This window comes from Aeromonas sp. MaB10011B, assembly GCF_017939325.1.
GTDB lineage: Bacteria > Pseudomonadota > Gammaproteobacteria > Enterobacterales > Aeromonadaceae > Aeromonas > Aeromonas caviae.
This window is the reverse complement of the sequence record NZ_JAGKRK010000034.1, coordinates 31,435-88,220: the sequence shown is the minus strand read 5'-3', so window position 1 is coordinate 88,220 and position 56,786 is coordinate 31,435. Positions and strand designations below refer to the sequence as shown.

Here is a 56,786-nt window from a genome sequence, read left to right as displayed (position 1 = left end):
TTCAGCAACTACCTGGTGCCGCTGTTCGGCGTCATGCTGGGAGCCCTGTTCCTCGGTGAGCAGATCCAGTCCACCACGGGCGTGGCGCTGGCCCTGATCCTGGGTTCGGTCGCCCTCAACCAGTGGGCACAGCAGCGCCGCCAACAGCGGGAGGCTGCCCTATGTCAGGCATCCTGACCACCCTCTGCGGCGGTCTGGTACTGATAGCCGGCTGGCAGTATCGCCACCGGCTGGCCGGGGTGCTGGGTCTGCTGATGGTGCTGCTGCCCTGGTTCTTCGACAGCAAGCTGCAAGCCATGCTGAACTATGCACTGAATGCCTGAAGACCCTCTCTGCGTGTGTGACGAGAGTGTATCTCTCCTGTTTTTGGGACCGTTTTAACAAAACCTCCGATTTGTCCCCTCTACCGGCGCCCTGCGCCGGTTTTTTTATCTCTGCGCCTCTGCTCCGTAGCGATAACTCAACCGCTCGTTCTTGCGCGGCCCCGTTATCTGCCAGGCGAGCAGGAAACCCTCGCCGGTTTCGGTCAGCTCGGCGCTGTAGTGATCCTGCCCGCACCGGTGAGGCTCGGCCGTGACCCAGTGCCCATCCCCCCGGGGCAACAGCTCGAACAGCATCACCGGCTGCTCGTAGCGCAGGTGGGAGAGCATGATCCCCCGTGCGGTGCGCTGCCACCAGAAGCGGTTGTGCATGGTCAGCTCCCGGCCATGGGGCGTGGTGTAGCGACCCGTCTCGGCATACAGCCACCCCCCATGGTGATCGGTCACCACCACGGCACCCTCACCGCGACCGCACCAGTCGGTGGCGGATCCGGTCCCGTTGCTCGCCTCGAAGGCAAATGCTCCGATCTGTGACAACCCTTCCCATAAACGCTGGATCGCGCCTTCCAACTCGGCCATCATAGCGCCCTCCAAATTGACAACTGACGACAATTCAATCACATGAACTACTTGATAGGGGTTACCCTGCTCTGGTCCTTCTCCTTCAGCCTGATCGGGGTCTACCTTGCCGGTCAGGTGGATGCCTACTTCTCGGTACTGACCCGCATCGTGCTCGCCAGCCTGGTGTTTCTGCCCTTCCTGCGCCGTCGCTGGCTGCGCCCCGATCTGGTGGCCAAGCTGATGGCCCTCGGTGCCATCCAGCTCGGCATCATGTATCTCTTCTACTACCACTCCTTCCTGCTCTTGACGGTACCGGAAGTGCTGGTGTTCACCATCTTCACCCCCATCTATGTCACCCTGATCCACGACCTGCTGGAAGGGCGCTTCAAGCCTGTCTATCTGTGGGGGGCCCTGCTGGCGGTGCTGGGGGCGGCCGTCATCCGTTTCGACGGCCTGACCGAAAACTATGTACTGGGATTCCTGGTGGTGCAGGGCGCCAACGTCTGCTTCGCCCTGGGCCAGGTAGGCTACAAGGTGCTGCTGGCCCGGGAGGCTGAGCAGCCGCCCCAGCTGGCGGTGTTCGGCTGCTTCTATCTGGGCGCCCTGGTGATCGCCCTGCCCGCCTGGTGGCTGCTGGGCAAACCTCAATATCCCACCAGCCCCCTGCAATGGGGCATCCTCTTCTGGCTGGGGGTCGGGGCATCCGGGCTCGGCTACTTCCTATGGAACAAGGGGGCGACCCTGGTCAGCAGCGGCGTGCTGGCCACCATGAACAACGCCTTGATCCCCGCGGGTCTGCTGGTCAATCTGGTGCTCTGGGGCAAGGATACCGACCTGCTCAGGCTCGGTCTGGGCGCCCTGCTGATGCTGGCTTCCCTCTGGGTCTGCCAGCGTCAGCAGGTCAGTGAGCGCTGACTGAAAACCATTGACGCTGATGGGTCCATCGGCGTCAATGGGTACGCGGACAGTGACTGGCCGTCAGCCGACCACGGCGTTGTGTTCCCGCTTCGCCTGACCGTGGCAGGAGGCCAACCGGGCCAGCAGGTGATCGAGCTGCTCGGCACTCTGGCTCTGCACCAGGCCGATGCTCACGGTCACCGGACGCTGGGGCAGCAGGCTGGCGTCGGCGATCTCGAGACGCAGCCGCTCGGCAATCTCCAGGCCACTCAGCCGATCGGTCTGGGAGAGCATCAGGATGAAGCCGTCTTCGTCCCAACGGGCGAAGGGATCTTCCCGGCGCAGCTCGCGGCGCACGATGCGGGCCAGCTTGGCCAGCATGGCGTCGCAGGCCGCCTCCCCGAACAACTGCAGGATCTTGCTGCGGTGATCCACGCTGAACTGCAGCAGACAGAAACTGCCGCTTTCGCTGGCCAGCCGTTCATCCAGCAACAGCTCGAAGTGGCTGCGGCTCTCGAGGCCGGTGAGGGGATCCGTGTCGTGGCGATCCTCCAGGGGCGCCATGGCGGCATCCAGATGGCGAACCACCCCCAGCAGTTGACCCCCTTCGTCGCGACGGACCCGCTCCTCCAGCCGGATGTAATGGCCCTGATGGTGCAGGATGCGGTACTCGAGTCGAAGCCCGTTACTGCGCCCATGCTGGCAGGCCTCCAGGGCCTCTGCCAGACGGGGTGCATCATCCGGATGTACCCGATCCAGCCAGCCGAGATCCCCCAACTCGCCCCCCTCCAGACCCAGCAGTTGCAGACAGGAAGGGTCCCGCCTCAGACCCTGCCCGGCCGACCAGGTCCAGATCCCGGCCTCCAACATCGCCATGGCCTGTGCCATCAGCGTCACCTCAAGGGGAGTGGTGACCTCAACCCCGGGAGTCTCATACCTTTCCATCACGCGCCTCGAAACCGGATCTGAATATCTGTCCAAGCAATCACACTCAATAAGTAACATTGGTACTGGCGCCGAGCAACCGCGCCAGCATCGCTGGCCTCGCACCTCTCGCCCCCGGTGGCGCCATCAGCGGCCTGCCAGCCTCCAGCTACGAAGTGGAACCCGACGTCACGCCACCTTGCCCTGATAGCCTGCCATCAGGGCTTGCCAGTTTTCCGGCACGAAGTGGAAGCTGGTGTGCAGTTGCGACTCCTTGTTGAAGGAGCGCAGCAACCGCTCCAGGTTGGCCTGCTGCCAGTTGCCGGGGGAGCGGATGGCTCCTTTGTCGAAGTCGATCACCCACACCTTGCCCTCCTTGTCGAGCAGCAGGTTGTGGCTGTTGAGATCCGCATGATAGACCCCTGCATCGTGCAACTGGCGCACCGTTTTGCCTATCTTGTGCCACACCTCACCGGCGATCGGCCCCTGCTTGAGCAGGGCCACCAGATCCTTGGCGCCGCGAATGCGCTCGATCAGGATGTCGGCCCGATAGAAGGGTCCCTGCTTGACCATGCGGGCCGCAAAGGGGCGCGGCACCGGCAGCCCCTGTTCACTCAGGGTCGCCAGCAGACGATATTCAGCCATGGCCCGGCTGCTCTCCACCCCTTCAAACCAGAACCGGTCACGCACCAGCTTGCCCACCATGCCGCCACGGTAGTAGTGACGCAGCACCAGATGGCGTGCCTCGTCCTTGACGAACCAGGTCACCCCGCGGCCGATGGAAGAGCCCACCACCTGGCGATGGGTCTGCCACCAGACAGGATCGAACAAGGCAGGGGAGGGATCGCGGAAGACTCCGTCGGCATACCAGCAGACCTGGTTGTGGGTGGTGTGTGTCAGCATGATGAGAATTCCGGTCGATAGTGGGTGCAGGGCATCCATTCAGAAAGCCGTGCCGGTCGGGCAACCGGCGCAATTTTACAATCCACAGGGGAGTTTGCATAATGCCATCCATCCATTTTGCCATCGTTGCGCCACATCATGCCGCTGTTCCAAACGCCGCCCTCCTCCATCTGCATCCTGCGGCTCTCCGCCATCGGAGATTGCTGCCACGCGCTGGCGCTGGTGCGCGTCATCCAGCGGGAGTGGCCCCAGACCCGCATCACCTGGATCACCGGCAAGATTGAGGCGACCCTGTTCGCCGATCTGCCGGGGGTCGAGGTCATTCCCTTCGACAAGAGCAAGGGGTGGCGCGGCTATCGCGATCTCTGGCAGACCCTCAAGGGGCGCAGGTTCGATGCACTGCTCCACCTGCAGGCCGCCATGCGCGCCAGCATCGCCACCCTCGGCATCAAGGCCAAGGTCAAACTCGGGTTTGATCGGGAGCGCGCCAGCGACGGTCAGTGGCTGTTCACCAACCATCGGGTCCCCTCACCCGCCTCCCCCCACGTGCTGGACGGCTTTCTCGCCTTCGCCAAAGAGCTCGGGATAAAGGATCTGACCCCGGACTGGCAACTGCCCATCAGCGCCGAGCACCAGGCCTGGGCGAAGGAGAAAATTGGCGGCAAGCCGACCCTGCTCATCTGCGCCGCTGCCAGCAAGGCATTCAAGAATTGGACTGCCGCCGGCTATGCCGCGCTGGCGGATCACGCCGCAGACAAGGGCTTTCAGGTCTATCTGTGCGGCGGACCGGCCAAGCTGGAGCGGGATCTCGCCGCCGAGATCCAGCGCCTCAGCCAGAGCAAGCCGGCAGATTTGGTGGGGCAGACCAGCCTCAAGCAATTGCTGGCGCTGATTGGCGAGGCGAGCCTGGTGCTGGCCCCGGATACCGGCCCTGCCCACATGGCCACCCTGGTGGGAACACCCGTGATCGGCCTCTACGCCCACCACAACCCCGCCCGTACCGGCCCCTATCTGTGCCGGGATTATCTGGTCAGCGTCTATCAGGAACTGATTGAGCAGGAGACCGGCAAGCCGCTGGCCGAGCTCGGCTGGCGCACCCGCCTCAAGGATCCGGACGCCATGGCCAAGATAAGCCGCGAGCGGGTCATCGCCGCCTTCGACCGCCTCTGTACCGACAAGCATCTTCTACCGACCCAGGGCAACTCGGAAATTCCGAGCCCTGGCGCAGGGATAATCTGATGGCCCGGCCCCGGCTCCGTGGGCAGAATGGCCCTCTATGCGGGTAACGCCCGCACAGCAAGCTACGGATATTTTGATCGGCTGGAATATGATTCCGGCCGTTTTTTTATCCGCCCCCATCTGCTAACATTCGCCGCCTTTACATCCTCCTGACTCTGATTCCTCCGCGCATTGCGAGCAACCGTCTCCCTTATCGGGCACAAGACGGCGGCCTCTGCTACAACCAAAGCGCGGATCATCGCTTAAAGGTACAGACATGGCGCAACAAGGCACTCTCTATATCATCTCTTCCCCGAGCGGGGCCGGTAAGTCCAGCCTGCTCAATGCCTTGCTGACCCAGCACAACGCCGCCGGCAAGATGCAGCTGTCGGTCTCCCATACCACCCGCGCCACCCGTCCCGGTGAAGAGCACGGGGTGCACTACCACTTCGTCAAGGTGGAAGAGTTCAAGGCGCTGATCGAGCGCGGTGACTTTCTGGAGTGGGCAGAAGTCTTCGGCAACTACTACGGCACTTCCCGCGCCGCCATCGAGGCCTGTCTGGCGCAGGGCATCGACGTCTTCCTCGACATCGACTGGCAGGGTGCCCGCCAGATCCGCGAACAGATGCCGACCAAGTCCATCTTCATCCTGCCTCCCAGCCGCGAGGAGCTGGAGCGCCGCCTGATCGGCCGCGGCCAGGACCGCGCCGAGGTGATCAAGGGCCGGATGGAGAAAGCCATTGCCGAAATGGTGCACTATGACGAGTATGACTATGTCATCATCAATGAAGACTTTGAGCTGGCACTGTTCCAACTCAGGGCCGTCATCGAGTGCCAGCGCCTGGAAATGCGTCAGCAACAGCAGGCCCAGCAAAACTTGCTGAAACAGCTACTGGCAGAGTAAGCCAAAAACAAGTAAACTTTTGCGTCATTTTTAAACACTGCTTTTTCAATCACAGAAAGCCCAAACACTGGAGTCCCGCATGGCCCGCGTTACTGTAGAAGATGCTGTAAAACAGGTAGGTAACCGTTTTGACCTGGTGCTGGTCGCCGCGCGCCGCGCTCGTCAAATCGCGGTACAAGGCAAGGATCCCCTGGTCGACGAAGAGAACGACAAGCCGACCGTGATCGCCCTGCGCGAGATCGAACTGGGTCTGGTCAACAACCAGGTGATGGATACTCAGGACCGCTACGAGCAGCAAGAGCAGGAAGCCGCCGAGCTGGCTGCCGTTGCTGCCATCGCAGAAGGTCGCGGCTAAGTCAATCGCTTCCCATAGTCGGCGCCCGCCCGGGTGCCGGCTGTTCTCCCCATTTACAACCGCTCGAAAACCTCGCAAACTCGAGGGCATACCCTCAATTTCACGGATTGCCGTTTAACCGCTGCGGGGACTGTCTTGTATTTATTTGAAAATCTTAAAGAAATAGCCAGTTCCTACCTGCCACCCGAGCAGGTTGAGAAGCTCAGGCAAGCCTATGTGGTAGCCCGCGATGCTCACCAGGGACAGATGCGTTCCAGTGGTGAACCCTACATCACTCATCCCGTTGCCGTGGCCCGCATCCTGGGCGACATGCGCCTCGATCACGAGACCCTGATGGCTGCCGTGCTGCACGACGTCATCGAAGATACCCCTGTCACCAAGGACGATCTTGCCGAGCAGTTTGGCAACGCCGTCGCCGAGCTGGTCTCCGGTGTCTCCAAGCTCGACAAGCTGAAGTTCCGCGATCGCAAGGAAGCGCAGGTCGAGAACTTCCGCAAGATGATGATGGCCATGACCCAGGACATCCGGGTCATCCTCATCAAGCTGGCCGACCGCACTCACAACATGCGTACCCTCGGCTCCTTGCGACCGGACAAGCGCCGCCGCATCGCCCGGGAAACCCTCGAGATTTTCGCCCCCATCGCCAACCGCCTCGGTATTCACACCATGAAGAACGAGCTGGAAGAGCTCGGTTTCGAGGCGCTCTACCCCATGCGCTCCCGGGTACTGCGGGAATCGGTGCGCCGCGCCCGTGGCAACCGGCGCGAGATCATCGACTCCATCCAGAGCGAGATTGAGGGGCGTCTGCGGGAAGCCGGTATCGATGCCCAGGTAAGTGGACGCGAGAAGAACCTGTTCTCCATCTACAACAAGATGGAGAAGAAAGAACTGCAATTCCACGAAGTGATGGATATCTATGCTTTCAGAGTGAGAGTGAAAGACATAGACACCTGCTACCGGGTGCTTGGGCAGATGCACAGCCTCTACAAGCCGCGCCCCGGTCGCTTCAAGGACTACATCGCCATCCCCAAGACCAACGGCTACCAGTCCCTGCACACCTCCCTGGTGGGCCCCCACGGGGTACCGGTGGAGGTGCAGATCCGCACCGAGTTCATGGACCAGATGGCCGACAAGGGCGTCGCCGCCCACTGGGCCTACAAGCAGGATGGGGACAGCTCGGGCACCACGGCCCAGATCCGCGCCCAGCGCTGGATGCAGAGCCTGCTGGAGCTGCAACAGAGCGCCGGCAGCTCCTTCGAGTTCATCGAGGGAGTCAAGACCGACCTCTTCCCCGACGAGATCTACGTCTTCACACCGGAGGGCCGCATCATGGAGCTGCCCGCCGGCGCCACCCCGGTGGACTTCGCCTACACGGTGCACACAGACATCGGTCATGCCTGTGTCGGTTCCCGGGTCGACCGCCACCCCTATCCGCTGAGCAGCCCGCTGCACTCCGGTCAGACGGTGGAGATCATCACGGCCCCCGGCGCCCGCCCGAACGCGGCCTGGCTCAACTTCGTGGTGACCACCAAGGCGCGCTCCAAGATACGTCAGTTCCTCAAGAACCTGCGCACCGAAGAGTCCGTGGTGCTGGGCCGCCGCCTGCTCAACCATGCCCTCGGCGCCAAGAACATCGAAGACATCCCGGAAGCCCGCGTCAAGCAGGTGCTGGCCGATACCAAACACGAGAACCTGCAGGGGCTGCTGGCCGACGTGGGCCTTGGCAACGCCATGAGCGTCATGGTGGCACGCCGCATGCTGGGAGATGAACTGCCGCTGGAAGAGCAGCCCAAATCCACCAGCAAGAAGATGCCGATCAAGGGGGCCGACGGCATGCTGGTCACCTTCGCCAACTGCTGCCGCCCCATCCCGGGGGACGCCATCATTGCCCACATCAGCCCGGGCAAGGGACTGGTGATCCACCAGGAGTCCTGCCGCAACATCAAGGGCTACAGCCGCGAACCGGACAAATACCTGCCGGTGCAGTGGGAGGTGGACAAGGAGCAGGAGCAGGAATTCCGCACCGGCATCAGCATCGAGATCGTCAACCACCAGGGCGCCCTGGCGGAGCTGGCCAACGTGATTGCCGCCACCGGCGCCAACATCCACGCCATCAGCACCGAGGAGAAGGATGGCCGGGTCTATGTGGTCACCCTGCTCATCACCACCAAGAGCCGGATCCACCTCGCCAACATCATGCGCAAGATCCGGGTCATGCCCAACGTGCTCAGGGTGAGCCGACAGAAAAACTGAACACAGGCGGCGCAAGCCGCCTGCTGCTTTTCAAGAGATACCCAGGGCCCCATGCCGCAGGCCACCAGCCTTGTTGCATGCACCGGCCTCACGACATAGAAACCGACATGACTCCTGAACGCTTCAAACGCATTTCCGACATGCTGGCCATGCGCCAGCTCGACCTGACCGTCTGCATGGAAGAGGTTCATAAACCTCACAACCTGGCCGCCATCGTGCGCACCGCCGATGCCATCGGCATCCACCGGGTGCACGCGGTCTGGCCCAAGAGCTGGATCCACAAGCGCAAGGGCACTGCCCGCGGCAGCCAGAACTGGGTGGACGTGAAGCTGCACCCGGACATCGGCAGCGCGGTGGCCGAACTCAAGGCCTCCGGCATGCAGATCCTGGCGACCCACCTCTCCGACAGCTCCGTGGACTTTCGTGCCATCGACTACACCAGACCCACCGCCATCCTGGTGGGCCAGGAGAAGCACGGCATCGGCGAAGAGGCGCTGGCCCTGGCCGATCACCATATCGTCATCCCCATGGTAGGCATGGTGCAGTCCCTCAACGTCTCGGTAGCCGCCGCCGCCATCCTTTACGAGGCCCAGCGCCAGCGCGAACTGGCCGGCTGTTATCAGCGCGGCTGTCCACTCAGCCTGGAAGAGCAGAACACCATCTTGTTCGAGGGGGGCTATCCCGTCTATGCCCAGCTCTGCAAGGAGAAAGAGATGCACTACCCCCAGCTCGGTCCGGCCGGCGAGATCCTGGCGGACGAACGCTGGTGGCAGCAGATGCAGCTGACCCGCAAAGGATGGGCCGCCCAACAATCGGATGATCCTTCGGAAGAGTACACTGATGAAGCTTAACCACCTGCCCCTGCTGGCCCTGACCCTGTTTTCTGCCGGAGCCCTTGCCGTGAGCAATCCTTACCAGCTGACCACTGAAGCCGACGTCCCCGCCCTCTATCAGCAGACCCTGCCCGACTTCTGGCGCCAGCATGCCGTCGAGGGGGAGTTCAAGGGCAAGGACGGGGTCACCCTCCGCTATGCCGCCCTGCGCCAACCCAAGATCGATCGCGCCATCCTCATCGTCAACGGCCGGGTCGAGAGCTACCTCAAGTATCAGGAGCTGGCCTGGGATCTCTGGCGCCAGGGTTACAGCCTCTACCTCATCGATCATCGCGGCCAGGGAATGTCAGACCGCATGCTGGCCGACAAAGAGAAGGGGTATGTCGACCAGTTCGACGACTATGTCGCCGATCTCAAACAGTTTCATGACGAAGTGATTGTACCGGACAAGCCTGCCAAGCTGTTCCTGCTGGCCCACTCCATGGGGGGGGCCATCTCGGCCCGCTATCTGGAACGCTGGCCGAACGACATCCAGGCGGCGGTGCTCTCCTCCCCCATGATGGGCATCAACCTCGGCGGCCTGCCCAAGTGGCTGGCCAAGGGGTTGGCGGCCACCATCGGCACGGTCGGCGGCTGGGTGGGCGAGCCCCCCTACGGCCCGGGTCAGGGACCCTATGAGGATCACGGCTTTGCCGACAACGAGCTGACCCACAGCACGGCGCGTTATCAGGCCTTCCGCCAGATCTACGAACAGCATCCCCAGGTCAGGCTGGGGGGCGCCACCGCCCACTGGATCCATCAGGCCATCACAGGATCGGACGCGGCCGTGGCCGACGCCGGCGCCATCAAGACGCCGCTGCTGCTGCTGCAGGCCGGCGAGGACAGCGTGGTGGACAACGCCGCCCAGGAGGCCTTCTGCGCCAAGGCCCAATGTGAAGGGAGCAAGCCGCTGCGTATCGAAGGGGCCTGGCACGAGCTCTTCATCGAGGCGGATCCCCAGCGCCACGCCGCGCTCAATGCAACCCTGGCCTTCTTCGCGCGCTACTGACGCGACCAGAAGGGGCTGGTTATTTTTTGGATCCCTAAATAAATGGGGTGACGGCAGACGCTGGGGTACACTCCCCCGGCGTTCAATTGAAGTCGAGGTAATGATGTTCAAGGTAGTTGTGTCCGATCTCGATGGTACCCTGCTCAACGGGCAGCACCAGATCTCCTCCCGCACCCGGGATACCCTGCACCGCCTGGTCGACCAGGGCGTCAAGTTCGTGGTCGCCACCGGCCGTCACCATGTGGATGTGCGCAGCATCCGCGATGCACTGGGGCTGGATATCTACCTCATTACCTCCAACGGCGCCGTGGTACACGACAAGCAGGATCAACTGGTCTACAACCAGGCGCTACCGAGCACGGTGGCGGCCGAGCTGATCGCCATGGAACGCGACCCGTCCATCCACATCAACGTCTACTACGGCGACGAGTGGCTGGTGGAAGAGGAGCTGCCCTGGTTGCTGAAGTTCCATCACGACTCCGGCTTCAGCTACCGTCTGGCGGATCTCGCCAGCCACCCGAAGGACAGGGTCAACAAGGTGTTCTACATCGGCGACCACGACAAGCTGCTGAAGATAGAGGCGCACCTCAACCAGCAATATGGTGATCGACTCAACGTCACCTTCTCCCTGCCTGACTGCCTCGAGGTGATGCATGCCGGTGTGCACAAGGGTAATGCCGTGCGCGCCGTGCTGGAGCAGCACGGCCTGGAGATGTCCCAGGCCGTGGCCTTCGGCGATGGCATGAACGACTTCGAGATGCTGAGCATGGTGGGCCGTGGCGTGGTCATGGGCAACGCCCACGATCGCCTCAAACTGGCCCTGCCAGAGCACGAACAGACCCTCACTTCCGATGAAGATGGCGTTGCCGTCTATCTGGAGAAACTGTTCGCCTCCCAGACCCGCTGATACGGTACCCCCGTCGCGGATAGAAAAAGGGTGGCCACATGGGCCACCCTTTTTGCTTCTCGCCCTCTTGTCACCACACCAGAGCCGGGTGCATCAGACGGTTCAACAGCGTGCCGGAGGGCGTCCACTCAAAGCTCTGGTTGGCGCCGCCATAGCATTCGGCGAGGCGCAGGGGGACGGCCGGCTTGTGACGGCGACCCGCCACATCCAGGCACAGCGACACCTGCCGATTGAACAGACGATCCCCCTGCCACTGCCATTGATGGCTCTCCTCCCGGCACGCCTCCATCCCCAGACCATCCTCCCCTTTGGCGACCAGGCAATCCCCGGCCAGTTGCAGGGCACCGACATCCCAGCTGAATGATTGGTTCGATTGCTGATCACAGGGCTGAGTCAGCAGACGGCCCTGCTCGCTCAGGGTCACGCAGAAGCCACCACTGGTCACCAAGGTGGCCTCGAGTTCGGCCTTTGGCTTGGGGGCGGCGCCCATCAGAAGATCTTCCGGTTTTGGCTGCAGGGCGCAGCCGCCCAGCAGCAGTGCGGCCATGGCCAGCACGGAGAGTTGAAGAGAAGTGATATGGTGATGCATAGGCCTTGTATCTGGTCCGTGCCCGAGCGTCCCCTGTCTCGCGGCTCCGGGCCCCAGCATAGCGAACTCGTGGCGAACAGGCGCCTGAAGAAGTGTAAAAAGACGTGACAGGAAAAAGCGAAAGAGAAATGCCAAAAAGCAAAAACCCCGCCTGAGCGGGGTTTTCAAATGTGGTCGGTGATAAAGGATTCGAACCTTTGACCCTCTGGTCCCAAACCAGATGCGCTACCGGGCTGCGCTAATCACCGAGGGGGTATTCCAAAAACACAAATATGACCATCTGGTCATCCTCGTCATACAGCAAGTATGGTGCGAAGAGAGGGACTCGAACCCTCACACCCGGGGGGCACTAACACCTGAAGCTAGCGCGTCTACCAATTCCGCCACCTTCGCGTACCTGACAAGCTGTAAAATGGGGTGGCTGATGGGGCTCGAACCCACGACAACCGGAATCACAATCCGGGACTCTACCAACTGAGCTACAGCCACCACAGCTGTTTTCGTTCTTCAACACGCCCGTTTAACCGGCGCACTTTTGATGGTGCGCCCGACAGGATTCGAACCTGTGACCTCTGCCTCCGGAGGGCAGCGCTCTATCCAGCTGAGCTACGGGCGCTACGCTGTCGAACGGGGCGCATTATTGATGATGATGCCGACCTTGTCTACTCTTTTTTTGACACAAAGAATCAAGTGCCTGTTTTTCAATCACTTCCGACCCTTTTCAACTATTTTTGTTTTGTTCAGGCTGGATCCAGCAATTCCCCACTACTTTTTGAATCCCTCACCCCATAGGGTCAGAGATGATGGGCAATGCTTGACTTGCCTTTGCGCCCACCTAGAATGAATGAACGTTCATTCAGTCATTGACCTCTGATAACCATGGATAAGAAAGAACGCATTTTCGAAGCAGCTCACGAGATCCTCGGCGAGCAGGGCTTCTACGGCCTTTCCATTGCCGTGGTCGCCAAGAAAGCCAAGGTGGCGGCAGGCACCATCTATCGCTATTTCAGAGACAAGGATGACCTGATCCGCCAGCTCTATCAGCACACTATCCTCAAGTGTCATCCCCTGGTCATGGAAGGTGTGCAGATAGAAGAGGTGTCCTATGAGCAGTATCGACGCCTCTGGCTCAACATCGATGCCATCTTCACCAGCTCCCCCAATGCACTCAAGTGCAAATTGCAGTACGAAAGTTCTCCATTGGGGGCTGAATTGGAGCGGGATCCGGTCATAATGGCGACGTGGGCGCCACTTGAGCGCTTCTTTGAGCAAGGACGCCAACAGGGACTCTTCATCGATCTCCCCATTCTGGTGTTGCAAGCATTGAGTCTGGATTGCGTGGCCAACCTGGCACAGCAGCGCCGGGTTCACGATTTCGAATTGACGCAGGAACAGCTGGAGACGGTCATCCGGGCCAGCTGGAATGCCATTTTAAACCCTAATGTTTCCATCACAGGAGCCTGTTCATGAAAAAGTGGATGGCCATCATGTTACTGATAGCACTCGCCCTGTTTGGCAGTGTCATCGGCTTCAATATGTTCAAGCAGAAGAAGATTGCAGAGTTCATGGCCAATCGGCCCGAGCCCGAGTTCCCGGTCACCGCCATGGTCACCAAGGCGCAAGACTGGGTCCCCACCATTGAAGCCATCGGCTTCATCGAGCCGAACCAGGGGGTCACCCTCTCCAGCGAGCTGTCAGGCACCATCGACAGCATCCGGTTCGAATCGGGGGCACATGTCAAAGCGGATCAACTGCTGCTGAGCCTGGACTCCAGTGTGGAAAAAGCCAATCTGAACTCCTCCCAGGCCAGGCTGCCGGCAGCCAGGGCCAAGTTCGAACGCTACAAGAACCTCTATCAGAAGAACTCCATCTCCCGGGACCAGCTGGATGATGCCGAGGCAAGCTACCGCTCCCTGGAGGCGGACATCGACAGTCTGAAGGCCACCATCGCCCGTCGTGAGGTGCGAGCCCCCTTCAGCGGCGCCGTGGGCCTGCGCAACGTCTTCCTCGGCCAGTATCTGGAACCGGGTACCCAGATTGTGCGCCTCGAAGACACCAGCGTGATGCGCCTGCGCTTCACCGTGCCCCAGACCGACATCTCCAAAATCACCCTGGGACAGACCATCAAAATCAACGTGGATGCCTATCCCCAGACCCAGTTTGACGGCCAGATCACGGCCATCGAGCCCGCGGTCAACTATCAGAGCGGCCTGATCCAGGTGCAGGCAGACATTCCGAACAACGACGGCCAGCTCCGTTCCGGCATGTTCGCCCGCGCCAGCATCATACTGCCCACGGTGAAAGACCAGATCGTGATCCCGCAGTCCGCCATCTCCTTCACCCTCTATGGCGAGAACGTCTACGTCATTCACGAGGCTGACGGCGTGAAACGCGCCAAGCAGGTGGTGGTCAAGGCAGGTGAGCGTCGCGGCAACGATGTCCATGTGCTGTCCGGCATCAAGGCTGGCGATCAAATCGTGCTGTCGGGTCAGGTTCGCCTGAGCAACGATACCAAGGTGCACGTGGTCGAGAACGATGCCCTTGCCGTTCCGGCACAAACCCCGATGCTGTAAGCGCGGAGAGCTGCGATGCGATTTACTGACATATTCATAAAACGGCCTGTGCTGGCGATCTCGCTCAGCTTCCTGATAGCCCTGCTGGGCTTCCAGGCCATCTTCAAGATGCAGGTGCGTGAATACCCCGAGGTGATCAACACCGTCATCACGGTCAACACCAGCTACTATGGCGCCAGTGCGGATCTGATCCAGGGCTTCATCACCCAGCCCCTGGAGCAGGCGGTCGCCCAGGCCGACAACATCGACTTCATGACCTCCTCGAGCCAGCTGGGCAGTTCCACGGTGACGGCGTACATGAAGCTCAACACCGATCCGAACGCCGCGCTGTCCGACATCCTGGCCAAGGTCAACTCGGTGCGTTCCCAGTTGCCCAAAGAGGCGGAAGACCCTTCGGTCACCTCCTCCACCGGCTCCACCACGGCGGTGCTCTACATGGGCTTCACCAGCCCGGAGCTCAACTCCAGCCAGATCACCGACTACCTGGAGCGGGTCATCAAGCCCCAGCTGTTTACCGTGGGCGGGGTCTCCAAGGTGGATCTGTATGGCGGTGTCGAATTCGCCCTGAGGGTGTGGCTGGATCCGGCCAAGATGGCCGCCTTTGACCTGACCTCAAGCGACGTGATGACGGTGCTCAACAGCAACAACTATCAGTCCGCGACCGGCCAGGCCACCGGCTATTTCACCCTGTTCAACGGCAACGCCGAGACCCAGGTCGGCAACATCGAAGAGCTCAAGCGTCTGGTGGTCGCCACCCGCGACAGCAAGGTGATCCGTCTCTCCGACATCGCCAAGGTCTCCCTGGAGAAGAGCCACGACATCTATCGCGCCAGCGCCAACGGCCGCGAAGCCGTGGTTCTGGCCATCAACGCAGCCCCGACAGCCAACCCCATCAACATCGCCCACGATGTGCTGGAGCTGCTGCCGAGCCTGAAGCGCAACATGCCGAGCACCATGCAGGTGAACGTCCTGTATGACTCCACCATCGCCATCAACGAATCCATCCACGAGGTCATCAAGACCATACTGGAGGCGGCCGCCATCGTACTGGTGGTGATCACCCTGTTCCTCGGTTCGTTCCGGGCGGTCATCATCCCCATCATCACCATTCCCCTGAGCCTCATCGGCGTGGTGATGATGATGGACATGTTCGGCTTCTCCATAAACCTCATGACCCTGCTGGCGATGGTGCTGGCCATCGGTCTGGTGGTGGATGACGCCATCGTGGTGCTGGAGAACGTCGATCGTCACATCAAGGAAGGGGAAGAGCCGTTCCGGGCCGCCATCATAGGTACCCGGGAGATCGCCGTGCCCGTCATCGCCATGACGGTCACCCTGGCGGCGGTGTATGCGCCCATCGCCCTGATGGGGGGCATCACCGGCTCCCTGTTCAAGGAGTTCGCGCTGACCCTGGCGGGCGCCGTGTTCGTCTCGGGCATCATCGCCCTGACCCTGTCGCCCATGATGTGCGCCAAGATGCTCAGGGCCAACGAGGAGCCCGGCAAGTTCGAGCGTACCGTACACGACCTGCTGGACCGGATGACGGCCCGCTACGACGCCATGCTCCATGCCGTGATGCAAAAGCGCATCGTGGTCATCCTGTTTGCCGTCATCGTGTTCGCCAGCCTGCCGCTGCTGTTCAAGTTCATTCCGAGCGAGCTGGCCCCGTCCGAGGACAAAGGCGTCATGGCGGTGCTGGGGACGGCCCCTTCCAACGCCAACCTGGACTACATCGAAAACACCATGGCGGACGTGAACAAAGTCCTGGACGACCAGCCGGAGATCGCTTACTCCCAGGTCTTCTCGGGGGTGTTCAACTCCAACCAGGCGTTCGGTATCGCCTCCATGGTGCCCTGGAGCCAGCGTGAAGCGAGCCAGAAAGAGGTGCTGGATCGGGTTGCCGGTCTGGTGAAGGACATCCCCGGGATGGCCATCACCACCTTCCAGTTCCCGGAACTGCCGGGGGCCTCGAGCGGTTTGCCCATCCAGTTCGTCATCACCACCCCGAACAGCTTCGAGAGCCTGTTCCTGATCGCGGGTGAGATGCTGGCGGCAACCCAGGCCAACGGCCAGTTCGTCTATTCGGATCTCGATCTGAACTACGACTCGGCCACCATGAAGATCAGCATCGACAAGGACAAGGCGGGGGCCTACGGCATCACCATGCAGGACATCGGCATCACCATGGGCACCATGATGGCGGACGGTTACGTCAACCGTATCGACCTGGATGGCCGCTCCTACGAGGTGATCCCGCAGGTGGAGCGCAAGTTCCGTCTCAACCCCGAGTCCATCAAGGGGTACTACGTGCGTGCCGCCGACGGCAAGTCGATCCCGCTGGGCAGCCTGATCAAGATTGAAGTGAAGGGAGAGCCCCGTGCCCTGCCCCACTTCAACCAGCTTAACTCCGCCACCATCGGCGCCGTACCGGCACCGGGCGTGGCCATGGGGGATGCGATCAACTGGTTCAAGGCGACCGCGGAAGAGAAGCTGCCCCAAGGCTATCGTTACGACTTCATGGGTGAAGCCCGCCAGTTCGTGACCGAAGGGAATGCGCTCTACGCCACCTTCGCCCTGGCCCTGGCCATCATCTTCCTGGTGCTGGCGATCCAGTTCGAATCCGTGCGTGACCCGCTGGTCATCATGGTGTCGGTGCCGCTGGCCATCAGTGGCGCGCTGATCGCCCTGGCGTGGGGCATGGCCACCATGAACATCTACTCCCAGGTCGGTCTCATCACCCTCGTCGGTCTGATTACCAAGCACGGTATTCTGATCTGCGAGGTGGCGAAGGAGGAGCAGCTGCTCCATGGTCTGAACCGGATGCAAGCCGTGATGCAGGCTGCCAAGGTCCGTCTGCGCCCCATCCTGATGACCACGGCGGCGATGATCGCAGGCCTCATCCCGCTGCTCTATGCCTCGGGGGCGGGGGCGGCACAGCGCTTCAGCATCGGCATTGTCATCGTGGCGGGTCTGGCCATCGGCACCCTGTTCACCCTGTTCGTGCTGCCGGTCATCTACACCTTCCTGGCATCCGAACACAAGCCGCTGCCGGAATTCGACGAATCCATCCCGGCAAAAGCCAAGGGTGGTCACTGATCCCAGCCCACACAAACAAGGCCCCGAAAGGGGCCTTATTTTTATCCATTGGATGACACACGACATAAGTCCATGAAGCAGTTAAACTAAACCGCACTCAATCCAGACCGCAAGGACGCCATGTCAGGAATCTTCTCCAAGGCCGTCGGCCTTAACGGACTCTCTTATCGTCTGCTTTCCTACATTCTGATCTGCAGTACGGTGCTGGCACTGCTCATCACCGTGCTTCAGCTCGCCTGGGACTACAACAAGGATGTGACCGTCATCGAGGCCAGCATCGGCCAGATCGAGGCCTCCTTCCTGCAACCCATCTCGGCCAGTCTCTGGAATCTGGATGAAGAGCAGGTGAAGGTGCAGATCGAGGGCATCATGAACCTGCCCAACATGCAGTTCGTCATGGTCAAGGAGATGCTGGGCAATTCGGAAGTGCCCCTGCTCACCCAGGGGGTGGAGCAGCCCCAATACGACATCTCCCGCGAGTTCACCCTGAGCTATCAGGGGGAAGTGGTCGGCAAGCTTTTCGTCGCCGCCTCCCTGGAGCAGGTCTACCAGCGCCTCATCGAGAAATCCGTGCTAATCCTGGTCAGCCAGACCATCAAGACCCTGGTCGTCTCGTTCTGCATCCTGGTCATCATTTACTATCTGGTGATCCGTCACATCAACCGCATCGTCAGCTATGCCCAGAAACTGAGCCTGGATCGCCTCGCGGTGGAGCTGACCCTGGAAGGTCGGCCCCTGCCCCGCAAGTCCCCTGACGAATTCGATACCCTGGCCGCCACCCTCAACCAGATGCGCACCCGGCTGAACGACGAGTTCACGGCCCGCCATCAGGCCGCCGATCAGCTCCAGCAGGAGCGGGACTTCTCCGCCACCCTGATCAACTCCGCCAACATGGTCATCTGCTGCATGGAGCCGGATCTCAACATCGCCAGCATCAACCCGGCGGCCATCCTGCTGACCGGCTATCACCACCAGGAACTGTTGCAGCACAACTGGCTGGATCTCTTTGTCAGCAAGGAGCAGCGTGACGAGCTGGCCGCCACCCTGGCCGAGCAGGGCGCTCTGGAGGACAGGGAGATCACCATGCACGACCAGCAGGGCAACGAGCTGGTACTGCAGTGGACCTTCGCTCCCTTCTACGAGGGGCCCAACCTCAAGTACCTAATTGGCTTTGGTTATGACATCACCCCCCTCAAGAAGGTGGAGCGGGAGATCACCCTGTTCAACGAGCAGCTGGAAGGCAAGGTGGCGGAACGCACCCGCAGCCTGAGCGATGCCAACGACCAGCTAGGCAAGGCCTATGACGATCTCAAGCAGGCCCAGCAGACCCTGGTGGAGTCGGAGAAGATGGCCTCCCTCGGTTCCCTGGTTGCCGGCGTGGCCCACGAGATCAACACCCCCATCGGCATCAGCGTCACCGCCTCCTCCTACCTGCAGGAGCGGGTGGCCGACTTCAAGCAGCATATCGAGGCCAAGCAGCTCTCCCGCACCTACCTCAACGAATTCACCCAGAATCTCGACGAGTCGATGCAACTGCTGCAAGGCAACCTACGCCGCGCTTCGGAGCTCATCGCCAGCTTCAAGCAGGTGGCAGTGGATCAGTCCTCCGAGGCCCGCTACAACTTCAGCCTCGCCGACAACCTGCATCAGGTGGTGGTCTCCCTCGGCTACAAGCTCAAGAAGGCCCAGTGCGAGGTGGACATCCAGTGCGATCCCAAGCTGAGCATCTACTCCTTCCCGGGCAGCTTCACCCAGATCTATTCCAACCTGATCCTCAACTCCATCCATCACGGTTTCGATGGCTGGGACAGGCCCAGAAAGATCACCATCCAGGTGGCGCAGCAGGGAGACGAGCTGGTCATCGACTACAGTGACAACGGCCGCGGCATCCCCCCGGAGATATTGCCGCGCATCTTCGATCCCTTCGTCACCTCCAAGCGGGGCCAGGGTGGCAGCGGGCTCGGCACTCACATCATCTACAACCTGGTGGTCCAGCTGCTGCGCGGCCGCATCCACTGCGCCAGCGAACCGGGCCAGGGCGCCCAGTTCCACATTCGCCTGCCCATCCAGCAGAACTGAGCACCGGCTCTTGTGAGCCGGCCGCTTTATCCCCATCATGCTGTGACTGCATTCTTAACGAGCGGAGAACCTCGCAATGGCACAGCATTTTGACTACATCGCCATCGGTGGCGGCAGCGGCGGCATCGCCTCGGCCAACCGGGCAGCCATGTACGGCAAGAAAGTCGCCCTGATCGAAGCCAAAGAGCTGGGTGGCACCTGCGTCAACGTCGGCTGCGTACCGAAGAAGGCCATGTGGTATGCAGGCCAGATCGCCGATGCCCTGAAATATGGCGCCGACTACGGCTTCGACACCACGCTCAACCACTTCAGCTGGGCCAAGCTGGTCGAATCCCGTCAGGCCTATATCGGGCGCATTCACCAGTCCTACCAGAACGTGCTGGGCAAGAACCAGATCACCGTCATCAAGGGCTTCGCCCGCTTCGTCAGCAGCAACACCATCGAGGTGAATGGCGAGCAGTACAGCGCCGATCACATACTGATCGCCACCGGCGGCCGCCCAGAAGTGCCGGCCATCCCGGGTGCCGAGCTGGGCATCGACTCCGACGGCTTCTTCGAGTTGCAAGAACAACCCAAACGGGTTGCCGTGGTGGGTGCCGGTTATATCGCGGTGGAGATCGCCGGCGTGATGCAGGCGCTCGGCTCCGAGACCCACCTGGTGGTGCGCAAGCACGCACCGCTGCGCAACTTCGACCCCATGATCCACGAGACTCTGGTGGAGATCATGGCGCAAGAAGGACCCAAGCTGCACACCCACGCCATTCCGAAAGCCGTCATCAAGAACGCCGACGAGAGCCTGACCCTGCAGCTGGAAGATGGTCGCCACCTCACCGTCGACTGCCTGATCTGGGCCATCGGCCGTGTCCCGGCTACCGACAACCTCAACCTGGCCGCCACCGGCATCACGCTCGATGAGAAGGGCTTTATCCCGACCGACAAGTTCCAGAATACCGCCGTCGCCAACCTCTATGCCGTCGGTGACAACACCGGCCGGATCCAGCTCACCCCGGTAGCCGTCGCGGCGGGCCGCCGTCTCTCCGAGCGGCTGTTCAACAGCAAGCCGGGCGAGCACCTCAACTACGATCTGGTGCCGACCGTGGTGTTCAGCCACCCGCCCATCGGCACCATAGGGCTGACCGAGCCGGAAGCCATCGCCGAGTACGGTGAAGATCAGGTCAAGGTCTACCGCAGCCAGTTCACCGCCATGTACTCGGCGCTGACCCAGCATCGCCAGCCCACCCGGATGAAACTGGTCTGCGTCGGCCCGGAAGAGAAGGTGGTCGGCCTGCACGGCATCGGCTTCGCCATGGACGAGATCCTGCAGGGCTTCGGCGTCGCCATGAAGATGGGCGCCACCAAGGCAGACTTCGACAACTGCGTTGCCATCCATCCGACCAGCGCGGAAGAGTTTGTCACCATGCGCTGAGGTTGAGGGAGTTGGGACATAGAGGGCAAACCGGCCGCTGCGTTCCCACTCCCCATCCCACCAGCGCAGAAGAGTTTGTCACCATGCGCTGAGGGAGCTAGGGCATAGAGGTCAAACCGGCCACTGCGTTCCCACTCCCCATCCCACCAGCGCGGAAGAGTTTGTGACCATGCGATAAGCATGTTTGAAGCTGGCCTGTCACTATCAGGTCAGCCTCAACGACTTGCTACCAAACCCGGCTCAGGCCGGGTTTTTCGATCTTTCCCCTCCCCCAAATAGCGCCCACACCTGCTTTTTTACGCCGATTTTACGCCTGCCAAATCCGGCTTTATGGCGCCTTTACGCCGGTTATTCCTACCATTTGGTCGTCAATTACACCAATGGAGTCGATATGAATTGGCTATATCTGCTGCTGGTCCTCGCCCTCGCGGGCTATCTGCTGCGCGCCCTTGCGCGCACCCATGAGTGAGGAACCGGATATGTGGCAAGAGATCATCTATCCCGTCGCGTTCGTACTGCTGGTGCTGCTGCCGGCGCCTCTGCTTGGCAACTACCTGTATCGGGTGTTTGAAGGCAAGAGTCGCTGGCTGGCCCCGCTTGAGCGCGCCACCCTGGCCTGCTGCGGCACGGACGGGCGCGAGCAGGACTGGAAGTCCTACGCCCTCAGCCTGCTGGCCTTCAACGGCGCCGGCTTCGGCCTGCTGTTCCTGATCCTGATGGCACAGGGGCTGCTGCCCCTCAACCCGCAACAGCTGCCCGGGCTGAACTGGCAACTCGCCTTCAACACCGCGGTCAGCTTCATGACCAACACCAACTGGCAGGCCTACTCCGGCGAAGCCAGCCTCTCCTACTTCAGCCAGATGGTGGGGCTCACCACCCAGAACTTCGTCTCCGCCGCCACCGGCGCCGCCGTCGCCATCGCCCTGTTTCGCGGCATCGCCCGCCAGCAGACCACCCACCTCGGCAACTTCTGGCAGGATCTGGTGCGCTTCTGCCTCTACGTGCTGCTGCCGATGGCGCTGATCCTGGCGCTGCTGCTGGTATGGCAGGGGGTGCCCCAGAGCCTGTCGGCCTACCTGCCGTTCCACGTCCTGGAAGGCCAGGAGCAGCTGCTGCCGCTCGGCCCGGCCGCCTCCCAGATCGCCATCAAGCAGCTCGGCTCCAACGGCGGCGGCTTCTTCGGCATCAACTCGGCCCATCCGTTCGAAAACCCCACCGCCCTCTCCAACTGGCTGGAAATGGTCGCCCTGCTGACCCTGGCCGCCGCCATGGTCTGTACCCTGGGTCGTTACGTGAAGGATCTGGCCCACAGCCGCGCCATCCTCATCGCCATGACCATCATGCTGGTGCTGGGGCTCTGCCTCGCCATCGGCCAGGAGCTGAAGCCGGATCCCGCCCTCGCCCACCTCACCAGCGAAGCCGGCAACTGGGAAGGCAAGGAGAGCCGCTTCGGCCCCGTGCTGTCCAGCATCTGGGAAGTGGCCACCACCGCCGCCTCCAACGGCTCGGTCAACGCCATGCACGACAGCTTCGCCCCGCTCGCCGGCATGGTCGCCATGATCAACATGCTGCTGGGTGAAGTGGTGTTCGGCGGCGTCGGTGCCGGCATCTACGGCATGATGCTGTTCGTTCTGCTGACCGTGTTCCTGTGCGGCCTGATGGTGGGGCGCACCCCCACCTATCTGGGCAAACGGCTCGGTATCACCGAGATGAAGTGGGTGGTCGCCAGCATGCTGGTGATGCCCATCGGGGTATTGGTGATCGGCGGCATTACCCTGCTGATGCCGGACTCCGCCACCGTCATCGGACACGATGGCCCACACGGCCTGTCACGGCTGATCTATGCCTACGCCTCGGCCGCCGGCAACAACGGCTCCGCCTTCGCCGGCTTTGCCGCCGCCGACAACTGGCAGTGCATCGCCATCGGGCTGGCCATGCTGCTCGGCCGCTTCGGCTACATCATTCCGGTGCTGGCCATCGCCGGCCAGCTGGCCCGCGCCCCGCGTCAGGAGCGAAGCGAGGGGGATTTCCCCGTCAGCGGCCCGCTCTTCATTACCCTGTTGATCGTCACCGTGCTGCTGATGGGGGGTCTCTCCTTCCTGCCGGTGCTGGCGCTGGGCCCGGTGGCGGAGCACCTGAGCCTGCTTGGAGGTGCCTTCTGATGCTGCACACTCCACTGATCTGCGTGACCAACTATTCGATGCTGGGAGCTTTCCAATGAGCAAGTCCGCTTCAATGAGCACCGACACCCTCAAGGTGAAGGGCAAGAAACAGAAATCACAGATCCTGCAGGCCATGGTGGAAGCCCTCTATCGCTTCAACCCCAGGGCGCTGCTCGGCAGCCCCATCCTGTTCACCCTCTGGCTGGCGGCCGTGATGGCGACCCAGGAGTCGCTGCTGGGGCAGCCGCTCTCCGGCGTCGCCCCTTCGCTGGCCTGGCAGCTGACCGCCTGGCTCTGGCTCACCCTCTGGTTTGCCAACTTCGCCGAGACCCTGGCCGAGGGGCGCGGCAAGGCACGGGCCGACAGCCTGAAGGCCGGCATGAGCCAGCTCAAGGCACGCCGGGTCACCACCCCGCAGGATGACAAGGGCGAGTGGGTACCGGCCACCAGTCTGCGCAAGGGCGATCTGGTGCTGGTGCGCAGCGGCGAGATGATCCCGGCCGACGGCGAAGTGGTCGCCGGCATTGCCTCGGTCAACGAGGCGGCCATCACCGGCGAATCCGCCCCCGTCATCCGCGAGTCGGGCACCGACCGCAGCGGCGTGACCGGCAACACCACCGTCGTCTCCGACCAGATCTGGGTGCACATCAGCAACAACCCGGGCGAAAGCACGCTGGATCGCATGATTGCCCTGGTGGAAGGGGCCAAGCGGCAGAAGACCCCCAACGAGATGGCGCTGGACGCCCTGCTGGTGGGGCTGACCCTGATCTTCCTGCTGGTGGTGGCCACTCTGCCCTGGTTCCTCGACTACAACGGCACCCAGGTGCCCCGGCTCTATCTGCTGGCGCTGTTCATCACCCTGATCCCGACCACCATCGGCGGTCTGCTCTCCGCCATCGGCATCGCCGGCATGGACCGGCTGGTGAAGCTCAACGTGATCGCCAAGTCGGGCCGGGCGGTGGAAGCCGCCGGCGACGTGCGTACCCTGTTGCTGGACAAGACCGGCACCATCACCTTCGGCAACCGGATGGCGGACGAGCTGATCCCGGCCCCCGGCGTGGACCCCTCCCTGCTGGCCCAGGCCGCCATGCTGGCCTCGCTCGGTGACAACACGCCGGAGGGCAAATCCATCCTGACCCTGGCGAGCAAGAGCCACACCAGACCGAGCCAGCTGGAGAGCGACATCCTCATCCCCTTCAGCGCCGAGACCCGGCTGAGCGGGCTGGATCGCAACGGCCATCACTATCGCAAGGGGGCGGTGGACGCGGTGCTGCGCTACCTCTCCCTCGATCGCAAGGCGGTGCCCGAGCTCATTCTCAAATCGGTGGACAGCATCGCCCGCCAGGGCGGTACCCCGCTGCTGGTCTGCACCCACGAGAAGCTGCTGGGGGTGGTGTTCCTCAAGGACATCATCAAGCCGGGCATCAAGGCACGCTTCCAGATCCTGCGCCACATGGGGATCCGCACCGTGATGATCACCGGTGACAACCCGCTGACCGCCGCCGCCATCGCCGCCGAGGCCGGGGTGGACGACTTCATCGCCGAGGCGACGCCGGAGAAGAAACTGGCCTACATCCGTCAGGAGCAGGCCGACGGCCGGCTGGTGGCCATGTGCGGGGACGGCGCCAACGACGCACCAGCCCTGGCCCAGGCCGACGTGGGCCTGGCCATGAACGAGGGGACCCAGGCCGCCAAGGAGGCGGGCAACCTGGTGGATCTCGACTCCAACCCCACCAAGCTGCTGGACGTGGTGCTGGTGGGCAAGCAGCTGCTGGTGACCCGTGGCGCCCTGACCACCTTCTCCATCGCCAACGACGTGGCCAAGTACTTCGCCATCCTGCCGGCCCTGTTCATCGCCGCCTATCCACAGCTGGGGGCGCTGAACCTGATGCAGCTGGGCAGCCCGGAGAGCGCCATCCTGTCGGCCATCATCTTCAACGCCCTGATCATCGTCGCGCTGGTGCCGCTGGCTCTGCGCGGGGTCAGCCTGAAGGGAACGGCGGCCAGCCTGCTGCGCCGCAACCTGCTGATCTACGGCGTCGGCGGCCTGATAGTGCCTTTCATAGGTATCAAGCTGATCGACCTGGTCATCACCGGCCTGGGCCTAGTGTGACTACATAGCGGGGTGCAGGCCTGGCTTGTACCCCATCAATCTTTTGGAGCAAAAAATCATGATAGCAATCAGAACCCTGCTGACCCTGACCCTGCTGCTGGGGGTGGCATATCCGCTGGCCGTCACCGGGCTGGCCCAGCTGCTCTTCCCCTGGCAGGCCAACGGCAGCCTGCTCACCAACGCCAAGCAGCAGGTGGTCGGCAGCGCCCTGCTGGCCCAGAAATTCGAGCGGGCCGACTACTTCCACTCCCGCCCCTCCGCCAGCGATTTCGCCACCATAGGTGGCGGCGGAAGCAACCTGGGGATGAGCTCGCCGCTACGGGCCGAGTTTGCCGCAGCTGCGGCCAGGGCGCAGCCGGAAGCCAGGGTCCCCGCCCTGCTGACCCGCTCCGCCTCCAGCCTCGATCCCCATCTGCCCCTCGATGCGGTGCTGGCTCAGGTGGATAGGGTTGCCGGGCAACGGGGGCTGGATCCCGTTCAGTTGACGGAGCAGGTCAAGTCGGCGGCACAAGCTGGTATCCTTGGCCCGCAGGTGGTCAACATTCTCCAGTTGAACCTGCAACTCGATCATCAAAAGGGCGCCTGAGGGCGCTCCTTGCCGTTCGGGAAGGCTCCCTTTCGACAACGGGGACAAGCATGAGCAATGAGGTCACGGCCGCAGTTCGGCCGATGCAACGGGAGCACGGGGATGCGTGATGAAGTGAGGGCTGACGCCCTGCTGGCGAGCCTGGAGCAGGAGCACAGGGGCAAGCTGAAGGTGTTTCTCGGCGCGGCCCCCGGCGTCGGCAAGACCTACGCCATGCTGCAGGCGGTGCGGGAGCAGGCCAGGGAGGGAGTCGACATCCTGATCGGGGTGGTGGAGACCCACGGCCGCCAGGAGACCCTGGCCCTGCTCGACAAGCTCGCCATCCTGCCGCGCACACTGCACCTGCACCGCCAGCAGCGCCTGGAGGAGATGGATCTGGACGGTCTGCTGGCGCGCAAGCCCGCCATCGCCGTGGTGGACGAGCTGGCCCACAGCAACGCCCCCGGCAGCCGCCACGAGAAGCGCTGGCAGGATGTGGAGGAGCTGCTGGGCGCCGGCATCGATGTCTACACCACCCTCAACGTGCAGCACCTGGAGAGCCTCAACGATCTGGTGTGGCAGCTGACCGGGGTCAGGGTCAAGGAGACCCTGCCGGATCAGGTGCTGCTGGAGGCCGACAGCCTGGTGCTGATCGACCTCCCCCCCAAGGAGCTACTCGGCCGCCTCAAGGAGGGCAAGGTCTATGTGCCCCACCAGGCCAAGGCCGCCCTGCAGTCATTCTTCTCCCTCAACAACCTGACCGCCCTGCGGGAGCTGGCGATGCAGACCGCCGCCAGCCACGTGGAGGGGGATCTGCAGTTGCTGTGGCAGGCGGCCGGCAAGACCACACTGCCGCTGCGGGGCAAGCTGATGGTCTGCATCGGGGATGAGCACGGCGCCGCCCTGGTGCGTTACGGCCACCGCTTCGCCCAGCGCAGGCAACTGCCCTGGCTGGTGGTGCACATCGACAGCAGGGGGCAACGCTCCCCCGAGCTGGAGCAGGCGCTGGCGCTCGCCTCCCAACTGGGGGCCAGGGTGCTGACCCTCTCCAGCCCGGCCGTGGCCGATGCCCTGCTGGAGACCGCCGAACAGCAGCAGGTCTCCCAATTGCTGCTCGGCAAATCCCGCAACCCGCCCTGGCGTCGATCCCTGGTACAGCACCTGCTCAAACAGGCGCAGGGATTCGAGATCACGCTGGTGGATACCGAGAAGCGCAAGCCCGGTCTGACCCTGCCAACGGCAGGCCCGGGTGAGCTTCGCCAGAGCCTGCTGGCGGTGGCCATCATGGGGGGAACCTCGGCCGCGGTCTGGGCCCTCTCCCACTGGCTGCCCCCCGCCTCCCTGCCCATGCTGTTCGTGCTGGGGGTGCTGGCCACCGCGCTCACCACCAGCCTGGTCCCCGCCATCCTGGCCGCCGTGCTGGGATTCGTCGGCCACAATCTGTTGTTCACCGTCCCCTACTTCTCCCTGAGCGTGGCCAGCCACAGCGACCTGCTCACCCTGTTCGTGCTGCTCATCGTCGGCATCGCGGCCGGGCGCCTCGCCTCCCGCCAGCGTCAGCAGCTGGTCAGCCTGCGCGAGACCCAGCAGCTCGGTAACGCCCTGCTCTCCCTGAGCCAGGGACTGGCCACCGCCAGCAGCCCGGTGGACGTGCTGAGACAGGGAACCCAGGCCATCGCCCTCGCCCTTGGGCAGCCCGTGTTCGCGCTCGATGGGGATTACCAGTACCGGGCCGGTGACACCCAGACCGGGCCGGGCCAGACCGACAAGGCCGCCATCGACTGGTGCCTGGCCCAGAAGCAGAGCGCCGGTGCCCATACCGCCACCCTCAACGCCGCCGAGGCCCAGTATCATCACCTCGGCGATGACCTGGTGCTGGGCATCCGGCTGGCCAGCCCGCTCACCTCCGCTGCCGAGCACCAGCTGCAGGCCCTGCTCACCGATATCCGCGCCGCCCTGGCGCGGATCGAGCTCAACGAGCGACTGGCGGACAGCCAGTTGCAGGCGGAGACCGACCGGATGCGCGCCGCCCTGCTCTCCTCGGTCTCCCACGACCTGAAGACGCCACTGGCCACCATCATGGGGGCCGGCAGCACCCTGCTGGAATACGGGGACCGGATAAGTGCGGAGGACCGCATCGAACTGCTGCACTCGGTGCAGGACGAGGCGCGCCGCCTGCACGGCTATGTGCAAAACCTGCTGGACATGACCCGCATCGGTTCACCGGATTTCCAGTTGAAACGGGACTGGGTCGACCTGGCGGACCTGGTGGAGAGCGCCCGCCGCCGGCTCGACTCCTCCTGGCGCCAGCACAAGCTGCTGGTGCATTTCGATCAGCAGATCCCCCGGCTCTATGTGCACGGCGCCCTGATCGAGCAGGTGCTGGTCAACATCCTCGACAACGCCTCCCGCTACTCACCGGCCGGCACCCCCATCGAGTTCAAGGTGATGCTGGCGGATCCCGACCTCATCATCGACATCATCGATATCGGGGTCGGCATCGCCGAGTCGGATCGGGACAAGATCTTCAATCTGTTCTACACCCAGCCGGTCGGCGACTGCGGCAGCCGCGGTACCGGGCTTGGCCTCGCCATTTCCCGCGCTATGATAGAGGTCCACGGCGGCCGTATCTGGGCATTCGCCGGCCCCAACGGCAACGGCACCTGCATGCGCATCTCCCTGCCGCTGGCCCTCAACGCACCGGCGGCCTGATGGTCGCCACCCTTTTCAATCAGCAAACGGGAGGCTGAATGGCTCACATACTGGTCATCGACGACGAGGCGGCCATCCGCCGTTTTTTGCGGATCAGCCTGATCGCCGAAGGACATCAGGTGAGTGAGGCGGTCGGCGTCACCGAGGGGATGGCGCAGTATCGCCACCTCAACCCCGACCTGGTGATCCTGGATCTGGGCCTGCCGGACGGTGATGGCATCCAAATCCTGCACGCCATCCGCGAGCACCACGCCAATCCCGTGCTGGTGCTCTCGGCGCGGGACTCAGAGCAGGAGAAGGTGCGGCTGCTGGATGCGGGGGCCAACGACTACATGAGCAAGCCGTTCGGCGTCGGGGAGATGATGGCCCGTATCCGGGTGCTGCTGCGCCAGCGAGTCGGTGCCACCAGCGGCGAGTGTCGACACTTCCCCCACTGTGGCCTGACCCTGGACAGCAGCAGCCACAAGGTGACCCTGCAGGGCGAGGAGATCCCCCTCTCCCGCAAGGAGTTCGCCCTGTTGCAGGCGCTGGTGTGCCACCCCGGCAAGCTGGTGCAACAGACCCAGCTGCTCATCGACATCTGGGGGCCAAGCCACAAGGAGGACACTCACTACCTGCGCATCGTCATCGCCAGTCTGCGCAAGAAGCTGGGAGATAACCCCCAGCAACCCACGCTGATCGAGACCGAATCCGGAATCGGCTACCGCTTTATCGGCAGCTGATGTTGCAGCAAGAAGCTGGGCGGCAACATTCCCAGCAACCCACCCTGATCGAAACTGAAGCCGGCATCGGCTACCGTTTTATTGGCACCTGATGTTTCACGTGGAACGACGCCAGCAACAACACAGTGCCAGCAGACCGCATCCCCCGAGCAGCAGACCGAGATCCTGCAAGCTGGCGGCAACCGCCAACCCCAGGCTGAGCAGCAGGTAGTAACCGAGCCCGAACAGGGCCCCGGCACTGCCCGCCACCTCCCGGTAGGCCAGCAGCGCCTGGCTCAGCACATTGGGGATAGCCAGCCCGAACGCCACCACCACCCCCATCATGGGCAGCAGGAACCAGAGCGAAGTCTGACTGGCCCACACCAGCCAGCCGGACCCCAGCGCCAACGCGGCAGCGAGCCGGATCAACGAGGCAGGCGTCCAGCCACGGCCCAGCAGGCGCTTGTTGAGCAGGCTACCCCCCAGGGTCGCCAGCGCCAGCAAGATGCCGGAGTAACCGAACTCGCCCGCACTCAACCCCAGCCCGGCAAACAGAAAGGGAGCCAGGCTGTAGTAGCCAAACAGCATGGTGTTGAACAGCGCTACCAGTGCGGCGCTGCGCCACAAGGCTGCATCACGCGCCATCCGTTGTGCCAGCGGCCAGAGTGCCACCCGCTGGGTGATGGCCGGCCGGGTTTCCGGCAGTTGCCAGCAAGTGACCAGCAGCAATCCGACTGCCAACACCAGCAGGGCGCTGAATACCCCCAGATAGCCGAACCCGCTCGCCAGCTGGCCGCCGCTCACCAGCCCCAGCACCGGACTGAGGGAGAGCGCGATACCCGTCACTGAAAAGACCCGTGCCAGATCGCTGCCCTGATAGCTGTCGCGCAGCATGGTCTGGGTCACCACGGAACCCACGGCGGCGCCGAAGGCCGCGATGACCCGGGCCAGCAGCAGGGTTTCAAATTGAGTGGCCAGCAACGCCAACAGGGTGCCGGCACCATAGGTCAGCAACCCCGCCAGCATGGCGGGACGCCGCCCGATGAGATCGCACACTCGGCCCCAGCAGACCACGCCCGCCGCAAACGCCAGAAAATAGACCGACAGGGTCTGGGACGCCTGCCCCTCGCTCACCCGAAACTCAGTGGCGATATGGGTCAGCACCGGGCTGTAGATGGTCTCCACTATCTGGGGAAACATCATCAATCCGACCACCAGCCAGCGCGGTGGCAACCTGTTGTTCATGACACACCTCCTTCACAAGAGGTCGCCATTCTAGAGAGGGATAACTTGTCCGATTACAATAAGGCGGACTATAAACAGCAAGAATCGGACACATGGCCTTTATTCTTCCCGATCACCCCTTTGATCCGGACCAGCACGACGGCAGCGCCATCGGTATTGCCGCCGCCCTCGGCTGGCACGACTCCGGCCGCCATCAGCACCAGCGCCACCAGCTGCTGTTCGCCCAGGCAGGCTGCATGACCATAGAGCTGGACGATCAGGTCTGCCTGCTGCCGCCGACGCGAGCGGCCTGGTTGCCAGCGGGTCTGCCCCACCGGGTGTTGATGCGCGGAGTTGTGGCCTATCGCTCCCTCTACTTCCAGCCGGAGCCCGAGTTGCCAAACGAGATGGCGGTGCTGGCGGTCAACCCGCTGCTGCGGGAGATCATCGAGCGGATGGCGCTCTGGCCCTGGGACAAGCCGGAAGCAGAGCAAACCTGCACACTGGCATTATTGAAAGAAGAGCTGGCGCAAGCGCCGCGAGAATCCTGGCAGTTGCCGCTGCCGTCAGACGGGCGTCTGACCGGCTGGCTGCTGGAGATAAAGCGGGGTGACACCCTGCCCGATCGGCTCAACCGGCTGGCCGAGCGGGTGGGTGCCAGTGACAAGACCATAGGCCGCATCTTCATGCGGGAGACCGGCATGAGCTACCAGGCCTGGCGCCAGCAGTGGCGACTGCTGCGGGCCATGGAACTGCTGGCCGAAGCCGAGCCCATCAGCCGGGTGGCCGCTGCCCTGGAGTTCGCCAGCGACAGCGCCTTCATCGCCTTCTTCAGGCAGCACACGGGGCAGACCCCCTTGCGCCACCTCAACTCTCGGGATGAGTCGCATCGGCCGAGCTCGCCTCCACCACCAGGGTCTCCAGGGCCAGCGGCTTGAGGTTGTGGATGGCCTCTGCCACCACGTCATGGGAGGCCTGCTGCTGCAAGGCCAGCATCTCCTGCTGCAGGGCGGAGCTGTCCAGCTCGGGTCTGGGGTTCTCGGCGGCCATGGCATTCAGGCTCAGGCTGCTGGCAATCAGGGTAGCGATCAGGATCTTCATCTGGCGTGCTCCGGTGTGGTTGAGATGACCACATAACTATTCCAATAGTTGTGCCAGATTTATAACAGCATGATTTTATTGATATAAATGATTTTTTGATGCTGCCACCCCCCTTCCTGAATCGAATATTGGTTATTTTAAAACCTATAAATGGTTTTTTTTACCACCTCCATCATGGCAACCCTGTTCCACGTGAAACGCCCCGTTTTTTTGATCGACACCCGCTTTTGAAGTGAGCTATGGTGCTAGCTCCCCCCTTAACTGACTCTGGATTTGCCACCGAATGGAATTCTCCTTGTTCGGCGAGAAGTTCACTCGCCACGCCGGTATTACCCAACTCATGGACGACCTCAATCAAGGGCTGCTGAATCCCGACGCCATCATGCTGGGAGGCGGCAATCCGGCCCCCATCCCCGCCATGCTGGAACGCTTTCAGGCCGAGGCCAATACCCTGCTCGACAACGGCGAACTGATCAAGGCCATGGCCAACTACGATGGCCCCCAGGGCAAGGACAGGTTCACCAAGGCGCTGGCGACCCTGCTCAGCAAGGAGCTGGGCTGGGAGATCTCCGCCCGCAACATCGCCCTGACCAATGGCAGCCAGAACGCCTTCTTCTATCTGTTCAACCTGCTGGCCGGCGAGTTCGCCGACGGTCGCAAGAAGAAGGTGCTGTTCCCCCTGGCCCCCGAATACATCGGCTATGCCGACTCGGCCCTCTCGGACGATCATTTCGTCGCCTACAAGCCCACCATCGAGAAGCTGCCCGACAGCCAGTTCAAATACCACGTGGATTTCGAGAGCCTGCAGGTGGGCGACGACATCGGGGTGATCTGTGTCTCCCGGCCGACCAACCCCACCGGCAACGTGCTCACCGACGAGGAGATCGAGCACCTCGATCAGATCGCCCGTGACAAGGGGATCCCGCTGCTCATCGACAATGCCTACGGCGTGCCCTTCCCCGGCATCATCTTCAGCGACGCCAAGCCGTTCTGGAACGCCAACACCATCCTCTGCATGAGCCTCTCCAAGCTCGGCCTGCCGGGCACCCGTTGCGGCATCGTCATCGCCGACGAGAAGATCATCCGGGCCATCACCAACCTGAGCGGCATCATCAATCTGGCGCCGGGCAGCCTGGGTCCGGCCATCACCATTCCGATGATCGAGAGCGGTGACATCATCACCCTGAGCGAACAGGTGGTGAAACCCTTCTACCAGCAGAAAGCCACCTTCGCGGTCCAGCTGCTGCGCGAGGCCATTCCGGATCCGCGCTTCCACATCCACAAGCCGGAGGGAGCCCTCTTCCTCTGGCTCTGGTTCGAAGACCTGCCGATCCACTGCCAGGAGCTGTATGAGCGACTGAAGGCGAAGAACCTGCTGATCGTGCCCGGCCACTACTTCTTCCCCGGCATCGACGACCCCGAGTGGCGCCACAGCCAGGAGTGCATCCGCCTCAACTATGCCCAGAGCGAAGATCTGGTGCGTCGTGGCATCGCCATCCTGGCCGACGAGATCAACGCCCTCTACGCCGGTTGATTCCCCCTTCGGCATGAAAAAAAGAGGCCTGCAGATGCAGGCCTCTTTTCTATCAGGTGGTCAGCGATGTTGTTTAACCGGGCAGTGCCAGCTGATCGGGTTTGCCGATGGGGATGGCACGGGGCTTGAGCGCTTCCGGCAGCTCCCGGGCCAGCTCTATGGTCAGCAGACCGTGCTCCAGCCTGGCCCCCTGCACTTCCACGTGCTGGCTCAGCTTGAAGGCGAGCTCGAAGTCCCGCTCGGCGATCCCCTGATGGAGGAACTGGCGCTCGCCCATGGTGGCGACCTTGCGCCCCTTCACCTTGAGGGTACCGTTTTCGGTCTCCAGCTCCAGCTCATTGCGATCGAAACCGGCCACGGCAACCGTGATGAGGTAGCTGTCGTGATCCCGCTTTTCGATGTTGTACGGGGGGTAGGCCGAGGTCTTCTGATCGAACAGGCCTTCCAGCTCGCGGGCCATCCGCTCGAAGCCGACGGCATTGGAATAGAGATGAGAAAAATCGAGGTTACGCATGATCCTATCCTTCTATAAAGCAACAGGGTTTACTCTCCACGGGCCCGCCATCGGCACCCGGGAAACATCAGCAATGCAACGAGGTCAGGCTGTCAGCCGTTGATCTCGATCTTGCGGGGCTTCATCGCCTCGGGCACTTCGCGCACCAGGTCGATGTGCAGCAGACCGTTCTTCAGGTCGGCCCCCTTCACCCGCACATAGTCGGCCAGCTGGAAGCGACGCTCGAAGCCGCGTTCAGCAATGCCTTGGTAGAGGTAGTTGCGCTCGGTGTCGGCCTGCTTGCTGCCCTTCACCGTCAGCAGATTTTCCTGGAAGCTCAGCTCCAGCTCTTCCTGGGTAAAGCCCGCCACCGCCATGCTGATGCGGTAGTCGCTGTCACCCAGCTGCTCGATGTTGTAGGGGGGATAGCCGGCATTGCCATTGCTGGCGGCAGATTCGATGAGAGTGGCCAGACGATCGAAACCGATGGCAGAACGATAGAGCGGAGAAAAGTCGATAGAACGCATAGTATTACCCTCTTGTGAGCGATAACGGATTGTTTGCCCTCCTGATGGACGGGCGCCTGGTCGAAACCTCTGTCGAGCGTTCCGGCCTTGTTATCTATATAGGGGCCCGCTTTCGGCTTTCAAGGGCTCTGCTCGAAAAATCTTCTCGCCGCCCGTGGCAGGCCTTTTCCACATTCAGCTTTCTCCCCCAGTCACAACATGGCACCCTGAGCGGAGATCTTGAGGAGCCATATCATGTCCCGTTCCGAACGCCTGCTGGCCCTGCTGCAACTGCTGCGCGGCCACCGCTACGCCATCACCGGCAGCGAGCTGGCCAGCCAGCTTGGCATCAGCCTGCGCACCCTCTATCGGGATATCGCTACCCTGCAGGCACAGGGCGCCCACATCGAGGGGGAAGCGGGCATCGGCTATGTGCTGCGCCCCGGCTTCATGTTGCCGCCGCTGATGTTCAGTGAAGAGGAGCTGGATGCGCTGGTGCTGGGCTCACGCTGGGTGGCGGCCCATGCCGATCATGCACTCAGCACCGCCGCCAGCAGCGCGCTGGCCAAGATAGAGGCCGTACTGCCCGCCGACTACCGCCAACAGCTGCATGCCAATGCCCTGCTGATCGGCACCTCTCGCGGTGACTGCCCTGTCGACGAGGCTCCGCTGCGCAGCGCCATCCGCCAGCAGCGCAAGGTGAGCCTGAGCTATCGGGATCTCAAGGAGGAGAGTTCGGAGCGCACCGTCTGGCCCTGTGCCCTCGGTTACTTCGATCAGGTGCGGGTACTGGTTGCCTGGTGCGAGCTGCGCCAGGCCTTTCGTCACTTTCGGGTAGACAGGATCAGCGCGATGCGGCTGGAAGCGGAACCTTATCCGGGCAGTCGGGAGCGGCTGCTCAAGGAGTGGCGCGACAGCCAGCAGATCCCGCAGCCCAGATTCATTGCTGACAGAAACTGACAGCAGGCAGCGCCATGCTGACGGAGTCGGCGCCGATGCGCCATCTCATCAGCAAGGAGCATCACCATGTTAATCCCCCAGTTCACCATCCTCTACGTTGCCAACCCGGCTCACAGCACGCTCTTCTATCGCGAGCTGTTCGGACGCCCACCGGTGGAGGAGTCCCCCACCTTTGCCATGTTCGTGTTCGAATCGGGCGCCAGACTGGCCCTCTGGTCCAGCGCCACGGTCGAGCCCGCCGTGACCCAAACGGCCGGGGCCATGGAGCTGGCCTTCGCCCTCCCCGATGATGCCGCGGTCGATAGACAGTCTGCCGAGTGGCAGGCGCGCGGGCTCACCCTGATCCAGGCACCGACCCGGATGGAGTTTGGCTACACCTGCATGGCCCTCGATCCGGATGGCCATCGTCTGCGCCTCTACTGCCCGGCCCCCGAACTGGGCTGAGCCGGCACCATCAAGACGGAGTCATGTTTCACGTGGAACGCGCCCTTTTCCTTGCCCCAGAAAACAAAAAGCCGCTCACGAGGAGCGGCTTTTGATGGTTGTCGGACCGTCTATTAGACGTCGAGGTTGGCAACCCGCAGGGCGTTGGTCTCGATAAAGTCGCGACGGGGCTCAACGGCATCCCCCATCAGGGTGGAGAAGAGCTGGTCGGCGCCGACCGCGTCGTCGATGGTGACGCGCAGCATGCGACGGGCTTCCGGATCCATGGTGGTTTCCCACAGCTGCTCCGGGTTCATCTCCCCCAGCCCTTTATAGCGCTGGATGTAGATGCCACGCTTGCCTTCGCCCATCAGCCACTCGACCGCTTCCACGAAGCTGGCGACCGGTTTCACCTTCTCGCCACGCTTGATGTAACCGCCTTCCTCGATCAGGTTGGCGATCTCCTTGCCCAGGGAGACCAGCTGACGGTACTCGGAGGATTGCAGGAAGTCGTAGCTGAGCGGGTATTCACGGTCGACCCCGTGCTGGCGTACCACGGCGTGGGGCACGAACAGGCTGCGCTCCTCGTCGCGGCGTACCTGCATCTGGTACTGGATGCCGTGGTTGCTCTCGTTGAGCACGGCTTCCATGCTCTGGCACCAGGCCTGCAGATCGCTCTCGCTGGCCAGCAGGGTTTCGTTCAACTCAGGCTGATAGATCAGCTGGGTCAGCACGGCTTCCGGGGCGCGACGGGACATGCGGGTGATGAGGTGAGTCACGGCGCGATGCTGGTTGACCAGACGCTCCAGCGCCTCGCCACCGATGGCCGGGGCAGATTCGTTGACATGCAGGGTCGCACCGTCCAGCGCCATGGCGGTCTGGTACTGCAACAATGCGTCTTCGTCTTTCAGGTACTGCTCCTGCTTGCCCTTCTTCACCTTGTAGAGCGGCGGCTGGGCGATGAAGACATAGCCACGCTCGATGATTTCCGGCATCTGACGATAGAAGAAGGTCAGCAGCAGGGTACGGATGTGCGCACCATCGACGTCCGCATCCGTCATGATGATGATGTTGTGATAGCGCAGCTTGTCCGGGTTGTACTCGTCGCGACCGATGCCACAGCCCAGGGCGGTGATCAGGGTGCCCACCTCCTGGGAGGAGATCATCTTGTCGAAACGGGCCTTCTCCACGTTCAGGATTTTACCCTTGAGGGGCAGGATGGCCTGGTTCTTCCGGTTGCGACCCTGCTTGGCGGAGCCGCCAGCAGAGTCCCCTTCCACGATGTAGAGTTCGGAGAGCGCCGGGTCTTTCTCCTGACAGTCCGCCAGCTTGCCGGGCAGACCGGCGATATCCAGCGCGCCCTTGCGGCGGGTCAGTTCGCGGGCCTTGCGGGCAGCTTCACGGGCACGGGCCGCATCGATGATCTTGTTGACCACGATCTTGGCGTCGCCCGGGTTTTCCAGCAGGAAGTCGGCCAGCTTCTCACCCATGGCCTGTTCCACGGCGGTCTTCACTTCGGAAGAGACCAGCTTGTCCTTGGTCTGGGAGGAGAACTTAGGGTCAGGCACCTTGACGGAGATAACGGCAATCAGACCTTCACGGACGTCGTCACCACTGGCGGCGGACTTGGCCTTCTTGCTGTAGTCCTCCTTGTCCATGTAGTTGTTCAGCGTCCGGGTCAGCGCGGTACGGAAGCCCACCAGGTGGGTACCACCATCCCGCTGCGGAATGTTGTTGGTGAAGCAGTAGACCCCTTCCTGATAGGCGTCGTTCCACTGCATGGCGACTTCGACACCGATTCCGTCCTGCTCGGTGGTGAAGTGGAACACCTTGGGGTGGATCGGGGTCTTGTTCTGGTTCAGGTACTCGACGAAGGCCTTGATGCCCCCTTCGTAGCAGAAGTGCGCCTCGCGGCCATCACGCTCGTCCATCAGACGGATGGAGACGCCGGAGTTGAGGAAGGAGAGCTCGCGCAGACGCTTGGCCAGGATCTCGTAGTGGAACAGGGTGTCACTGAAGATGGTCGGGCTCGGCCAGAAGCGAACTTCGGTCCCGGTGCCGGTGCTGTCACCAATCTGCTTGAGGGGTGCCTGCGGCTCGCCCAGGTGATAGGTCTGCTCGTAGACATGACCGTTGCGGCGGATGGTCAGCAGCAGCTTGTCGGAAAGCGCGTTCACCACGGAAACGCCCACACCGTGCAGACCGCCGGACACCTTGTAGGAGTTGTCATCGAATTTGCCGCCGGCGTGCAGCACGGTCATGATGACTTCGGCGGCCGAACGACCCTCTTCCGGGTGGATGTCCACCGGAATGCCGCGACCGTTGTCGCGCACGGAGACGGAGCCGTCGGAATGGATCTTGACCTGGATATCGGAGCAGTAGCCAGCCAGAGCCTCGTCGATGGAGTTGTCGACGACCTCGAACACCATGTGGTGCAGGCCCGATCCATCGTCCGTATCGCCGATATACATCCCCGGGCGCTTGCGGACCGCATCCAGGCCCTTGAGCACCTTGATATTCGAGGAGTCGTAAGTATTTTCACTCATAGCTTACTCTCTGCCTTCTCTAACGTTTCGGAGATCTTGCCTTGTTCCACGTGGAACAGCTTGCAGTCACTCGCATCCATCATGTCTGCGAGCTGACCGGTATCGATGGCGGTGATGAACACCTGGGACGCGCACTGCTTCAGCCTTGCGGCCAGCAGACGACGTTTGTCGACATCCAGTTCAGAGGCAAAATCATCAATTAAAAAAATACAGCCGCGGCTGCTATGTTGATTCAAATAGAGCCCTTGGGCCAGCCGCATGGCACAGACCAGCAACTTCAGCTGACCCCTGGACAAAATATCCTGCGCGGGCACGCCGTTCGCCTTGAGCCGCACGTCCGCCTTCTGCGGACCGACCCCAGTGTACCCCAGCGAACGATCCCGTTCGAACCCCGCCTCCAGCAATGCATCGAGGGGAGTGTCTTTTTCCCAGCCTCGATAGAATCCAAGACTGATATCGAACTCCGGCAGAAAATCTGCCGTCATCTCCTTGATCAGGGGCGTAATGGCCTGACAATAACTGGCGCGAAACCCCGCCAGCTCGCCGCCCAGTCGCACCAGCTCCTGATCCCAGAACGCCAGTTGACGATACTGGGTGCTCTGGCGCAGCAAGGCATTGCGCTGCTTCAACAGCCGACGCACCCGCCCCCAGAGGGAGAAGAAGGTCGGCTCCTGATGGAAAACACCCCAGTCGAGCCAGGCCCGGCGAGCCTGGGGCCCACCGGTCAGCAGGCTGAAACCATCGGGGTGGATCAACTGTACCGGCAACAGCTCCGCCAGATCGGCCAGGCGCTGGGCCTGGGCACCGGCGATCTTGAGCTGGGTTTCGCCCCCCTTGTCCTTGGCAAGCCCGATGGGCACCTGACGCCCCTCCAGCTCGCACTGGGCAAACAGGGTAAAGGCCCGCTCGCCCTGGCGGATGACCCGCCCGGTCAAATGGGTACGAAACGAGCGGCCGAGACCAAGGTAATGAATGGCTTCCAGCACGCTGGTCTTGCCGCTGCCGTTGCTCCCGACCAGGATATTGAGGCCGGGAGACAGCGCGAGACTGGCGTGCTGAATGTTGCGAAAGTCGCTGAGCTGGAGTTTGACCAGGGACACGACTAGATCCGCATCGGCATCACCACATACTGGGCATCTTGGTTCTCAAAATCCTCAATAATGGCGCTGCTGATGGAATCGCTCAGGCTGATCCGGATTTGGTCACATTTTAACGTATTCAACACGTCCAGCACATAGGAGACGTTGAAGCCGATCTCCATCTCGCCAGCGGCGTATTGTACGTCAAGCAGCTCTTCGGCTTCTTCCTGTTCCGGGTTGTTGGCGGTGATGCGCAGCAGGTTTTCCTGCAGATTGAGACGCACCCCACGGAATTTCTCGTTGGAGAGGATGGCGGCACGGGCAAAAGCCTGGCGCAGATCCTCGCGACCGGCGATCAGGGCCTTGTCGCTCCCTCTCGGGATGACGCGGCGCCAGTCCGGGAAACGGCCATCCACCAGCTTGGAGGTGAAAATGAAGCCATCCAGGGCAGCGCGCAGATTGCTGCGGCCCACTTGCAGCCGTACCGGCTTGTCTTCCGCTTCCAGCAGGCGCACCAGCTCCAGCACCCCTTTGCGCGGCAGGATGACCTGATGATCGGGCAACGATTCCCCCACCACCTCGCGGCGGCAGGTGGCCAGCCGGTGACCGTCCGTCGCCACGGTACGCAGGCCGTGTCCTTCGCTCTCGAACAGCATGCCGTTCAGGTAGTAGCGCACGTCCTGGCTCGCCATGGAGAACTGGGTCGCGTCGATGAGTTTTTTCAGCTCCAGCTGGCTGATATCGAACTCGAGCACGGATTCCCAATCCTCGATGTTCGGGTATTCGGTCGCCGGCAGGGTCGACAGGTTGAAGCGGGAGCGGCCGGAACGGATGATGAGGCGCTCTCCCTCGGTGCTGAGACGGATCTCCGCCCCCTCCGGCAGACCGCGACAGATGTCCAGCAGCTTGCGCGCCGGCACTGTGGTGCGGCCATCCTGGCTGTCGCTGTTGAGATAGACCTGTCCGATCATCTCCACCTCGAGATCGGTCCCGGTCAGCGACAGCAGGCCATTGCTGACATCGAGCAGGACGTTGCCGAGGATGGGCAGGGTCGGCCGGCCACCCAGGGCACCGGACACCAGTTGCAGGGGACGTAACAGGGCCTCACGGCTAATTTCGAGCTGCATCTGTGCTCTCCGTTGTTATTGGGAGGAAAGGATTCGGATCAGGCTGGAACATGCAATCTGCATCTGTGCACTCCGTTCCGTTATCAGGAAGAAAGGGTACGGATCAGGTTGGAATAATCTTCCTTGATGTCGTGACTCTCTTCCTTCAGCTGCTCGATCTTGCGGCAGGCATGAAGAACCGTGGTGTGGTCACGACCACCAAAGGCATCCCCTATCTCAGGCAAGCTGTGGTTGGTCAGCTCCTTGGCCAGCGCCATCGCCAGCTGGCGCGGGCGGGCAACGGAACGGGAGCGACGCTTGGAGAGCAGATCCGCCAGCTTGATCTTGTAATACTCCGCCACCGTCTTCTGGATGTTGTCGATGGTGACCAGCTTCTCCTGCAAGGCCAGCAGATCGCGCAGCGCCTCGCGCACGAAGTCGATGTTGATGGCGCGGCCGGTGAAGTTGGCGTTGGCGATCACCCGGTTGAGGGCGCCTTCCAGTTCACGGACGTTGGAGCGAAGCCGCTTGGCGATGAAGAAGGCCACTTCGTCCGGCAGGTGGATCTGGTTCTCGTCCGCCTTGCGCATCAGGATGGCAACCCGGGTCTCCAGCTCCGGCGGCTCGATCGCCACCGTCAGGCCCCAGCCGAAGCGGGACTTGAGACGATCTTCCACCCCGTTGATCTCTTTCGGATAGCGGTCCGAGGTCAGAATGATCTGCTGGTTTCCTTCAAGCAGGGCGTTGAAGGTGTGGAAGAACTCCTCCTGGGAGCGCTCCTTGTTGGCGAAGAACTGGATGTCATCGATGAGCAGGGCATCGACGCTACGGTAATAACGCTTGAACTCTTCAATGGCGTTATTCTGCAACGCCTTCACCATGTCCTGCACGAACCGTTCGGAGTGCATGTAGATGACTTTGGCGTCTTTCTTGCGATCCTTGATGGCATTGCCAACGGCGTGCAGCAGGTGGGTCTTGCCAAGGCCAGTGCCGCCATAAAGGAACAGCGGGTTGTAAGCACCACCCGGATTGTCGGCCACCTGACGGGCGGCCGCACGGGCCAGCTGGTTGGACTTACCCTCGACGAAATTCTCGAAGGTATAGTTCACGTTGGTGTTGCTCTTGTGGTTTGGCTCGGGCTTGTTTTCGGCCTTGTTTTCCCAGCTCTTGGGAGAGTTATTCACAGGATCGACACCACGGGCCGGCGCCCTGGCGACCGCGACGGGATGAGGGCGATTGCCGATATCAAAACGCAGGGTGGGAGCGTCGGCTCCGCACAGCTCGTTGATGATGCCGTTGACCCGGAGCAGGTACTTGTCGCGTACCCAGTCCAGAACAAAGCGGTTCGGTGCATACAGGGTCAGAGTATTGTCACTCAACTCCGCTTGAAGCGGCCGGATCCACATGCTGAATTCTGCCGAGGGCAACTCATCTTGCAGCCGGTTAAGGCACTGCTGCCATAGCGAAGCAGTCACTCTAGACTCCCGTCAATTGATTAAGTAAAGACCGGCTATTCTACGTTTTTAGTGGCCGGATCTCCAGTTGCTGCCGCACGGATCCAGCAAATAAGATCCTTGACTTTCAAGGATCCAACGCCCCAGGATCCCATTTCATCCCCAAAGTTACCCACAGCCGGATATCGGCAATGTGGACAGAATGGCGCGCTGCGACCATAGTTATTTTATATAACCAAATATCATTTATTTTTTATATTTTATTCCAATAACATCAGCGCCAACCCGTGATTACAACTAAAAATACAGCACTACAGAGAGAGGAATCCCCATGAAAACTACCATCAAACTGATTTCCGGCGCCGCCATTCTGCTGGCCAGCCTGTCCGGCCAGGCCATCGCCCAGGAAACCATCAAGGTCGGCATGTCCGGCAAATACTTCCCGTTCACCTTCGTCAAGCAGGACAAGCTGCAGGGCTTCGAGGTGGACATGTGGAACCAGATCGGTGAGCGCACCGGCTACAAGGTCGAGTTCGTGACCGCCAGCTTCTCCGGCCTGTTCGGCATGCTGGAAACCGGCCGCGTTGACACCATCTCCAACCAGATCACCATCACCGACGAGCGCAAGGCCAAGTACGCCTTCTCCCAGCCCTATGTCTATGACGGTGCCCAGATCGTGGTCCGCAAGGGCAACAACACCATCCACGGCATCAAGGACCTGGAAGGCAAGAAGGTCGCCGTCAACCTGGGCTCCAACTTCGAAGAGCTGCTGCGCAAGAACGACCCCAACAAGAAGATCGATATCCGTACCTATGACTCCGCCTTCGAGCAGGATGTCGCCCTGGGCCGCATCGACGCCTTCGTGATGGACCGCGTCTCCACCGCCCAGCTGATCAAGGAATCCAAGCTGCCGCTGCAACAGGCCGGTGCACCGTTCGAAACCATCGAGAACGCCCTGCCCTTCCTGAAGACCCCGGAGAAGCAGGCCGTGCTGAAGAAGGTTGACGATGCCCTCACCGCCATGCGCAAAGACGGCACCCTGACCAAAATCTCCGAAAAATGGTTCGCAGCGGACATCACCAGCAAATAAATGATGGAATTTGACCTCGAGTACACGCTAGGGCTGTTTCCCATCCTGCTCAAATACCTGGGCACCACGATGGAAATGGCCCTGTGGGGATTCGTATTGGCACTCGTACTGTCGCTGATCCTGGCGATAGTACGGGTGTTTCGCGTTCCCGCACTTCACTGGCTGGCGATGCTGTATATCTCGTTCTTCCGGGGTACACCGCTGCTCGTCCAGCTGTTCCTGCTCTATTACGGGCTGCCGCAGCTCTTCCCCATCTTCGTGGGGATGGATGCCTTTACCGCCGCCATCATCGGCCTGACCCTGCACTTCGCCGCCTACATGGCCGAGTCGATCCGGGCAGCCATTCTCGGCATCCACAAGAGCCAGATGGAAGCCGCCCTCAGCATCGGCATGAGTCGGCTGCAGGCGATGCAGCGGATCATCCTACCCCAGGCGGCCCGCATCGCGACACCATCGCTGATGAACTACTTCATCGACATGATCAAGAGCACCTCCCTGGCGTTTACCCTGGGTGTGGCGGAGATCATGGGCAAGGCCCAGATGGAAGCGGCCTCCTCCTTCAAGTTCTTCGAGAGCTTCATGGCGGTGGCGCTGATCTACTGGGTGGTGGTCATCTTCTTCACCCGCTTGCAGCATCTGCTGGAAGTGCGGCTGAACCGTGCTTATTAAAGGAGGCCTGTCATGATCAACCTAACGGGTCTCTCCAAGGCCTATGACGGAAATCAGGTGCTCAACGGCATCGATCTTGAGGTAAAGAAGGGGGAGATTGTCGTCATCATCGGCCCCTCCGGTACCGGCAAGTCGACTCTGCTGCGCTGCCTCAACCTGCTGGAAACCCCGGATGCAGGCCGGCTTGTCATCGATGACCTCGCCGTGGATCTGGCCAAGACCAGCGACCAGCAGGCCATCGAACTGCGCAAACGCGTCTCTTTCGTGTTCCAGAACTACGCCCTGTTCGCCAACAAGACGGCGCTGGACAACATCGCCGAGGGGCTGATCACCGTCTGGAAACAGCCGAAGGCGGAGGCTCGTGCCACTGCCCTGGGCATCCTCAAGGACATCGGCCTCGCCGAGAAACAGGATGCCTACCCGGCCTCCCTCTCCGGCGGCCAGCAACAGCGCGTCGGCATCGGCCGGGCCATGGCGGCCCACTCCAAGGTGATCCTGTTTGACGAGCCCACCTCCGCCCTCGATCCCGAGTGGGTCGACGAGGTGCTGGGCCTGATGAAGCAGCTCGCCCGCCAGCACCAGACCATGGTGGTGGTGACCCACGAGATCGAGTTTGCCCGTGATGTCGCCGATCGGGTGATCTTCATGGAAGGAGGCCGGATCGTGGAGCAGGGCCCGCCGGATCAGATATTGGTCGATCCGCAGGATCCCCGTACCCGGGAGTTCCTGCGCAAAGTACTTAAATAGCTCTCTCTTTGGCGGCCTGGCCGCCTTTTTTCTTGAGGGATCCTTGTTTAACCCCGGGTTGCCAGTATAATTCGGGGCCCTTGATCCTCCGGATCCTGCCAGATTATCCCGCTCGGTCGACGAACGGGGCGAGATGGAAAGGAACGGCGGATTGACGAGAAGCTGAACTCTGTTTAGAATTCGGCCTCTTTTGCTAGTCGTCACACGCTATAGCTGGCGCGTCGGCTAAGTGTGACAATCAAAACTGTACAGAAATACGGAATCGAATCATGAAACGTACTTTTCAACCGTCCAACCTGAAGCGCAAGCGCTCTCACGGTTTCCGCGCTCGCATGGCTACTGCCAACGGCCGCAAAGTTCTGGCCGCTCGTCGTGCCAAGGGTCGTGCCCGCCTGGTAGTCTAATGCCTACCCAGCACACCTTCTCTCGGGAGTTACGTCTGTTAACTCCCGAACACTTCAAACGCGTTTTCGCCGAGCCTGTCCGGGCCGCTTCTCCGCAAATTACGCTTCTTGCTTGCCCCAACTCCCTCGAACACCCCCGTCTTGGCCTCGCCGTGCCCAAAAAGGCGCTCAAGCGTGCCGTCTGGCGCAACCGTGTAAAACGAGTGGTTCGGGAAAGTTTTCGCCTCAATCAAGCCAATCTGCCCGCTATCGACATCGTCGTGATCGCCAAGGGTGGCGTGAAGGAGATGGACAACGAAGCGCTGTTCAAGTTACTGGAAAAGCTATGGCGCACTCTGTCACGCCGTTGCAATGGGTAGCAATCAAACTGATACGCCTGTATCAGCTAATCATTAGTCCCCTGCTCGGGCCGCGCTGCCGTTTCACCCCGACTTGTTCCCAATTTGCGATAGAAGCAATCCGACTTCACGGTTTCATAAAAGGCGTTTGGTTAGCCAGCAAACGTCTATTAAAATGCCATCCCTTATCCGAGGGTGGTTATGACCCGGTTCCGCAACCAAAGCGAAGAAACTGAAGACTATGGAATCACAACGCAATTTACTCCTGATCGGTTTGCTGTTCGTGAGCTTCTTGCTCTGGCAACAGTGGGAGTCCGACAAGGCTCCGAAGCCGGCCCCGACTACCGTGGCCCAAACCGAACATTTCGTACCTGAAGCCGGTCAGACCGGTGATATTCCTCAGGTTTCCGAGCAAGCAAATGGTAACGCCGCGCGCAAGCTGATCACCGTCTCCTCCGACGTGCTCAAATTGACCCTGGACACCCAGGGCGGTGACATCGTATCTGCCGAACTGCTGGCTCACAAGCTGGAAGAAGGCAAGGAACAGCCGTTCACCCTGCTGACCAGCCAACCTGCCCACCTCTATGTGGCCCAGAGCGGTCTGGTCGGTCGCAATGGTCCGGACAGCCAGGCCCAGGGTCGTCCCACCTATGAAGCCGCCCAGACCAGCTATCAGCTGGCCGATGGTCAGGATCAAGTCGTCGTTCCGATGACCTGGACCGACAGCAAGGGTGTGGTCTTCACCAAGGAGTTCGTGCTCAAGCGCGGTGATTACGCCGTGGGCGTCGACTACAAGATCGACAACAAGTCTGCCGAGCCGGTCCAGGTACAGTTCTACGGTCAGCTGAAGCAGACCATGACCACGCCGAAGGATCAGGAAGGTCATGCCATGGTGGCCAGTGCATACCGTGGTGGTGCCTTCTCCAGCGAAGACTCCCGCTACAAGAAGTACACCTTCGACGAGATGAAGGATGCCGACCTGAACAAGACCACCCAGGGTGGTTGGGTCGCCATGCTGCAGCACTACTTCGTCTCTGCCTGGGCCCCGAATGCCAACGACACCAACAGCTTCTACAGCCGCGTGATCCCGGGCAAGGACCAGGCCATCATCGGCTACAAGGCGCCGCTGGTTGACGTCGCTGCCGGCCAGCAGGCCGAAGTGAGCGGCAAGCTGTGGATCGGTCCCAAGCTGCAGGATCAGATGGCCAAGGTGGCAAACCACTTGGATCTGACCGTCGACTACGGCTGGCTCTGGTTCATCGCCCAACCGCTGCACTGGCTGCTGACCGTGTTCCACGGTTTCGTCCAGAACTGGGGTCTGGCCATTATCATGCTGACCCTGCTGGTGCGCGGCATCATGTTCCCGCTGACCAAGGCCCAGTACACCTCCATGGCCAAGATGCGCATGCTCCAGCCCAAGCTGGCTGCGCTCAAGGAACGCTTCGGTGACGATCGCCAGAAGATGTCCCAGGGCATGATGGAGCTGTACAAGAAGGAGAAGGTCAACCCGCTGGGCGGCTGCCTGCCCATCCTGGTACAGATGCCCATCTTCATCGCCCTCTACTGGGCACTGATGGAGTCTGTCGAGCTGCGCCACGCGCCGTTCGCCCTGTGGATCACCGACCTGTCGGTGAAGGACCCCTTCTTCGTGCTGCCAATCCTCATGGGTGCCTCCATGTGGTATCTGCAGAAGATGAGCCCGACCACCATCACGGACCCGATGCAGCAGAAGGTGATGCAGTTCATGCCGATCATCTTCACCTTCATGTTCCTCTGGTTCCCGGCAGGTCTGACTCTGTACTGGCTGGTGAGCAACGTCATCTCCATCATCCAGCAGACCATCATCTATCGTCAGCTGGAGAAGAAAGGCCTGCACTCACGCAACTGATGCGCAGCCCATCTTTCCTGATGACAAAAGAGGCGGCCTTCGGGCCGCCTTTTTTATTACAATGTCCCCCACCCTCTTACTCATTCAGCCAACCAGCGAGTCAAGCAAGATGACAACAGATACCATCGTGGCCCAGGCCACCGCCCCCGGCCGTGGCGGCGTCGGCATAGTCCGCGTCTCCGGCCCTGCCGCCGAGCGGGTCGCCGAGATAGTGCTCGGCAAGCTCCCCAGGGTGCGTTATGCCGAATATCTGCCGTTCAGGGACGAGCAGGGCCAGGCGCTGGATCAGGGCATCGCCCTGCTGTTCAAGGCCCCCAACAGCTTCACTGGCGAAGACGTGCTGGAGCTGCAGGGCCATGGCGGCCCCGTCATTCTCGACATGCTGATCCGCCGCATCCTGCAGATCGACGGCATCCGCCCCGCCCGCCCGGGCGAGTTCAGCGAGCGCGCCTTCCTCAACGACAAGCTGGATCTGGCCCAGGCCGAGGCCATCGCCGATCTCATCGAAGCCTCCAGCGAGCAGGCCGCCCGCAGCGCCATGCACTCCCTGCAGGGGCAGTTCTCCGGCAAGGTGCAACAGCTGGTGGAGAGCCTCACCCGGCTGCGCATCTATGTGGAAGCGGCCATCGACTTCCCGGATGAAGAGATCGACTTTCTCTCCGACGGCAAGGTGGCGGGTGACCTCTACGCCATCATGTCCGAGCTGGACGACGTGCGCAGCGAGGCCAAGCAGGGTGCCCTGCTGCGAGAGGGGATGAAGGTGGTGATCGCCGGTCGTCCCAACGCCGGCAAATCGAGCCTGCTCAACGCCCTCGCAGGCCGCGAGTCCGCCATCGTCACCGAGATCGCCGGTACCACCCGCGACGTGCTGCGCGAGCACATCCATCTGGATGGCATGCCGCTGCACATCATCGACACCGCGGGCCTGCGCGATACCCAGGACAAGGTGGAACAGATCGGCATCGAGCGCGCCTGGGCCGAGATCGAACAGGCCGACCGGGTGCTGTTTATGGTGGACGGCACCACCACGGATGCCGTCGACCCCCACGACATCTGGCCGGAATTCGTTGATCGGTTGCCAAAAAACATCGGCCTCACCGTGGTGCGCAACAAGGCGGACCTGACCGGCGAGGATCTGGCACCGAGCCAGGAGCAGGGCCATGCCGTCTATCGCATCTCCGCCAAGACCGAGCTGGGGCTGCCCGCACTGCGCGAGCACCTCAAGGCCTGCATGGGCTTCCAGGGCAACACCGAAGGGGGCTTCATGGCCCGCCGCCGCCACCTAGACGCACTGGAGCGCGCCGCCGAACGGCTGCTGGTAGCCAGGGAGCAGCTTGAGGTCTATGTGGCTGGTGAACTGGTGGCCGAGGAGCTGCGCCTGGCCCAGGAGTCCCTGTCCGAGATCACCGGCGAGTTCAGCTCCGACGATCTGCTGGGCCGCATCTTCTCCAGCTTCTGCATCGGCAAGTAAGTCCGCAGAGCAGGCAATGAAAAGCCCGGGTTCATCCCGGGCTTTTTTTGTGCGCTTTTCATCCATCGACCTAGAGGCGGCGCAGGCACCACATGAAGTAAGCACCCCCTAACAGGGTGGAGACCAGACCGACGGGCACCTCCTGGGGAAAGAGGATCTGCTGGCCGATCCAGTCCGCCGACACCATCAGCAAAGCGCCACAGCCTGCAGCGCCGAGCAGGTGCCAGCGCGCCCTCACCAGCCCCATCAATCTGGCCAGGTGCGGCGCCAGCAGACCAGCAAAGGAGAGCGGGCCTATCACCATGGTGGCACTGGCGGTGAGCACGGCCACCAGCAGCAGGATGGTGAGCTGGGCACGGCCGAGATGGATCCCCAGAGCCGTCGCTACCGCCGGCCCCATGGGCATGAGATCGAGCCAGCGGCTCACCAGCAGGCAGGCTGCCAGCATCAGCAGCGCCAACACCACCAGGGCAAGGGCCACCGGCTGGGTGACGTAATAGGTGGAGCCGGACATCCAGGAGAGCAGTTGCTGCACCCGCAGGTCGCCGTTGGCCAGGGCGATGGCCTGCAACGGCTCGAACAGCGCCGTGATGGCGATGCCAGACAGCAGTATCCGCTCCGGCTGGAAGCCGTTGCGCCGGTTGATAAGCACCAGCAGCAACAGGCAGGCGAAGGCGCCCATCAGCCCCCCCAGCAGCATCATGGGCAGCGGCAAGGCGGGCAGCAACAGGGCCGCTGCAATCACCCCCATGAAGGTGCCACCGCTCACCCCCAGCAGCTCGGGGCTCGCCATGGGGTTGTTGCTGACTCGCTGCAACAGGGTGCCAGCCAGCGCCAGCAACACGCCTGAGGCACCCGCCGCCAGGGTGCGCGGCAAGCGCCACTCCAGCTGGGCCTGCCACCGCAGCCAGCTTGGCCAGCCCCAGCCGCCCATCCCCTGCCCAAACAACAGGGAGGCGATCACCGCCGCAGCCAGCCCCAACACCATCAGACCGACAAGGCGAGTCGGCGCCGGATGGCGGGCCAACAACAGGGAGGAGTTTGCCTTAGGCGCACTCTGCTTGATGCCAAGACGCGGGATCAGCCAGAGCAGCAGCGGCGCCCCCAACAGGGCCGTCATGGCGCCGGTCGGGATCAGCACAGGCCAGAACCGGCTCAGGGTCTGCAGCAGCAGATCGGTGGCCGCCAGCAACAGGGCGCCGAGGATGGGTGCCCACAGCAGCCGCTGGGCCAGTTTTCTGACCCCCAACAACCGCACCATGGCGGGCGCCGCCAGCCCGATAAAACCGATCAGCCCCACCACGCTCACCACGCAGGCGGTGATGAAGACCGCGAGGCCGAGGCCGGCGAATCTCAGGTGCTTGAGAGAGACCCCCAGGCTGCGTGCGCTGGCATCGTCCAGCTCCAGCACTGCCAGCGGGCGCACCAGCACCACCACCAGCATCGCGGCCAGCAGCAACCGTGGCAGCAGATAGCCGACGCCGCTCCAGCTGTTCTGGGCCAGAGATCCGCTCCCCCACACCAGCAACCCTTTGAGCTCCTCCTGGAAGAACAGCAGCAATCCCATGCTGATGGCGGCCAGATAGAGGTTTATCACCAGCCCTGCAAAGACGATGACCACGGGATTGAGCTGGCGGCGCCAGGCCAGGGCGAAGACCAGCCCCATGGCCAGGCTTCCCCCGGCCATGGCGATCCACTCCCGCCCGATCAGCAGCCAGGAGGGGGCGAGCAGGGTCACCATCATCAGCGCCAGCTGGGCGCCGGAGGCCACCCCCAGGGTGGTGGGCGAGGCCAGGGGATTGCGCAGCACCTGCTGCATCAGGGTACCGGCGAGCCCGAGGGCGGCACCGGCCAGCAGGCAGATGGCTAGGCGCGGCAGCCAGCTGAAATGAACCACCGCCTGGCGGGCATCGTCCAGCTCGGGGGAGAACAGGGCCTGCCACCAGAGCGCCCCCGGCAGTTGACGTGCCAGCTCGGCGCAAGCCAGCCCCAGTGTCAGCACCAACAGGCAGAGACCCGGGCGTAGCAGGGGCGAAGAAAGAGAAGAGCTCATTGATTTGATCCCCCGGTTGCTCTGTGGACAGCCTGCTCCCGCAAGGCACCGTCCAGCAGGGTGGCGAAGCGGCGGGCCGCCAATATGCCACCAAAACTCCATGTCGCAGGCAGATGGATCACCGGATTGTTCTGTACCAGCGGGAGATGCTGCCACAATCCAGGCTCCTGAAGTTTTTCACCAACTCCTACGGGCACGGGGTCCACCACCACCAGCCTGGCATCCGGCATCCCGAGAAACTGCTCCAGGCTCGCGACCGAGAATCCCCAGGCATTGGTCTCTCCCTGCCAGGCGTTGCGAAGGCCGAGGCGCTGCATCACTGCCTCGAACAGGCTGCCATGGCCAAACACCCGCACATGGCGCTCATCGATGAATTGCACCACCAGCAAGGGGGGCAGATCGGCGGGCTGCGCCGCCTGCATCTGTGCCAGATCCTGATCCAGCGCGGCGAGCTGGCGTTCGGCCTCCGCCTCTTTGTTGACCAGGGCGGCTATGGTCAGTGTCGCTTCCCGCAGTCGCTGCCACAGATCGGTGCCCGGTTCATACAGGGCGATGGAGTGCACCGGCGCGATGCGGGAGAGGGTCGGCGCCAGGGGGGCCGCCAGCGGCGAGATGAGAACAAGATCCGGTTTGAGCTCCGCCAGCAGTTCCCGGTTGGGTTGGGCACGAAGCCCGATATCGATCACCCCGGCAGGAAGCTGGGGTTCACCGACCCAGGCGCGATAGGGGGCCACATCCCCCACCGCCATCGGTGTCACTCCGAGCGCCAGCAGGGTTTCGGCTATGGTCCAGTCCACGGTGGCGATGCGGGGCGTGGCGCTGGTGGCGGTGACAAGCTGCCCGGCCTCCCCTGCCAGGGGCAGCAGCAGACTGAGCAGACAGGGCGCCATCTTCAATAAACGGTTCAAGAGCGGCCCCCGGTCAGACGATGGCGATGGCGTGGTCATGGGCCGGATGGCGAATGACCTCCATGGGGATGCCATAGATGGCGTTCAGGGTCTCCCCTGTCATGATCTGTTCGGGCTCGCCGTGGGTCAGCAGACGGCCGGAGTGCAGCGCCACCAGCCTATCGCAGAAGCGGGAGGCCATGTTGATGTCGTGAATGACTATGATGACCCCGAGGTTGAGCTGGCGGCTAAGCTGCTTGACGAGCGTGAGCACCTCCACCTGATGGGCCACGTCCAGGGCGGCCAGCGGCTCGTCCAACAGGATGAAACGGCTCTCCTGAGCCAGCAGCATGGCGAGCCAGACTCGCCCCCGCTCACCGCCGGAGAGGGTATCCACCAGCCGATCGGCAAAGCGTTCGGTGTGGGTCAGGGCGATGGCCCGCTCCACCTGACGGTGATCTTCCGCTCCCATCCGGCCCAGCAGTCCGCGCCAGGGGTAGCGCCCCATCTCCACCAGTTCGCGGCCGAGCAGGTTTTCGGCACTCGGCAGGTGCTGGGGCAGATAGGCCACCTGACGGGCAAACTCCCGGTTGCCCCAGGCAGACAACGGCTGGTCATCGAACAGGATCTCCCCGCCGCTGTGGGGTTGCTGGCGCGCCAGCAGCTTGATCAGGGTCGATTTGCCCGACCCGTTGTGGCCGATGAGGCCATAGACCCGACCTTGCTCGAAGCGAAGGCTGGTGGGGTGCAGCAGCGTGCGGTCATTGACCGCGAAGCTGGCGGATTTCATCTCGAACATAAGCAATTCCTGTGCTGGCTTGCTGCCAGTCTCATCGGTGCCAGCATCAGGCCGGCACCTTGCCATCCAGATGGGCGACCGCATCCCGGCTCACCTGCTCGCGCTGCTCGCCGGTCAGTTCGGTGAGGCGGCCCTGGCGCATCTCCAGCAGGCGATCGGCCAGAGAGAAGTAGTGATCGTCGTGGCTGATGGCGATCACCGTCTTGCCCATCTCCTTGAGACGCGGCAACAGCACCTGATAGAAGATGCGGCGGAACTGGGGATCCTGATCCGCAGCCCACTCGTCGAACAGCATCACCTCCCGCTGCTCTGCCAGGGCCAGCAGCAGGGCGACCCGCTTGCGTTGGCCCTGGGAGAGGTCGATATCGGCGATGAAGCCATCCTCGATGGCAAGCTTGCTGCCCATCTGCAACCGCTCAAGCCACTCGGCGACCAACGCCTCTTTCGGCTCGGGCCCCAGCAAATGCTGGAACAGGTGGTAGTCGGTGAAGATGGCGGAGAAGAGCGCCAGATAGCCGTTGCGATCGGTGACCGGCTCCCCATCCAGCAGGATCCGGCCAGAGACCGGTTGATAGAGCCCGGTCAGCAGCATGGCCAGGGTCGACTTGCCGGAGCCATTGCCACCGATGAGGAATATCTGCTCCCCCCGCTCGATCACCAGATTGATGGGGCCCACGGAGAAACCGCCCTCCCCCTGATAGTGAAAGCTCACCTGCTCCAGCTCGATGCGCTGCCAGGGGCGAGGCGCAGGCGGCAACGGGAACGCTTCGTCCGGATCCGCCAGATTGAGGGCAGCTATCTTGTCGAACGCCAGCTGGGCGGCGATCAGGGTCGGCAGGGCTCCGATGCCTTGCAGCAAGGGAGTGCGCAGGAACAACAGGGTCAGGGCGAAGGTGGCAGCCACATTGGTGTTGGCCCAGCCCAGCCCGTTGGCCAGGAAGAAGACCAGGCCGATGGCACCCAGCATCATGATGTTCGACCAGTTCACCGCGCTCAGGTGGTAGGTATCGGCGCGGATGATCTGCTCCCGGTAGTCCCGGGCATTCTGCTCATAGAGCTGGTGGTAGACGAAGTGGGCACGCTCGCGGTTGAGCGCCAGCTCCTTGCTCCCGGCGATGATGGACTGGTAGTTCTGGTAGAGCCTGTCTTCGGCCTGGCGCATGTGCGCCAGGTGGCGATAGACCCGGTTCACCAGCAACCAGCCCACCACCATGGTCACGGTGACCCAGAGGGCGGTAACACCGAGCAAGGCGGGAGAGAGCAGGCCAAGGTAGATGATGGAGCCCAGGGTGAGCACCAGGCCCTGTACCAGCTCCGGCAGGCGCACGAAGGCGATGGTGATCTGACCGATGTCGCTGGAAAGGGAGGCCAGGAGCGGCCCCTGCCCTATTTGACGCAGACGGGCGACGTCGGTATCCAGCAGTTGCTTGAGCAGGCGGCCACGCAACCGGTAGACGAAATGGTGACCCAGGGTGGTCAGGGCCAGTTGGGATCCGAGCGTGATCACCAGCAGCAGCAAGACAAGGCCGACAAGCTGACCCAGGATCGGCAGCGGATCCCCGACTGATTCGATAAGCGATTGATTGATGAAGGCAATGACGCCTATCCCGCTGACAGCACTCAGCAGGCTGAGCAGGGTAATGGCGATGAAGGGCCAACGGTATTGGCGATAAACCAGTGACAAGAGTTCCATGACATGCCTGTAGATGAATGGAAGGAGGGCGGGAGCCTTCGCCCCCGCCCGGCCTGTCGCTTACCAGCGGTAGTTGACGGTGCCGACTATGCTGCGCGGCTCGCCGTAGTAGCAGTAGTAGTCGCAGCTCGCCACATAGGTGTCGTTCAGCAGGTTGTTGACGTTGATCTGGGCACGCCAGTTCTTGGCAAAGTCATACCCGATCATCGCATCCCATACGGTGTGTGCCGGTACCTGGGCGGAACCATAGATGGGGGAGTAGTCCGCATTCACCGCGCCGATGCCGACGCTGGAACCCACATAGCGCACGCCGGAACCCAGCTCAAGACCGGATACCGGGCCCTGCTGCACCTTGTAGTTGCCCCAGAAGGAGGCCTGGTGGCGCGGGATCAGGCTCGCACGACGATCGCCGTTGCCGGTGTCGTTGGTCTTGGCATCGGTATAGGTATAGGCAGCGGTCAGGCGCAACGCCTCGGTGGCCTGCACGCTCCCCTCCAGTTCGACCCCCTGGGAGGTCACTTCACCGGCCTGGGTCTGCTGGCCGGAGCCGGTAGAGACCAGGGAGTTGGTCTGCTCCAGATCGAACAGCGCCAGGTTGATGTAGCCATCGAGGAAGCTGGGTGCGTACTTGACCCCGGTCTCGTATAGCTTGCCTTCCAGCGGCTTGTAGGAGTTGCCGGTGTTGGGGTCTATCCCCGGCAGCACTTCGAAGGATTCCGCATAGGCGAAGTAAGGGGAGAGACCGTTGTCGGCCAGGTACATCAGGCTGCCGGAGAGAGAGAGGTTGTCGTCGTACTGTTTCTCGTTCTTGCTCTTGGCTTCGCTGATGTTGTGGGTTTCCACGTAGTCGAAACGACCGCCCGCGGTCAGCAGCCAGCGATCATCCCAGCGGATCTGGTGCTGGGCATAGAGGCCGCTCTGGCCCTTGGTGCTCTTCTGATGGGTCGCGGTGGATTCATCAAAACCGGGGAAACCGCTGTAATCCGGGTTCATGGTGTTGATGGCGCCCATGCCATAGTTGTCGGCTTCCTGACCTTCATTCACATGGCGCTGCAGATCCACCCCCAGCAGCAGGGTCTGCTCCGTGCTGTCGGTGTTCCAGTAGCCCACCATCTGGTTGTCCATGGTGGCGCTCTTGGTATCCCCATCCCGGTAGACCAGACCGCGGTAGGCGGTGGTGCCTTCATAGGTCGGGAAGATGTAGGTCTGGCGCAGCAGCAGATCGTTGTAGTTGAAGCGAACGTTCTGCTTGAACTCCCAGGTCTGGTTGAGCTGGTGGGCCAGCTCGTACCCGGCGGAGATCTGGGTATTGCGATTGCGATCGTAATCCGGCTGGCTCAGGTTGGTGGAGGGATCGATCTGGCCGCCGGAGGTATTCAGGGTGCCATAGACCGGGAAGAAGCCGTTGGTCGGCACCCCTTCATCGTGCTTGAAGCTGGAGAGCAGTGTCAGCGTGGTGCGATCCGAAATATCCAGGGTCACGCTCGGCGCCAGATAGGAGCGCTCGTTGTAGGTGCCATCCAGCACGCCATCCCGCTCGTTGTAGAGGGCCACCAGACGATAACGGCTGTTGTCGGTAAGGGTGTCGGAGACATCCACCCCGACCTGGCGCAGATCCCGGTTGCCCAGTTGCAGGTTCACCAGTCCCTGCGGGGTAGCGGTCGGACGCTTGCTGATGGTGTTGATGACGCCTCCGGGAGGGGCTTCGCCATACAGAATGGAGGCCGGGCCTTTGAGCACTTCCACGCTCTCAAGGCCGAAGGGCTCCGGGGTCCAGACATAGTAACCGGTGCTGAACAGGCGGTTGCCATCCAGGTAAGAAGCCGCATCGAAGCCGCGCACCTTGAACCAGTCAGCATCCGTGTCCGAACCATAGGACTGGGACAGGACGCCGGAGCGATAGCGCAGGGACTCATCTAGCTTGAGTACGGCGTGCTGGTCCAGCTCTTCGCGATTGACCACGGAGACGGCACGGGGGGTCTCTGCCATGGGGACCTCGACCTTCATGGCGGTCCCGGTCACGACCATGGTTTCACCCGCCTTGGGCAACTCTTTATCCGCCTGTTCCGCCGCCAACACGGGCAGGGACGCCAGCAGACAGGAGAGCGGCAGCAGTTGTGCGCCTCTCTTTCGCATCACGGCATTCGGGGTATTTTTTTGCGCAATCATATAAGTGTCTCAAATATCAATAAGTTATGTTTGATTTCTTATTATGGGTGCCCAATTGGACCGGTCAGCCCGGCGCCTCAGGCGAATAAAGCAGCGCCATGCTACTACAGGTGCCGTGATCGAATCGATTCAATAATTGCTAATCATTTGCATCTGCATTGTTAATTGATGTTTTAAAGTGTCGTTTGACAACGAAATGTGCGATGAGGTCGCAACAGGCGGAAAGAAGGCGCCACGACGGCCACGAGACCGGTTTTGGCTGCAAAAAAGTGGACAGGATCCTTATCCCCAAGCTTTATCCATATTTATCCACATGCTTTGGCGGTAAGATCCCCCCTCTTCACTTTTTCGATGACATCAGGATCCATTCCATGGCCAAACTCAACCTCGTCGTCGGCTCCATGCTGGGGGCCTCCGAATATGTCGCAGATCATGTGGTCGGCCTGCTTGAACAGGCGGGCCACCAGGCGGAGATCCACAACCCCGCCAGCCTGGCCAGGATCCTGACCGAGCCAGGAGCCATCGTGCTGGTGGTCACTTCCACCCATGGTGCGGGGGATGTACCCGACAATCTGCAGCCCTTTGCCCAGGATCTTGCCGAACAGAAGCCGGATCTCGCCGCCTTCAAGTACGGAGTGATCGCCCTGGGGGATCGCAGCTATGACACCTTCTGCCAGGGCGGCAAGACGCTGGATCGGCTGCTGGCAGAGTGCGGGGCAAACCGGATCGGGGAGCGTCTGGAGATAGACGTCACCCAGCACGAGATCCCGGAAGATGCCGCAGAAACCTGGATCCACGACTGGATGACCTTGATCGGCTGATCAGGGCCAGGGAGATCCGGTCACGACCCCCGATCTCCCTGGTTATCCCCAGATCCCTATCCACCAGGTTATTAACAGGGGGATCCGGATAAGTTTTTCCCGATTATTCCCCACATAAGCCAAGATAACTGTGCATAACTTCGGTACCAAGCTCTGTAAAACCTATAGTTATTCATGTATTAGATCTTGCCA

Annotated in this window: 51 protein-coding genes and 4 tRNA genes (1 of these 55 running past the window's edge); 34 read left to right on the top strand and 21 right to left on the bottom strand. The window is 62.0% G+C overall.

The window, feature by feature from the left end:
• Positions 1 to 177, top strand: partial view of an EamA family transporter gene (locus J9893_RS11095; RefSeq protein WP_041212088.1) — the 3' end only. Its footprint begins 723 nt before the window's first position; only the last 177 of its 900 coding nucleotides appear in the window; the start codon falls outside the window, past its left edge; the stop codon is at positions 175 to 177.
• A complete protein-coding gene (locus J9893_RS11090; RefSeq protein ID WP_010672325.1) occupies positions 162 to 323 on the top strand; it encodes a hypothetical protein in 162 nt (53 codons plus the stop codon). Before J9893_RS11095 ends, J9893_RS11090 begins: the two co-directional genes overlap by 16 nt.
• Positions 324 to 428: 105 nt before the next feature.
• Here J9893_RS11090 and J9893_RS11085 read toward each other — a convergent pair whose 3' ends face one another.
• The gene (locus tag J9893_RS11085; protein ID WP_210600379.1) at positions 429 to 899 is read right to left on the bottom strand and encodes a DUF6314 family protein; all 471 of its coding nucleotides are present in this window, start codon (positions 897 to 899) and stop codon (positions 429 to 431) included.
• A gap of 42 nt (positions 900 to 941) precedes the next feature.
• Here J9893_RS11085 and J9893_RS11080 point away from each other — a divergent pair, with 42 nt between their 5' ends.
• Positions 942 to 1,796, top strand: a complete 855-nt coding sequence (locus tag J9893_RS11080) for a DMT family transporter (RefSeq protein WP_210600341.1) — start codon at positions 942 to 944, stop codon at positions 1,794 to 1,796.
• A gap of 63 nt (positions 1,797 to 1,859) precedes the next feature.
• On the opposite strand, the gene J9893_RS11075 is transcribed toward J9893_RS11080, so the two are convergent.
• Both J9893_RS11075 and J9893_RS11070 read right to left on the bottom strand, forming a co-directional pair.
• Complete coding sequence (locus tag J9893_RS11075; protein ID WP_053287970.1) at positions 1,860 to 2,723, bottom strand: sensor domain-containing diguanylate cyclase; 864 nt, start codon at positions 2,721 to 2,723, stop codon at positions 1,860 to 1,862.
• 168 nt (positions 2,724 to 2,891) lie between these two features.
• A complete protein-coding gene (locus J9893_RS11070) occupies positions 2,892 to 3,605 on the bottom strand; it encodes a 3-deoxy-D-manno-octulosonic acid kinase (RefSeq protein WP_124244143.1) in 714 nt (237 codons plus the stop codon).
• A 138-nt stretch (positions 3,606 to 3,743) separates the two neighbouring features.
• Between J9893_RS11070 and J9893_RS11065 the strand changes: the two genes are divergently transcribed.
• The 7 genes from J9893_RS11065 (at position 3,744) to J9893_RS11035 (ending at position 11,123) form a co-directional block, all read left to right on the top strand.
• Complete coding sequence (locus J9893_RS11065; protein WP_102949269.1) at positions 3,744 to 4,844, top strand: glycosyltransferase family 9 protein; 1,101 nt, start codon at positions 3,744 to 3,746, stop codon at positions 4,842 to 4,844.
• Positions 4,845 to 5,100: 256 nt separating this feature from the next.
• Complete coding sequence (gene gmk, locus J9893_RS11060) at positions 5,101 to 5,727, top strand: guanylate kinase (protein WP_210600343.1); 627 nt, start codon at positions 5,101 to 5,103, stop codon at positions 5,725 to 5,727.
• Positions 5,728 to 5,806: 79 nt separating this feature from the next.
• Positions 5,807 to 6,082, top strand: a complete 276-nt coding sequence (gene rpoZ / locus J9893_RS11055) for a DNA-directed RNA polymerase subunit omega (protein WP_005307060.1) — start codon at positions 5,807 to 5,809, stop codon at positions 6,080 to 6,082.
• A 135-nt stretch (positions 6,083 to 6,217) separates the two neighbouring features.
• Positions 6,218 to 8,335 carry a bifunctional GTP diphosphokinase/guanosine-3',5'-bis pyrophosphate 3'-pyrophosphohydrolase gene (gene spoT, locus J9893_RS11050; protein WP_053287968.1) on the top strand — a complete coding sequence of 706 codons (2,118 nt, stop codon included), beginning with the start codon at positions 6,218 to 6,220 and terminating at the stop codon, positions 8,333 to 8,335.
• A 107-nt stretch (positions 8,336 to 8,442) separates the two neighbouring features.
• Positions 8,443 to 9,186: a tRNA (guanosine(18)-2'-O)-methyltransferase TrmH gene (gene trmH / locus J9893_RS11045; protein WP_053287967.1), complete on the top strand. Its 744-nt coding sequence runs from the start codon at positions 8,443 to 8,445 to the stop codon at positions 9,184 to 9,186.
• Complete coding sequence (locus tag J9893_RS11040) at positions 9,176 to 10,216, top strand: alpha/beta fold hydrolase (protein WP_143236886.1); 1,041 nt, start codon at positions 9,176 to 9,178, stop codon at positions 10,214 to 10,216. The genes trmH and J9893_RS11040 overlap by 11 nt, the downstream gene beginning before the upstream one ends.
• A 103-nt stretch (positions 10,217 to 10,319) precedes the next feature.
• Positions 10,320 to 11,123: a Cof-type HAD-IIB family hydrolase gene (locus J9893_RS11035; RefSeq protein WP_049637091.1), complete on the top strand. Its 804-nt coding sequence runs from the start codon at positions 10,320 to 10,322 to the stop codon at positions 11,121 to 11,123.
• 70 nt (positions 11,124 to 11,193) lie between these two features.
• Here the strand turns inward: J9893_RS11035 and J9893_RS11030 are convergent, their stop codons facing one another.
• The 5 genes from J9893_RS11030 to J9893_RS11010 form a co-directional block, all read right to left on the bottom strand.
• The gene (locus J9893_RS11030) at positions 11,194 to 11,712 is read right to left on the bottom strand and encodes a ricin-type beta-trefoil lectin domain protein (protein ID WP_053287965.1); all 519 of its coding nucleotides are present in this window, start codon (positions 11,710 to 11,712) and stop codon (positions 11,194 to 11,196) included.
• Positions 11,713 to 11,883: 171 nt separating this feature from the next.
• A tRNA-Pro gene (locus J9893_RS11025) sits at positions 11,884 to 11,960 on the bottom strand.
• A 59-nt stretch (positions 11,961 to 12,019) separates the two neighbouring features.
• Positions 12,020 to 12,105 (bottom strand) — tRNA-Leu (locus tag J9893_RS11020).
• Between the two features lie 20 nt (positions 12,106 to 12,125).
• Positions 12,126 to 12,201 (bottom strand) — tRNA-His (locus J9893_RS11015).
• A 50-nt stretch (positions 12,202 to 12,251) separates the two neighbouring features.
• Positions 12,252 to 12,328 (bottom strand) — tRNA-Arg (locus tag J9893_RS11010).
• Positions 12,329 to 12,591: 263 nt separating this feature from the next.
• On the opposite strand from J9893_RS11010, the gene J9893_RS11005 reads away from it, so the two are divergent.
• The 11 genes from J9893_RS11005 (at position 12,592) to J9893_RS10955 (ending at position 29,160) form a co-directional block, all read left to right on the top strand.
• Positions 12,592 to 13,182, top strand: coding sequence for a TetR/AcrR family transcriptional regulator (locus tag J9893_RS11005; protein WP_143236885.1), 591 nt, complete (start codon positions 12,592 to 12,594; stop codon positions 13,180 to 13,182).
• Entirely contained in the window at positions 13,179 to 14,285 is a 1,107-nt protein-coding gene (locus tag J9893_RS11000; protein WP_039040661.1) for an efflux RND transporter periplasmic adaptor subunit, read from the top strand. The genes J9893_RS11005 and J9893_RS11000 overlap by 4 nt, the downstream gene beginning before the upstream one ends.
• Positions 14,286 to 14,300: 15 nt before the next feature.
• A complete protein-coding gene (locus tag J9893_RS10995) occupies positions 14,301 to 17,381 on the top strand; it encodes a multidrug efflux RND transporter permease subunit (RefSeq protein WP_039040660.1) in 3,081 nt (1,026 codons plus the stop codon).
• 120 nt (positions 17,382 to 17,501) lie between these two features.
• Positions 17,502 to 19,460, top strand: coding sequence for an ATP-binding protein (locus tag J9893_RS10990; RefSeq protein WP_039040659.1), 1,959 nt, complete (start codon positions 17,502 to 17,504; stop codon positions 19,458 to 19,460).
• Positions 19,461 to 19,536: 76 nt separating this feature from the next.
• Complete coding sequence (gorA, locus tag J9893_RS10985) at positions 19,537 to 20,886, top strand: glutathione-disulfide reductase (protein ID WP_210600345.1); 1,350 nt, start codon at positions 19,537 to 19,539, stop codon at positions 20,884 to 20,886.
• 184 nt (positions 20,887 to 21,070) lie between these two features.
• Positions 21,071 to 21,355, top strand: coding sequence for a hypothetical protein (locus tag J9893_RS21660; protein WP_226009230.1), 285 nt, complete (start codon positions 21,071 to 21,073; stop codon positions 21,353 to 21,355).
• Between the two features lie 10 nt (positions 21,356 to 21,365).
• Positions 21,366 to 23,048, top strand: coding sequence for a potassium-transporting ATPase subunit KdpA (gene kdpA / locus J9893_RS10975; protein WP_210600346.1), 1,683 nt, complete (start codon positions 21,366 to 21,368; stop codon positions 23,046 to 23,048).
• Between the two features lie 55 nt (positions 23,049 to 23,103).
• The gene (kdpB, locus tag J9893_RS10970) at positions 23,104 to 25,161 is read left to right on the top strand and encodes a potassium-transporting ATPase subunit KdpB (RefSeq protein ID WP_143236874.1); all 2,058 of its coding nucleotides are present in this window, start codon (positions 23,104 to 23,106) and stop codon (positions 25,159 to 25,161) included.
• 58 nt (positions 25,162 to 25,219) lie between these two features.
• Complete coding sequence (locus J9893_RS10965) at positions 25,220 to 25,747, top strand: potassium-transporting ATPase subunit C (RefSeq protein ID WP_201997299.1); 528 nt, start codon at positions 25,220 to 25,222, stop codon at positions 25,745 to 25,747.
• A gap of 102 nt (positions 25,748 to 25,849) precedes the next feature.
• On the top strand, positions 25,850 to 28,438 hold the full coding sequence (locus J9893_RS10960) for a sensor histidine kinase KdpD (RefSeq protein WP_143236872.1): 2,589 nt from the start codon (positions 25,850 to 25,852) through the stop codon (positions 28,436 to 28,438).
• Positions 28,439 to 28,476: 38 nt separating this feature from the next.
• The gene (locus tag J9893_RS10955) at positions 28,477 to 29,160 is read left to right on the top strand and encodes a response regulator (RefSeq protein ID WP_010672297.1); all 684 of its coding nucleotides are present in this window, start codon (positions 28,477 to 28,479) and stop codon (positions 29,158 to 29,160) included.
• Positions 29,161 to 29,256: 96 nt separating this feature from the next.
• On the opposite strand, the gene J9893_RS10950 is transcribed toward J9893_RS10955, so the two are convergent.
• Positions 29,257 to 30,384, bottom strand: coding sequence for a multidrug effflux MFS transporter (locus tag J9893_RS10950; RefSeq protein ID WP_143236871.1), 1,128 nt, complete (start codon positions 30,382 to 30,384; stop codon positions 29,257 to 29,259).
• A gap of 92 nt (positions 30,385 to 30,476) precedes the next feature.
• Here J9893_RS10950 and J9893_RS10945 point away from each other — a divergent pair, with 92 nt between their 5' ends.
• Positions 30,477 to 31,301, top strand: a complete 825-nt coding sequence (locus J9893_RS10945) for a helix-turn-helix transcriptional regulator (RefSeq protein ID WP_143236870.1) — start codon at positions 30,477 to 30,479, stop codon at positions 31,299 to 31,301.
• Here the strand turns inward: J9893_RS10945 and J9893_RS10940 are convergent.
• Positions 31,231 to 31,464: a hypothetical protein gene (locus J9893_RS10940; protein ID WP_143236869.1), complete on the bottom strand. Its 234-nt coding sequence runs from the start codon at positions 31,462 to 31,464 to the stop codon at positions 31,231 to 31,233. The genes J9893_RS10945 and J9893_RS10940 overlap by 71 nt on opposite strands.
• 283 nt (positions 31,465 to 31,747) lie before the next feature.
• Here J9893_RS10940 and J9893_RS10935 point away from each other — a divergent pair, with 283 nt between their 5' ends.
• On the top strand, positions 31,748 to 32,998 hold the full coding sequence (locus tag J9893_RS10935) for a valine--pyruvate transaminase (RefSeq protein ID WP_210600348.1): 1,251 nt from the start codon (positions 31,748 to 31,750) through the stop codon (positions 32,996 to 32,998).
• Positions 32,999 to 33,071: 73 nt separating this feature from the next.
• Here the strand turns inward: J9893_RS10935 and J9893_RS10930 are convergent, their stop codons facing one another.
• Entirely contained in the window at positions 33,072 to 33,512 is a 441-nt protein-coding gene (locus tag J9893_RS10930) for an Hsp20 family protein (RefSeq protein ID WP_010672292.1), read from the bottom strand.
• A gap of 92 nt (positions 33,513 to 33,604) precedes the next feature.
• Positions 33,605 to 34,018, bottom strand: coding sequence for an Hsp20 family protein (locus J9893_RS10925; protein WP_010672291.1), 414 nt, complete (start codon positions 34,016 to 34,018; stop codon positions 33,605 to 33,607).
• Between the two features lie 234 nt (positions 34,019 to 34,252).
• On the opposite strand from J9893_RS10925, the gene J9893_RS10920 reads away from it, so the two are divergent.
• Positions 34,253 to 34,957 (top strand): YafY family protein, encoded by a 705-nt coding sequence (locus J9893_RS10920; RefSeq protein ID WP_041212071.1) that lies wholly within the window; start codon positions 34,253 to 34,255, stop codon positions 34,955 to 34,957.
• Between the two features lie 66 nt (positions 34,958 to 35,023).
• Entirely contained in the window at positions 35,024 to 35,401 is a 378-nt protein-coding gene (locus J9893_RS10915) for a VOC family protein (RefSeq protein ID WP_041212070.1), read from the top strand.
• A 113-nt stretch (positions 35,402 to 35,514) separates the two neighbouring features.
• Here the strand turns inward: J9893_RS10915 and gyrB are convergent, their stop codons facing one another.
• The 4 genes from gyrB to dnaA all read right to left on the bottom strand — a co-directional run bounded on the left by gyrB (position 35,515) and on the right by dnaA (position 41,586).
• Complete coding sequence (gene gyrB / locus J9893_RS10910; protein WP_041212069.1) at positions 35,515 to 37,926, bottom strand: DNA topoisomerase (ATP-hydrolyzing) subunit B; 2,412 nt, start codon at positions 37,924 to 37,926, stop codon at positions 35,515 to 35,517.
• The gene (recF, locus tag J9893_RS10905) at positions 37,923 to 39,026 is read right to left on the bottom strand and encodes a DNA replication/repair protein RecF (protein WP_010672287.1); all 1,104 of its coding nucleotides are present in this window, start codon (positions 39,024 to 39,026) and stop codon (positions 37,923 to 37,925) included. Before recF ends, gyrB begins: the two co-directional genes overlap by 4 nt.
• A gap of 2 nt (positions 39,027 to 39,028) precedes the next feature.
• Positions 39,029 to 40,132: a DNA polymerase III subunit beta gene (dnaN, locus tag J9893_RS10900; RefSeq protein WP_039040646.1), complete on the bottom strand. Its 1,104-nt coding sequence runs from the start codon at positions 40,130 to 40,132 to the stop codon at positions 39,029 to 39,031.
• Between the two features lie 83 nt (positions 40,133 to 40,215).
• Positions 40,216 to 41,586, bottom strand: coding sequence for a chromosomal replication initiator protein DnaA (gene dnaA / locus J9893_RS10895; protein ID WP_039040645.1), 1,371 nt, complete (start codon positions 41,584 to 41,586; stop codon positions 40,216 to 40,218).
• A gap of 310 nt (positions 41,587 to 41,896) precedes the next feature.
• Between dnaA and J9893_RS10890 the strand changes: the two genes are divergently transcribed.
• From J9893_RS10890 to mnmE, 8 genes are all read left to right on the top strand, one after another.
• Positions 41,897 to 42,655, top strand: a complete 759-nt coding sequence (locus tag J9893_RS10890; RefSeq protein WP_010672284.1) for an amino acid ABC transporter substrate-binding protein — start codon at positions 41,897 to 41,899, stop codon at positions 42,653 to 42,655.
• On the top strand, positions 42,656 to 43,324 hold the full coding sequence (locus J9893_RS10885) for an amino acid ABC transporter permease (RefSeq protein WP_010672283.1): 669 nt from the start codon (positions 42,656 to 42,658) through the stop codon (positions 43,322 to 43,324).
• Between the two features lie 12 nt (positions 43,325 to 43,336).
• Positions 43,337 to 44,071, top strand: a complete 735-nt coding sequence (locus tag J9893_RS10880) for an amino acid ABC transporter ATP-binding protein (RefSeq protein ID WP_210600350.1) — start codon at positions 43,337 to 43,339, stop codon at positions 44,069 to 44,071.
• A gap of 269 nt (positions 44,072 to 44,340) precedes the next feature.
• Entirely contained in the window at positions 44,341 to 44,475 is a 135-nt protein-coding gene (gene rpmH / locus J9893_RS10875) for a 50S ribosomal protein L34 (RefSeq protein WP_005307156.1), read from the top strand.
• Positions 44,475 to 44,834, top strand: a complete 360-nt coding sequence (rnpA, locus tag J9893_RS10870) for a ribonuclease P protein component (protein ID WP_010672281.1) — start codon at positions 44,475 to 44,477, stop codon at positions 44,832 to 44,834. The genes rpmH and rnpA overlap by 1 nt, the downstream gene beginning before the upstream one ends.
• Positions 44,801 to 45,049: a membrane protein insertion efficiency factor YidD gene (yidD, locus tag J9893_RS10865; protein WP_010672280.1), complete on the top strand. Its 249-nt coding sequence runs from the start codon at positions 44,801 to 44,803 to the stop codon at positions 45,047 to 45,049. Before rnpA ends, yidD begins: the two co-directional genes overlap by 34 nt.
• 5 nt (positions 45,050 to 45,054) lie before the next feature.
• A complete protein-coding gene (gene yidC, locus J9893_RS10860) occupies positions 45,055 to 46,701 on the top strand; it encodes a membrane protein insertase YidC (RefSeq protein WP_010672279.1) in 1,647 nt (548 codons plus the stop codon).
• A 109-nt stretch (positions 46,702 to 46,810) separates the two neighbouring features.
• Positions 46,811 to 48,172 carry a tRNA uridine-5-carboxymethylaminomethyl(34) synthesis GTPase MnmE gene (gene mnmE, locus J9893_RS10855; protein WP_043153777.1) on the top strand — a complete coding sequence of 454 codons (1,362 nt, stop codon included), beginning with the start codon at positions 46,811 to 46,813 and terminating at the stop codon, positions 48,170 to 48,172.
• Between the two features lie 70 nt (positions 48,173 to 48,242).
• Here the strand turns inward: mnmE and fhuB are convergent, their stop codons facing one another.
• The 5 genes from fhuB to J9893_RS10830 are packed head-to-tail and all read right to left on the bottom strand — an operon-like array spanning position 48,243 to position 55,773.
• Complete coding sequence (gene fhuB / locus J9893_RS10850) at positions 48,243 to 50,225, bottom strand: Fe(3+)-hydroxamate ABC transporter permease FhuB (RefSeq protein ID WP_210600352.1); 1,983 nt, start codon at positions 50,223 to 50,225, stop codon at positions 48,243 to 48,245.
• Positions 50,222 to 51,115, bottom strand: a complete 894-nt coding sequence (locus tag J9893_RS10845; RefSeq protein WP_199769712.1) for an ABC transporter substrate-binding protein — start codon at positions 51,113 to 51,115, stop codon at positions 50,222 to 50,224. The genes fhuB and J9893_RS10845 overlap by 4 nt, the downstream gene beginning before the upstream one ends.
• Positions 51,116 to 51,146: 31 nt before the next feature.
• Positions 51,147 to 51,911 (bottom strand): ATP-binding cassette domain-containing protein, encoded by a 765-nt coding sequence (locus J9893_RS10840; RefSeq protein WP_010672275.1) that lies wholly within the window; start codon positions 51,909 to 51,911, stop codon positions 51,147 to 51,149.
• Positions 51,912 to 51,957: 46 nt separating this feature from the next.
• On the bottom strand, positions 51,958 to 53,604 hold the full coding sequence (locus J9893_RS10835) for a multidrug ABC transporter permease/ATP-binding protein (protein WP_210600354.1): 1,647 nt from the start codon (positions 53,602 to 53,604) through the stop codon (positions 51,958 to 51,960).
• A 60-nt stretch (positions 53,605 to 53,664) separates the two neighbouring features.
• Positions 53,665 to 55,773, bottom strand: coding sequence for a TonB-dependent siderophore receptor (locus J9893_RS10830; protein WP_210600356.1), 2,109 nt, complete (start codon positions 55,771 to 55,773; stop codon positions 53,665 to 53,667).
• 371 nt (positions 55,774 to 56,144) lie between these two features.
• Between J9893_RS10830 and mioC the strand changes: the two genes are divergently transcribed.
• Entirely contained in the window at positions 56,145 to 56,594 is a 450-nt protein-coding gene (gene mioC / locus J9893_RS10825; RefSeq protein ID WP_210556803.1) for an FMN-binding protein MioC, read from the top strand.
• The last annotated feature ends 192 nt before the right edge of the window (positions 56,595 to 56,786 follow it).

What these genes read in the sequence shown, in the direction of transcription:
- J9893_RS11090 (WP_010672325.1), top strand. Translation starts at nt 162, where the DNA reads ATGTCAGGCATCCTGACCACCCTCTGCGGCGGTCTGGTACTGATAGCC.
- J9893_RS11085 (WP_210600379.1), bottom strand. Translation starts at nt 899, where the DNA reads ATGGCCGAGTTGGAAGGCGCGATCCAGCGTTTATGGGAAGGGTTGTCA.
- J9893_RS11080 (WP_210600341.1), top strand. Translation starts at nt 942, where the DNA reads ATGAACTACTTGATAGGGGTTACCCTGCTCTGGTCCTTCTCCTTCAGC.
- J9893_RS11075 (WP_053287970.1), bottom strand. Translation starts at nt 2,723, where the DNA reads ATGGAAAGGTATGAGACTCCCGGGGTTGAGGTCACCACTCCCCTTGAG.
- J9893_RS11070 (WP_124244143.1), bottom strand. Translation starts at nt 3,605, where the DNA reads ATGCTGACACACACCACCCACAACCAGGTCTGCTGGTATGCCGACGGA.
- J9893_RS11065 (WP_102949269.1), top strand. Translation starts at nt 3,744, where the DNA reads ATGCCGCTGTTCCAAACGCCGCCCTCCTCCATCTGCATCCTGCGGCTC.
- gmk (WP_210600343.1), top strand. Translation starts at nt 5,101, where the DNA reads ATGGCGCAACAAGGCACTCTCTATATCATCTCTTCCCCGAGCGGGGCC.
- rpoZ (WP_005307060.1), top strand. Translation starts at nt 5,807, where the DNA reads ATGGCCCGCGTTACTGTAGAAGATGCTGTAAAACAGGTAGGTAACCGT.
- trmH (WP_053287967.1), top strand. Translation starts at nt 8,443, where the DNA reads ATGACTCCTGAACGCTTCAAACGCATTTCCGACATGCTGGCCATGCGC.
- J9893_RS11040 (WP_143236886.1), top strand. Translation starts at nt 9,176, where the DNA reads ATGAAGCTTAACCACCTGCCCCTGCTGGCCCTGACCCTGTTTTCTGCC.
- J9893_RS11035 (WP_049637091.1), top strand. Translation starts at nt 10,320, where the DNA reads ATGTTCAAGGTAGTTGTGTCCGATCTCGATGGTACCCTGCTCAACGGG.
- J9893_RS11030 (WP_053287965.1), bottom strand. Translation starts at nt 11,712, where the DNA reads ATGCATCACCATATCACTTCTCTTCAACTCTCCGTGCTGGCCATGGCC.
- J9893_RS11005 (WP_143236885.1), top strand. Translation starts at nt 12,592, where the DNA reads ATGGATAAGAAAGAACGCATTTTCGAAGCAGCTCACGAGATCCTCGGC.
- J9893_RS11000 (WP_039040661.1), top strand. Translation starts at nt 13,179, where the DNA reads ATGAAAAAGTGGATGGCCATCATGTTACTGATAGCACTCGCCCTGTTT.
- J9893_RS10995 (WP_039040660.1), top strand. Translation starts at nt 14,301, where the DNA reads ATGCGATTTACTGACATATTCATAAAACGGCCTGTGCTGGCGATCTCG.
- J9893_RS10990 (WP_039040659.1), top strand. Translation starts at nt 17,502, where the DNA reads ATGTCAGGAATCTTCTCCAAGGCCGTCGGCCTTAACGGACTCTCTTAT.
- gorA (WP_210600345.1), top strand. Translation starts at nt 19,537, where the DNA reads ATGGCACAGCATTTTGACTACATCGCCATCGGTGGCGGCAGCGGCGGC.
- kdpA (WP_210600346.1), top strand. Translation starts at nt 21,366, where the DNA reads ATGTGGCAAGAGATCATCTATCCCGTCGCGTTCGTACTGCTGGTGCTG.
- kdpB (WP_143236874.1), top strand. Translation starts at nt 23,104, where the DNA reads ATGAGCAAGTCCGCTTCAATGAGCACCGACACCCTCAAGGTGAAGGGC.
- J9893_RS10965 (WP_201997299.1), top strand. Translation starts at nt 25,220, where the DNA reads ATGATAGCAATCAGAACCCTGCTGACCCTGACCCTGCTGCTGGGGGTG.
- J9893_RS10960 (WP_143236872.1), top strand. Translation starts at nt 25,850, where the DNA reads ATGCGTGATGAAGTGAGGGCTGACGCCCTGCTGGCGAGCCTGGAGCAG.
- J9893_RS10955 (WP_010672297.1), top strand. Translation starts at nt 28,477, where the DNA reads ATGGCTCACATACTGGTCATCGACGACGAGGCGGCCATCCGCCGTTTT.
- J9893_RS10950 (WP_143236871.1), bottom strand. Translation starts at nt 30,384, where the DNA reads ATGAACAACAGGTTGCCACCGCGCTGGCTGGTGGTCGGATTGATGATG.
- J9893_RS10945 (WP_143236870.1), top strand. Translation starts at nt 30,477, where the DNA reads ATGGCCTTTATTCTTCCCGATCACCCCTTTGATCCGGACCAGCACGAC.
- J9893_RS10940 (WP_143236869.1), bottom strand. Translation starts at nt 31,464, where the DNA reads ATGAAGATCCTGATCGCTACCCTGATTGCCAGCAGCCTGAGCCTGAAT.
- J9893_RS10935 (WP_210600348.1), top strand. Translation starts at nt 31,748, where the DNA reads ATGGAATTCTCCTTGTTCGGCGAGAAGTTCACTCGCCACGCCGGTATT.
- J9893_RS10930 (WP_010672292.1), bottom strand. Translation starts at nt 33,512, where the DNA reads ATGCGTAACCTCGATTTTTCTCATCTCTATTCCAATGCCGTCGGCTTC.
- J9893_RS10925 (WP_010672291.1), bottom strand. Translation starts at nt 34,018, where the DNA reads ATGCGTTCTATCGACTTTTCTCCGCTCTATCGTTCTGCCATCGGTTTC.
- J9893_RS10920 (WP_041212071.1), top strand. Translation starts at nt 34,253, where the DNA reads ATGTCCCGTTCCGAACGCCTGCTGGCCCTGCTGCAACTGCTGCGCGGC.
- J9893_RS10915 (WP_041212070.1), top strand. Translation starts at nt 35,024, where the DNA reads ATGTTAATCCCCCAGTTCACCATCCTCTACGTTGCCAACCCGGCTCAC.
- gyrB (WP_041212069.1), bottom strand. Translation starts at nt 37,926, where the DNA reads ATGAGTGAAAATACTTACGACTCCTCGAATATCAAGGTGCTCAAGGGC.
- dnaN (WP_039040646.1), bottom strand. Translation starts at nt 40,132, where the DNA reads ATGCAGCTCGAAATTAGCCGTGAGGCCCTGTTACGTCCCCTGCAACTG.
- J9893_RS10890 (WP_010672284.1), top strand. Translation starts at nt 41,897, where the DNA reads ATGAAAACTACCATCAAACTGATTTCCGGCGCCGCCATTCTGCTGGCC.
- J9893_RS10885 (WP_010672283.1), top strand. Translation starts at nt 42,656, where the DNA reads ATGATGGAATTTGACCTCGAGTACACGCTAGGGCTGTTTCCCATCCTG.
- J9893_RS10880 (WP_210600350.1), top strand. Translation starts at nt 43,337, where the DNA reads ATGATCAACCTAACGGGTCTCTCCAAGGCCTATGACGGAAATCAGGTG.
- rpmH (WP_005307156.1), top strand. Translation starts at nt 44,341, where the DNA reads ATGAAACGTACTTTTCAACCGTCCAACCTGAAGCGCAAGCGCTCTCAC.
- rnpA (WP_010672281.1), top strand. Translation starts at nt 44,475, where the DNA reads ATGCCTACCCAGCACACCTTCTCTCGGGAGTTACGTCTGTTAACTCCC.
- yidD (WP_010672280.1), top strand. Translation starts at nt 44,801, where the DNA reads ATGGCGCACTCTGTCACGCCGTTGCAATGGGTAGCAATCAAACTGATA.
- yidC (WP_010672279.1), top strand. Translation starts at nt 45,055, where the DNA reads ATGGAATCACAACGCAATTTACTCCTGATCGGTTTGCTGTTCGTGAGC.
- mnmE (WP_043153777.1), top strand. Translation starts at nt 46,811, where the DNA reads ATGACAACAGATACCATCGTGGCCCAGGCCACCGCCCCCGGCCGTGGC.
- fhuB (WP_210600352.1), bottom strand. Translation starts at nt 50,225, where the DNA reads ATGAGCTCTTCTCTTTCTTCGCCCCTGCTACGCCCGGGTCTCTGCCTG.
- J9893_RS10845 (WP_199769712.1), bottom strand. Translation starts at nt 51,115, where the DNA reads ATGGCGCCCTGTCTGCTCAGTCTGCTGCTGCCCCTGGCAGGGGAGGCC.
- J9893_RS10840 (WP_010672275.1), bottom strand. Translation starts at nt 51,911, where the DNA reads ATGTTCGAGATGAAATCCGCCAGCTTCGCGGTCAATGACCGCACGCTG.
- J9893_RS10835 (WP_210600354.1), bottom strand. Translation starts at nt 53,604, where the DNA reads ATGGAACTCTTGTCACTGGTTTATCGCCAATACCGTTGGCCCTTCATC.
- J9893_RS10830 (WP_210600356.1), bottom strand. Translation starts at nt 55,773, where the DNA reads ATGATTGCGCAAAAAAATACCCCGAATGCCGTGATGCGAAAGAGAGGC.
- mioC (WP_210556803.1), top strand. Translation starts at nt 56,145, where the DNA reads ATGGCCAAACTCAACCTCGTCGTCGGCTCCATGCTGGGGGCCTCCGAA.